This is a genomic window from Mycobacterium sp. OAE908, assembly GCF_017872775.1.
Lineage (GTDB): Bacteria > Actinomycetota > Actinomycetes > Mycobacteriales > Mycobacteriaceae > Mycobacterium.
This window is the reverse complement of sequence record NZ_JAGGJL010000001.1, coordinates 683,038-740,708: the sequence shown is the minus strand read 5'-3', so window position 1 is coordinate 740,708 and position 57,671 is coordinate 683,038. Positions and strand designations below refer to the sequence as shown.

The window sequence follows — 57,671 nt, the reverse complement described above, 5'->3', positions numbered from 1 at the left end:
CCCCACTGGTCGAACGAGTCGATGCCCCAGATGACGCCCTCGGTGAAGACCTGATGCTCATATAACGCGATCAACTGGCCGACCACCGAGGGCGTCAGCTTGGTGCCGAGAATCGATGTCGTGGGCCGGTTGCCCGGCATCACCTTGTGCGGCACCACTTCTGGCGGCGTGCCCTCGGCCGCGATCTCGTCGGCGGTCTTGCCGAACGCCAGCACCTGCGTCTGGGCGAAGAAGTTACTCATCAGCAGGTCGTGCATGCTGCCGCTGCCGTCCGCCGTCGCCAGGTCGTCGGTGGGCTGAGAGAACCCGATGAAGTCGGCAGGGATCAGTCGCGTGCCCTGATGGATCAGCTGATAGAACGCGTGCTGGCCGTTGGTTCCCGGTTCGCCCCAGAAGATCTCGCCGGTGCTGGTCGACACCGGTGTGCCGTCGGCGCGCACCGACTTGCCGTTGGATTCCATCGTCAACTGCTGCAGATAGGCCGCAAACCGCGACAAGTCGTTCGAATACGGCAGCACCGCGCGCGTCTGCGCGTCGAAGAAGTTGTTGTACCACAAGCCGATAAGGCCGAGCAGTGCCGGCGCGTTGGCCTCCAGCGGTGCGGTGCGGAAGTGTTCGTCGACGATGTGGAAGCCGGCCAGGAAGTCGGCGAAGCGCTCACGGCCGATAGCGGCCATCACACTCAAACCGATTGCGCTGTCGACAGAGTACCGGCCGCCGACCCAGTCCCAGAAGCCGAACATGTTGTCGGTGTTGATGCCGAAGTCGTCGACCAGCTTCTTGTTCGTCGACACCGCGACGAAATGCTTTGCCACCGCGGCATCGCCCAACGCTTCGGTCAGCCAGCGCCGCGCCGCCGTCGCGTTGGTCAACGTCTCCAGCGTCGAGAACGTCTTCGACGCAACGATGAAAAGCGTTGTGGCAGGGTCGAGTCCGTCGAGCTTGGCCACCAGGTCTGCGGGGTCGACGTTCGAGACGAACCGCGCCGAGATGCCCGCGTCGGCATAGTGGCGCAACGCGTTGTACACCATCACCGGCCCCAGATCCGAGCCGCCGATGCCGATGTTGACGACGGTCTTGATGCGCTCGCCGGTGGCGCCGGTCCACTCGCCGCTGCGCAACCGGTCGGTGAAGTCGCCCATCTTGTCCAGCACCGCGTGCACGTCCTCGACGACGTTCTGCCCGTCGACCACCAATTCGACGCCGACCGGATCGCGCAGCGCCGTGTGCAGCACCGCGCGGTCCTCGGAGGTGTTGATGTGCACGCCGGAGAACATCGCGTCGCGACGCTGTTCGAGCCCGGCGGTGCGGGCCAGGTCGATCAGCATTTTCAGGGTGTCGCGGGTGACGCGGTGCTTGCTGTAGTCGATGTACAGGTCACCGACCGTCAACGTCAGCGCAGTACCGCGCTCGGGGTCGTCGGCAAAGAACTCGCGCAGCGTCTTGGCACCGATTTCGTCGTGGTGACGCTGAAGGGCCTGCCAGGCGGGAGTGGCTGCAATATCTGGGATCTGCTGCGTCTGGGCCGTCATGTTTTCGACCCTAGTGCGGGCGGTTGAACAAAGGTGTAAATGATGGAGGTATGGACACCACCGCTCTGCTGAAGTCAGTACCCACCGGTCTGTGGATCGGCGGTGAGGAACGCGAAGGGAAGTCGACATTCAACGTTCTCGACCCGTCCGATGACGAGGTCCTGATCGCGGTCGCCGACGGCACGCCAGACGACGCGATCGCCGCACTCGACGCCGCCTGCGCCGTGCAGGAGGACTGGGCGGCCACCGCGCCCCGCGAGCGCGGCGAGATCCTGCGCGCGGTCTTCGAGAAGATCACCCGGAAGGCCGAAGATCTCGCCACCCTGATGACGCTGGAAATGGGCAAGGTGTTGCCCGAGAGCATGGGCGAGGTCAAGTACGGCTCGGAGTTCTTCCGCTGGTTCGCCGAAGAGGCCGTCCGCATCGGCGGCCGCTACACCCCGAAGCCTGCGGGCGACGGCCGCATCATCGTCACCAAGGACCCCGTCGGGCCGTGCTACGCGATCACCCCGTGGAACTTCCCGCTGGCGATGGGCACCCGCAAGATCGGCCCGGCCGTCGCGGCCGGTTGCACGATGATCGTCAAGCCGGCTCAGGAGACCCCGCTGACCATGCTGCTGCTGGCCAAGCTGATGGACGAGGCCGGCCTGCCCAAGGGCGTGCTGTCGGTGATCCCGACCAGCAAGCCGGGCGATGTGACCACCGCGCTGATCGACGACGGGCGGCTGCGCAAGCTGACGTTCACCGGCTCCACCGGCGTCGGCAAGGCGCTGGCCAAACAGGGCAGCGACAAGCTGCTGCGGCTGTCGATGGAACTCGGCGGCAACGCCCCGTTCGTGGTGTTCGACGACGCCGACGTGGACGCCGCCGTCGACGGCGCGATCCTGGCCAAGATGCGCAACGGCGGCGAGGCCTGCACCGCGGCCAACCGCTTCCACGTCGCCAACGCGGTGCGCGAGGAGTTCACCGAGAAGCTGGTCAAGCGGATGAGCGAGTTCACCCTCGGCAAGGGCACCGATGAGTCTGCGACGCTGGGTCCGCTGATCAACGCCAAGCAGGTCGCCACCGTCGAAGACCTGGTGTCCGATGCCGTCTCGCGCGGCGCGACCGTCGCGGTCGGTGGAGTCGCCCCGGGCGGCCCCGGCAATTTCTACCCGGCCACAGTGCTGGCCGACGTCCCGGCCGACGCCCGCATTCTCAAGGAGGAGGTGTTCGGGCCCGTCGCGCCGATCACCGGCTTCGACTCCGAGGAGGAGGGCATCGCTGCGGCCAACGACACCGAATACGGGTTGGCGGCCTACATCTACACGCAGTCGCTGGATCGCGCGCTGCGGGTGGCCGAGAGCATCGACGCAGGCATGGTCGGCGTGAACCGCGGCGTGATCTCCGACCCGGCGGCCCCGTTCGGCGGCGTCAAGCAGTCCGGCTTCGGCCGCGAGGGCGGCACCGAGGGCATCGAGGAATATCTCGAGACCAAGTACATCGCGCTGACGAACTAGCCGAACTTCCGCGAACAGTCGTAAAAGTCCCCTGCACCTCGGCGTGTCGGGGACTTTTGCGTCTGCTCGCGCGGGAAAGATTCCGGCAGTGACAGCGGATCGCGGCCACTCGATTCCCGCACTGGACGGCATCCGTGCGGTCGCTGTCGCGCTCGTCCTCGCCGAGCACGGCGGGCTGCCCGGCGTCTCCGGCGGATTCCTCGGGGTCGACGTTTTCTTCGTGCTCAGCGGATTCCTGATCACCTCGCTGCTGCTCGACGAATTCCGGACCAAGGGCCGAATCCGGCTGCGCGACTTCTGGATTCGTCGCGCACGACGACTGCTGCCTGCGTTGCTCGCGATGGTGCTCGCGGTAGTGGCCGTGCGGAAGCTGTTCCCGACCGAGGCCACGGCCTCGTTGCGCGACGATGCCGTCGCCTCCTTCTTCTGGATGTCGAACTGGGCGTTCGTCGCGCAGAAGACCGACTACTTCTCCCAAGGTGCCCCGCCGTCGCCGCTGCAACACACGTGGTCGCTCGGCGTCGAGGAGCAGTACTACCTGATCTGGCCGCTGCTGGTGCTCGGCGTCGCGGCGCTGTGCTGGCGGCGACTCCGACTGGCCGTCTTCGTGCTGGCCGTCGCGGGCGTCGTCGCGTCGTCGACCGCAGCCATCTTGATGGCGCCCGAGGTCAACCGGGTGTACTTCGGCACCGACACCCGCATACAGGCGCTGTTGATCGGTGCCGCGGCGGCTGCCCTGCTGGTACGCGACTGGACGGTGCTGACGTCGGGCGGCACGCTGATCCGCACCCAATACCGGCGCTGGGCCGCGACGGCGTTGTCGGTCGTCGGGCTGGCCGGTCTGGCCGTGCTCGCGCACTACGCGACGGGCAGTGCCCGCGACTTCCGCTACGGACTGCTGATTGCGGTGGCCCTGTCCGCCGTGCTCGTCGTCGCACCCGTGGCGATGGACCAGACCTCACCCGTCGCGCGGGCGCTGGCATGGCGGCCGCTGGTGTGGCTGGGCGCGATCTCCTACGGCGTCTACCTCTGGCACTGGCCGATCTTCCTGGCGCTCAACGGCGAACGCACCGGGTGGTCGGGTTGGCCGCTGTTCGCGCTGCGGTGCGCGGCGACGGTTGCGGTGGCCACGGCGTCGTGGTGGTTGCTCGAACAGCCGATCCGACGGTGGCGGCCGGTGATCGTCCCGATGCTGCCGTTGGCGGGCGCGACGGCGGCGACGGCGGCCGTCATCACCATGACGGTGGTGCCCATCGAACCGAAACCGGCCGACCCGGGAACCAGCAGCATCGACTCGGCTGCGCTGGTCGCACCGGAGCGGCCGGTCGAGGTGAAGTCGCCGTCGGGCCAGCTAGCGCCGGGGACCAAGCGGGTCGCGGTGTTCGGCGACTCGGTCGCGTGGACGCTGATGCGATACCTGCCGCCGACGCCGGGGCTGAGCTTCACCAACTACACGACGATCGGGTGTGGCGTGGCCCGCGGCGGGCCATACCGGTATGCGGGCGAGACGTTGAATCAGAAGCCGGAATGCGACGACTGGCCGGCACGGTGGTCGCAGCGGATCAACCACGACCGACCGGACGTCGTGCTGCTGATCATCGGCCGCTGGGAAGTGGTGGATCGGGTCAACGAGGGGCACTGGACGCACATCGGCGACGACGCGTACGACGCGTATCTGCACGGGGAGCTGACGCGGGCCCTCGACATTCTGACCTCGACGGGTGCGCACGTGGTGGTGACGACCGAGCCGTACAACCGGCGCGGTGAGCGGGCCGACGGCAGCCTGTATCCCGAGGATCAGCCCACCCGGGCCGACCGCTGGAACACCTTGTTGCGCAACGTGATCGGTAAGCGACCGAACGTCACCGTGCTCGACCTCAACAAGAAGTTGGGCCCGGACGGCTACTACACCAACAAGGTCGACGGCATCAAGATGCGCATCGACGGCGTGCATCCGACGCCGGAGGCGGTCAAGTGGTTGACGCCGTGGTTGGCCGACGCACTGAAACGCTGAAGCGCTAGTGGCCGAGCCGGCCGCGGCCCATGCGCAGCAGCAGCATCGCCAGATCCTTGCCGTCGGGGCCGAGCTCGCTGTAGCGCTCGATCACCTTCATCTCGCGGCTGTGCACCAGCCGGGTGCCGCCTGAGGCCATCCGGGCCTTGCCGATCAGCTTGGACACCTCGGTGCGCCGCTTGACGGCCGCCAGGATCGCCGAGTCGAGCTCGTCGATCTCGCGGCGCAGGTCATCAATCTCAGCCACGGGTTCCATTTCGATAGTCATTTCGGGCTCCTCGTTGTGTAAGGGTTCTTGGTCTCATCCGGTTTCGGGCCTCACACAAGAGACGAGCCCCGGATCCGGAAGCGGACCGCGGGGCTCTTGGAAGCAGCTAGACCACGGGCACCGCTGGCCGGTACCCGTAAAAAAATCGTCCTTGCTGCATGAGCACGTATTGAGTGTGCCATTTGAGGCCGTGGCAGCGCAAAGAGTGTCGGCTGGCAGCGGTAAGTTGGGGCAGACATGAGTTTGCACGTGACCGACCTGAATTCCGACTCCGAAGCCCTGCTGGACGGCCTTAACCCGCAACAGCGCGAGGCAGTGCTGCACGAAGGCACGCCGCTGCTGATCGTCGCAGGCGCCGGGTCCGGCAAGACCGCGGTGCTGACCCGGCGGATCGCCTACCTGCTGGCGGCCCGTGAGGTCGGCGTCGGCCAAGTGCTGGCCATCACGTTCACCAACAAGGCCGCCGCCGAGATGCGCGAACGGGTGGTGCAACTGGTCGGGCCGCGGGCGCGGGCCATGTGGGTGTCGACGTTCCACTCGACCTGTGTGCGGATCCTGCGTAACCAGGCCTCCCTGATCAAGGGGCTGAACTCCAACTTCTCGATCTACGACGCCGACGACTCGCGACGGCTGCTGCTGATGATCGGCAAGGACATGGGGCTGGACACCAAGCGGTACTCGCCGCGGCTGCTGGCCAACGGGATCTCCAACCTGAAGAACGAGCTGATCGGCCCCGAGCAGGCGGCCTACGACGCGTCGAATGCGATGGAGGATCTGCCGCGGATCATCGCCGAGGTCTTCGCGGAATACCAGCGCCGGCTGCGGGCGGCCAACGCGCTGGACTTCGACGACCTGATCGGCGAGACAGTCGCTGTGCTGCAGGCATTTCCACAGATTGCGCAGTACTACCGCAGGAGGTTCCGGCACATCCTGGTCGACGAGTATCAGGACACCAACCACGCGCAGTACGTGTTGGTGCGTGAGCTGGTCGGCCGCGAAACCGAGGACGGGGTCGCCCCCGCTGAGCTGTGTGTGGTCGGCGACGCCGACCAGTCGATCTACGCGTTCCGCGGCGCCACCATCCGCAACATCGAGGACTTCGAACGCGACTTCCCCAATGCCACAACGATTCTGCTCGAGCAGAACTACCGCTCGACGCAGAACATCCTGAACGCGGCCAACTCGGTGATCTCGCGCAACGCCGGTCGGCGGGAGAAGCGGCTGTGGACCGACGCGGGGGAGGGCGAGCTCATCGTCGGCTACGTCGCCGACAACGAGCACGACGAGGCGCGCTTCGTCGCCGAGGAGATCGACGCGCTCGCCGACAAGGGTGAGATCACCTACAACGACGTGGCGGTGTTCTACCGCACCAACAACTCGTCGCGCGCGCTGGAAGAAGTGTTCATCCGCGCCGGCATCCCGTACAAAGTCGTTGGGGGCGTTCGCTTTTACGAGCGCAGGGAAATCCGCGACATCGTCGCGTATCTGCGGGTGCTCGACAATCCCGGTGACTCGGTGAGCATGCGCCGCATTCTGAACACGCCGCGGCGCGGGATCGGCGACCGCGCCGAGGCGTGTGTGGCGGTGTACGCCGAGAACACCGGGTTGAGCTTCAACGACGCGCTGCAGGCGGCCGCCGAGGGCAAGGTGCCGATGCTGAACACCCGTTCGGAGAAGTGCATCGTGAGTTTCGTTGAGCTGCTTGACGATCTGCGCGGGAAGCTGGACGACGAGCTCGGCAACGTCGTGGAAGCCGTCCTCGACCGCACCGGCTACCGGACCGAGCTGGAATCCTCCAGCGATCCCCAGGATCTCGCGCGACTGGACAACCTCAACGAATTGGTCAGCGTCGCACACGAATTCAGCACCGACCTGGCAAACGCGCAGGCGACGGGTGAAGTGGCGCCCGAGGACGAGGACATTCCGGACACCGGCGTGCTCGCCCAGTTCCTGGAGCGGGTGTCGTTGGTGGCCGACGCCGACGAACTGCCCGAGCACGGCGCAGGCGTGGTGACGATGATGACCCTGCACACCGCGAAGGGGCTGGAGTTCCCGGTCGTGTTCGTGACGGGCTGGGAGGACGGCATGTTCCCGCACATGCGGGCACTCGGCGATCCGACCGAACTGTCCGAGGAGCGGCGGCTGGCCTACGTCGGCATCACCAGGGCGCGGCAGCGGCTGTACCTCAGCCGCGCCAGAGTTCGCTCGTCGTGGGGGCAGCCGATGCTCAACCCGGAATCCAGGTTCCTCAAGGAGATCCCGCAGGAGCTCATCGATTGGCGCCGTGTCGAGCCTGCACCGTCGCTTTCGGCGCCCGTCAGCGGTGCCGGCAGATTCGGGACTCCGCGTCCGGCACCGGCGCGCTCAGCGGTAGGTAAGCGCCCGCTGCTGGTGCTTGCACCGGGCGATCGCGTCACCCACGACAAGTACGGGCTCGGCCGCGTCGAGGAGGTGTCCGGCGTCGGTGAGTCGGCGATGTCGCTGATCGACTTCGGCAGCGCCGGGCGGGTCAAGCTGATGCACAACCACGCGCCGGTCGCGAAGCTTTAAGGCCCGGGTTCGTCTGCTCGCAGCGACACTGAACTAACCTCTCGGTTCGCGAGATCGCAGTCGTTGTGCGATCCACTCGAACTTTCCCGCGGTAATTGCGATTTCGTGGAGTCGAAGCCCTGGCGTCGCTAGGGCCTAACCCGACCCGCCGCTGCGGGCCCAGCGGCGCGTCGCGGGCAGCAGCGCCAGCAGGATGCTGGCCAGGGGCAGCAGCGGGATGCCGTAGACCACCGGCGAGAGCTTGGCCCCCGCGACGAACAAGCCCGCGAAGATCAGCAGCGCAACGACGGCGCCGACCACTATCAGCAGCCTGCTCAGCTGGCGCCGCAGCAGTAGCGCGATCAGCCCGGTGATGAGCGCTGCCGCCGACACCGCGGTGAGGAACCCGATCGCCACACAGAACAGCCGGTCCGACCGCCACCAGCCGGTGATCAGGTCGACGGCGATCACAGCGGTGGCCCAGCCGGTCAGGATGGCGGCGATCACCGTCGCGATGGCTGTGTTCGGCTTGGCCTGCTTGTGCCGTGGCGTGCCGATCGCCGCAGGCCTGGCGCGCGGCACATAGGTCGTCGGCGGGTCGCCTAACGTGGGGAATTCGCCGGTCGGATGACGCCGGATGATGCTGGTCTGCGGCTCAGACTCGGCGGGTATCGGTGACGACGGCGTGCCACCGTTGCGTCGGATGCGTGGCTTATCGAGTGGGGAAGATTCGGACGGGCCGTCGCTCACATCTAGCCAACGTAGTTGCCGGGGCTAAGACCCCGCTGCGCAAGCCACGGCACCGGGTCGATTCGGTTGGTGCCGTTGACCAAAACCTCGAAGTGGCAGTGCGGACCGGTGGAGTTACCGCGGTTGCCCATCGTCGCGATCTGATCGCCTGCCATCACCCGATCGCCCTTGCTGACGAGCCAGGTGTTCACGTGCCCGTACAGCGTGACCGTGCCGTCGGCATGCCGGATCTTGACCCAGGCGCCGTAGCCGGCCGTCGGGCCCGCGTCGATGACGACGCCATCGGCGACGGCGTAGATCGGTGTGCCGATCGAGTTGGCGATGTCGATGCCGGCATGCAGCACACCCCAGCGGTAGCCGAAGCCTGAGGTGAAGACGCCCTTCGTGTACATCACGAACAGCGGCCGGTTCAGCCGCGCCTCGCGCTCGGCCCGCTCCTGGGCGAACGCGGCGGCCTTGGTGACCTCCTCGGCGTGCACCGACTCGTTGGCGGCCGGGGCCACCGAGACGATCTGCATGCCGTCGGTTGACCCGGTGACGAGCCCGCCGCCCATGGTCGACGTATCTGCGGCGAGAACGGCCTCCGTCGGCTTCTTGTGGTCGGAGGCGTTCGACATCGTGTACGCGCCTGCCGCGGTAGCGCCGACCGCCATCGCGGCGACCATCAGCCTGCCCTTGACGGGTACGTCCTGCTTGCGATGCAGACCGCGTCGGCCGGAGATGTCGATGATGTCGGTCTCGTCCACGCCGTCGCTGGTGTCGGTGTGGCTGTCCCGGTAGGCGTGCGACGCGCGACGCTCGGCGCGCGGGTCCGGCCGGAACTGCGACGGCACCGCCAGTCGCAGCGGGATCAGATTGTCCGTGTCATGCAGGTCGTCGAGCTCAGGGGCATGGATGACTTGCGACTCGCGGTCGAACGCACAGTTCTCGCGGAACTCCAGATCAGCGAGGTCACCGAATTCGTTGAACGGAATGATGTCGGTGATCGCGGCGTCGTAATTGACTGCTGCGTAAGGATTTCCGTCGGCGGGGTCGTTCGTCGAGACTCCGTCAGGAGCGGGAGACAAACGATGCCTTGCCAACCTGCAATGTCCTTCTAGCCGTGACCGAAACGTGATCTGGACCAGAGGCACGTTAACCAAATCCCAATGTTGGCCGCAACCCGAGGATGTATTCCACCGGGGGATTGTGACTTGTATCACGTGTTGGCCGGCGGTGAGATCTACCACATGAGCGGTAGGCGGTGCAGAACCCGCTAGTTCGTGTGGATAAAGTTCCCCCTGGCCCGTCGGGCACAAACCTTCGACGTCAACGCACAAAGACAGTGAGTCAATGGATCTCTTCGAATACCAAGCGAAAGAGCTGTTCGCGAAGCACAACGTGCCCACCACGCCGGGTCGGGTGACCGACACCGCCGAGGGCGCCAAGGCCATCGCCGAGGAAATCGGCCGGCCGGTCATGGTCAAGGCCCAGGTGAAGGCAGGCGGCCGCGGTAAGGCCGGCGGCGTGAAGTACGCCGCCACTCCCGACGACGCGTTCACCCACGCGCAGAACATCCTCGGCCTGGACATCAAGGGCCACATCGTGAAGAAGCTGCTGGTCGCGGAGGCGAGCGATATCGCAGAGGAGTACTACATCTCCTTCCTGCTCGACCGCGCCAACCGCACCTACCTGGCGATGTGCTCGGTCGAGGGCGGCATGGAGATCGAAGAGGTCGCCGCGACGAAGCCCGAGCGGTTGGCCAAGGTGCCCGTCAACGCCGTCAAGGGCGTCGACCTGGCGTTCGCCCGCTCGATCGCCGAGCAGGGCCACCTGCCCGCCGAGGTGCTCGACGCGGCGGCCGTGACGATCCAGAAGCTGTGGGAGGTGTTCGTCGCCGAGGACGCCACGCTGGTCGAGGTGAACCCGTTGGTGCGCACGCCCGACGACCAGATCCTCGCGCTGGACGGCAAGGTCACCCTCGACGCCAACGCCGACTTCCGGCAGCCCGAGCACGCGCTGTTCGAGGACCGCGACGCCACCGATCCGCTGGAGCTCAAGGCCAAGGAGAACGACCTCAACTACGTCAAGCTCGACGGTGAGGTCGGCATCATCGGCAACGGCGCGGGCCTGGTGATGTCGACGCTCGACGTCGTCGCCTACGCAGGCGAGAAGCATGGCGGCGTGAAGCCGGCCAACTTCCTCGACATCGGCGGCGGCGCCTCGGCCGAGGTGATGGCCGCAGGCCTCGACGTCATTCTCAACGACGCTCAGGTCAAGAGCGTGTTCGTCAACGTGTTCGGCGGCATCACGGCGTGCGACGCCGTCGCCAACGGCATCGTCAAGGCGCTGCAGATCCTCGGAGACGAAGCCAACAAGCCACTCGTGGTCCGGCTCGACGGCAACAACGTCGAAGAAGGCCGTCGCATCCTCGCCGAAGCCAACCACCCGCTCGTGACGGAGGTCGGCACGATGGACGAAGCCGCCGACGTCGCTGCCGCCAAGGCTGCCGAAGCCGCAAAGGCCTGAAAGGACTGACATGGCAATCTTTTTGACAGCAGACAGCAAGGTCATCGTCCAGGGCATCACCGGCGGCGAGGCCACCACGCACACCGCCCGCATGCTCAAGGCAGGCACCCAGATCCTCGGCGGCGTCAACGCGCGCAAGGCCGGAACGACGGTGTCGCACGTCGACAAGGAAGGCAAGAACGTCGACCTTCCCGTGTTCGGCACCGTCAAAGAGGCGATGGAGAAGACCGGCGCCGACGTGTCGATCATCTTCGTGCCGCCGAAGTTCGCCAAGGACGCGATCATCGAGGCCATCGACGCCGAGATCCCGCTGCTCGTCGTGATCACCGAGGGAATTCCGGTGCAGGACAGCGCATATGCGTGGGCCTACAACGTCGAGAAGGGCAACAAGACCCGCATCATCGGGCCCAACTGCCCCGGCATCATCACGCCCGGCCAGTCGCTGGTCGGCATCACTCCTGCCAACATCAGCGGCCCCGGCCCCATCGGGCTGGTGTCCAAGTCAGGCACGCTGACCTACCAGATGATGTTCGAATTGCGCGATTTCGGCTTCACGACGTCGATCGGTATCGGCGGTGACCCGGTCATCGGCACCACGCACATCGATGCCATCGAGGCCTTCGAGAAGGACCCCGAAACCAAGGTCATCGTGATGATCGGCGAGATCGGCGGCGACGCCGAGGAGCGTGCGGCCGACTACATCAAGGCCAACGTGTCCAAGCCGGTCGTCGGCTACGTCGCGGGATTCACCGCGCCCGAGGGCAAGACGATGGGCCACGCGGGCGCGATCGTGTCCGGTTCGTCGGGCACCGCGCAGGCGAAGAAGGAGGCCCTCGAGGCCGCGGGCGTCAAGGTGGGCAAGACCCCTTCTGAGACGGCGCGCCTGGCCAGGGAGATCCTGCAGAGCCTGTAATCCCCAGCTGCGCGTGGGCCCACTCGGTGTGAACTAGGCCGCAGGATTAGGAACGCGTTCTAGTTATCGATTAGCCTGACGAATTAACACGCGTCAGGAGGTCTGTAATGGTCGTTCCGCGGACTCCGGTGGTCGTCGGCGTCGGCCAGTTCACCGAACGCATCGACGACGCCGACTATCGCGGCATGTCCGCGGTCGAGTTGGCGACCGAAGCTGTGCGGGCGGCGCTGGCCGACACGGGCGCCGCGGGCGTCGCGGGCGTCGCGAAAGCGGTCGACACGGTCTTCGGGCTGCGACAGTTCGAGATCTCCGGGCCGATGCCCGCCGCGTTGGGCAAATCGAACAACTACCCGCGGTCGGTGATGCAACGCGTGGGTGGCGATCCCGCCCGCGTGGTGCTGGAACCCGTTGGGGGACAGAGCCCGCAGAAGCTCGTCACCGAGGCGGGCAACGCGATCGCGGCGGGCGAAGCCGACGTCGTGATGATCATGGGTTCTGAGCCGGGGTCGACGGCGCGCTACTTCGCCGACCGGGAAGACAAGCCGGATTTCACCGAGCATGTCGAGGGGCAACTCGAGGACCGCGGCCACCAGATCTTCAGCTATATCGACGACTACACCATCCAGCATGGTCTGACCGGGGCGCCCGTTCAGTATGGGCTTCTCGAGAACGCCCGCCGCGCAAGGCTGGGGCTCAGCGTCGTCGACTATCGCCGAAAAATGGCCGAACTGTTCGCACCGCTCTCGAAAGTCGCTGCGAAGAACCCGTTTTCGTCCTCACCGGTGGAACGCTCGGTCGAGGAGGTCATCACGGTCTCGGGCGACAACCGGATGATCTGCGACCCGTATCCGCGTCTGCTCGTCGCACGCGATCAGGTCAACCAAGGCGCGGCCGCGGTGATGATGTCGGTCGAGGCGGCCAAGCGACTCGGTGTGCCCGAGGAGAAATGGGTTTACGTTCACGGCCATTCCGACATGGTCGAGCAGGCGACGCTGGACCGCGAAGACCTCGGTGCCAGCCCCGCGTCGGTGCTGGCCGTGCGAGAAGCGTTGCGGGTGGCCGGAATCGGCGTCGACGACATCGCCACCTTCGACCTCTACAGCTGCTTCCCGTTTCCGGTCTTCGTCATCTGCGAGGCCCTCGGTATCGACGGTGACGATCCGCGTGGTCTGACGCTGACCGGCGGACTGCCGTACTTCGGCGGGCCCGGCAACAGCTACTCATTGCACGCCATCGCCGAGACGGTGAGTGAAATGCGCCAGGCGCCAGGGCGATTCGGCTTCGTCGGAGCCAACGGCGGCATCATGAGCAAGTACTCCATCGGCATCTACTCCACCGAACCCGTCGAATGGCGCACCGACCGCTGCGAGGCGCTCAAACAGGAGATCGCCGAGCTACCCAAAGTGCCAGTGACACGCAATCCGGACGGCGCGGCAACCATCGAGACCTACTCGGTGCGCTATGACTGGCCGATCCGGACCGGGATCATCGTCGGCCGCCTGGACTCCGACAACAGCCGGTTCATGGCCACCACCGAGGACGACGATCTGGTCGCGCTGATGTCCGATGGCGATCCCCTTGGTGCGCAGATCAGCGTGTGGTCCACCGAACACGGCAATCGCGCTAGCCTCGCTTAGACCGCGACGTGCGTCCTCGGGATTCGAACCGGTTTCGCTTGGGCTGGTTTCCATTTCTGCGGCGATGTTCGGCATGGGGATCGTCGAACACCCGGGCAATGAGTGGGCTGATGGATGGCATGTCATGTCCTCTCGATCGGTGAAGCGTGCTCACCCATGACTGTTGCCGTGCGCTCGGCATCCTTTGCGCGTAGACCCGTACGCGCTTTTTGCGCCGGTACTACCTAGCGAGCAGAAGTCAAACGAGCGCGGCCAGCTTGCCGGCCAACCGCTCGACGTAGCCCGCGACGTCATCCGGTGACTTGTCGGGCAGGCCGAACAGCACCTCCGTCACGCCGAGTTCGGCCCACCGCGCCAACTTGTCCGGATCCGGCTTGAAGTCCAGCGCGACAATCTGTGGGGTGCCGTCGCGGCCGGCCGCGGCCCAGGTGTCCTGCAACAACTTGACCGGTTCGTCGATGTCGAAGTCGCGCGGCGTGGTGATCCAGCCGTCCGCGGACCGGGCGATCCACTTGAAGTTCTTCTCGGTGCCCGCCGCGCCGACGAGCACGGGAATGTGCGACTGAATCGGCTTGGGCCAGGCCCACGATGGGCCGAAGTTGACGAATTCGCCTTCGTAGGAAGCTTCTTCCTGCGTCCACAATGCCCGCATGGCTTCCAGATACTCGCGCAGCATGGTGCGCCGCCGTCCTGGTGGCACGTTGTGGTCGGCGAGTTCGTCTGTGTTCCAACCGAATCCGACGCCCAGGCTGACCCGGCCGCCCGACAAGTGGTCCAACGTCGCTATCGACTTGGCCAGCGTGATCGGGTCATGCTCGACCGGCAATGCGACCGCCGTCGACAACCGCACCCGCGACGTCACCGCACAAGCCGCACCAAGCGAAACCCACGGGTCAAGCGTGCGCATGTAGCGGTCGTCGGGCAGCGACTCGTCGCCGGTGGTCGGGTGGGCGGCCTGCCGCTTGATCGGGATGTGGGTGTGTTCGGGCACGTAGAACGTGGTGAAGCCGTGATCGTCGGCGAGTTTGGCCGCCGCTGCCGGGGTGATGCCGCGGTCACTGGTGAAAAGTACGAGCCCGTAGTCCATGCCAAGAATTAGAACGTGTTCCAGTCTGGCGGGCAAGGGCGGGGTCCATCCGGCTGCCCAACCCGGTGGCAAGTAGGGCAGGAACCGCAGAACACGTAGCGCTCTACGTACCACCCGAACCGCGAGAGGCGGAAGGGTTCGACGTGTGAATACCGTGGGGACAACACGAAACAAGGTGCGCGAATGGGTGCGCCGCTACCTGCCCTGCGAGATCGCAGGAACGGTGATGGAGTTGGGCGGCGCGGCGGTCGCGTATCTGGCGACGGGCTCACTGGCCGCGGCGGCGATCACCGCGACGATCGGAGCGTCGGCCGGCTACTACGCAACCGCGTACGTCAGCGCTGTGCGCTGGAGCTGTCGCGCCCACGGAGCGTTGATGTCCAGCCTGCTTGCGCTGCGGAGCGTGGCCGTCGAGTTCGGGCCTGCCGAACTGGTCGACAGCGTCGCCGTGCGGCCGGTCGCGTTCTACGTCGGCCCGCTGATCTTTGACAACACGATCATCGGCTGGATCTTCGGCAAGCTCGTCTCCGATCTCGCCTTCTACTTCTGCGCCATCTTCGCTTTCGAACGGTTCAAGGGTCTGCTTGCACGACCGCAAGCACAGGAGGTGAGTGATGAATCCGTCTCGGAGATTGCAGCTGCGTGAGGACATGTCCGCAGACGCCGGACGACTCGCGACACTGGCTGCACGCCATGGCACACCGCTGTTGGTATTGCAGCCCCATCTGGTCGCCCGCCGCTACCGCGAGCTGACCGACAAGCTGCCGGGCGTCCGCATGCACTACGCGGTCAAGGCATCCCCGCATCCGCTTGTGCTGTCGACGATCGCGATCTGTGGCGGCTGGTTCGACGTCGCGACCAGCGCCGAAGTCGATCTTCTGCAGGGCCTCGGGCTGCCGATGGACCGTTGCATCCACACCAACCCGATCAAGAAGCCCTCCGACATCGACCACGCGTATGCCGCGGGCATTCGGACGTTCGTCGTCGAAAATCCTTGTGAAGTACAGAAATTCGCGGGCCGACCGAGCGACATCGAGCTGCTGGTGCGGCTGGCGTTCCGCAACCCGAACGCAAAGTCCGACCTCTCGTCGAAATTCGGCACCCTCCCCGCGGATGCGGAGTTGCTCGTCAAGCACGTCGTCGCAGCGGGCGTCCAGTTCGCCGGTTTCAGTTTTCACGTCGGCAGCCAGAGCGCGTCGGCCGAGCCGTACGGCGTGGCATTGCGCGCCACTCTCGAGCTCATCGCGCACATCGCCGAGAGCCTGGACGTGCGCACCCGCGTCATCGACATCGGCGGCGGTTTCCCCGTCGCCTATCGCGAGTCGGTGCCAACCATCGATGCTGTGGCCGAGGTCATCGACGACGTGCTCGGCGCACAGCGGGATGACTTCACATTCCTTGCTGAGCCGGGCCGGTATCTGGCAGCGGACAGCATGACACTGCTCACCAGCGTCGTCGGAACCGCGGAGCGCGGCGGTCAGGTCTGGCACTACCTCGACGACGGGCTTTACGGCAGCTACTCGAACGTGATGACGGAGGACGTACACCCGCCGATCCTCGCGCTGAGCGAACTCGCCGACGGCGACGTCTCGTGCGAGCCGGTGACGCTGGCGGGCCCGACGTGCGACAGCGTCGACGTGATCGCTCGTGACTACCCGATGCCTGCGCTCGAGGTCGGCGACATCCTGGTGAGTCCCATGATGGGCGCCTACACCAGCGTGACGGCGTCACGGTTCAACGGGATTCCGGCGACGCCGATCGTGATGGGGTAGGCCGGTTCTTAGGTTCACCGCGATCCATACCGCTGACCGCGGGCGGCAGGTGCGCTGATATGGCACACCATGACGACCGAACACATCGCAGACCACGTCAAGTTCGCGTACTGGGTGCCCAACGTCAGCGGCGGCCTGGTCACCAGCGACATCGAGCAGCGCACCGACTGGAACTACGAGTACAACGCCAAGCTCGCCCAGACTGCCGAGAACAACGGCTTCGAGTACGCGCTGAGCCAGGTCCGCTACGAGGCCAGCTACGGCGCCGAGTATCAGCACGAGTCGACCAGCTTCAGCCTGGCGCTGCTGCTGGCTACGCAGAAGCTCAAGGTCATCGCCGCCGTGCACCCGGGGTTGTGGCAGCCCGGCGTGCTGGCCAAGCTCGGCGCGACGGCCGATCACCTTTCGGGCGGCCGGTTCGCCGTCAACGTGGTGTCCGGTTGGTTCAAGGACGAGTTCACCCATCTCGGCGAGCCGTGGCTCGAACACGACGAGCGCTACCGGCGCAGCGCGGAGTTCCTGCAGGTGCTGCGCAAGATCTGGACCGAGGACGACGTTGATTTCCGCGGCGACTTCTACCGCATCCACGACTTCACGCTGAAGCCCAAGCCGCTCAACACGCCTGAGCGGCCCAACCCGGAGATCTTCCAAGGCGGCAACTCCACCGCCGCGCGTCGCAACGGCGGTTATTACGCCGACTGGTACTTCTCCAACGGCAAGGATTTCGACGGCGTCACCGAACAAGTCGTCGAGGTGCGCGACCACGCCCGCGATGCCGGACGGGAGGTCCGCTTCGGGCTCAACGGGTTCATCATCGCCCGCGACACCGAGAAGGAAGCGAAGGACGTCCTGCGGGAAATCGTCGACAAGGCCAACCGTCCCGCAGTCGAGGGATTCCGTTCGGCTGTGCAGCAGGCCGGCAACTCGACGTCGGACAAGCGCGGTATGTGGGCCGATTCCACGTTCGAGGATTTGGTGCAGTACAACGATGGATTCCGCACGCAACTGATCGGCACGCCCGAGCAGATCGCGGAACGCGTTGCGGCGTACCGCAAACGCGGTGTCGACCTGATCCTCGGAGGCTTCCTGCACTTCCAGGAGGAGATCGAGTACTTCGGTTCGCGGGTGCTGCCGCTGGTGCGGGAAATCGAAGATTCTGAACAAGATTCGATTGATTCGCCGGTGCTGGTGTCCGCCTGAGTGCAGACGGGCGCGGCCTTCACATGTGGGTGCGCTAGCGTGGTTGTCTGAATCGCTTCGGCCAGCACAGGAGAGGTCATGACCTACCCGCCCGGTAGCCCCGGATATCCACCCGCGCAGCAACCGACCACTCAGTACGCAGCGCCCACTCAGCAGTTCGGCAAGTTGGGTGAACCAGCTTCTGCGTCTCCTGCCGCCGAGGGCCCGAGCAAGTTGCCGGTGTATCTGACCGCCGCGGTGGCCGCGCTCGGTCTCGCGGTGTACCTGTCGAGCTACGCCCCGCAGTTCGCCGCAAGTGCCGACTTCTTCACACCCACGCTGCTCGACCTCGGCGTGGTGGCGTCGCTTCTCGGTGGTCTGATCGCCGGGGTCGGCCTGGTCCCCAGGCAGCGGATCGTGCCCGCCCTGGTGGCTGTGCTTTCCGTGCTGGGCTTCCTGCTCGTGATCGCCATCGTGCTCACGGCGCCGCAAGGCGTCGAGATCAAGTACGGCCTCTACCTCATCATCGCGTTCAGCGTGGTGCAGGCCATTCTCGCTGTCGCGGTGCTGCTGTTCGACGCCGGTGTCCTCACTCCGCCTGCGCCCAAGCCCCGCTTCGAGCCGCAGCCGTACGGCCAGTACGGCGGCCCGGGACCGTACTACGGACAGCCGCATCAGCCGGGTCCGCCGCCTCAGCAGCAACACCGTCCCGGTTACCCATCGCAATACGGCGGCGGCTACCAGGGCGGTCCGTCGTCGGGCGGTTACTCCGGCGGCCAACAGGGCGGCCAGCAGAGCGGCCCGCCGACGCCACCGACCGGTTTCCCCACCTATGGGCAGCCGCCGTCGTCCGGCAACGCAGGCGACTCGAGCAGTGCGCCGACGACACAGGTGCCCATGCAGCAGTCGCCTTCCACACAGTCCGCCCCGCCGCCGTCGTAGTCTGGGCCGCGCGTGCGTCAACTTCGCGCGCGTGAGCTAGCGCGAGGAGCGGCCCCACCCGTGGACCAACGACCAGTCGGCACACGCCAGGCGCGTGAGCTGCTTCGGGTCGCATTCGGGCCGTCGGTGGTTGCGCTGGTCGTCATCGCAGCGGTGGTGTTGCTGCAGCTGCTGATCGCCAACAGCGATATGACCAGCGCCCTCGGTGCGACCGCCAGCATTTGGCTTGGGGTGCACCAGGTGCCGGTGTCGATCGGCGGTCGCGAGCTCGGGGTGATGCCGCTGCTGCCGGTGCTGGCGATGGTGTGGGGGACCGCGCGCACGACGGCGTCGGTGACCTCACCGCAGGCGTCCCGGTTCGTCACCCGGTGGGTGGTCGGTGCGGCGCTGGGCGGGCCGCTGCTGATCGCGGCGATCTCACTGGCAGTCATCCACGATGCGGCGTCGGTGCTGACCGAACTGCAGACACCGAGTGCGCTGCGGGCCTTCGGCGGTGTGCTGGCCGTACATGCGATCGGCGCAGTGATCGGGGTCGGCTCGCGCATCGGCCGTCGGACGCTACTGGCCTCGCCGCTGCCGCAGTGGCTGCCCGACGCGTTCCGCGCGGCGGCCGCCGGGGTGCTCGCGCTGGTCGGCCTTTCCGGTGTCGTGATGGTCGGCTCGCTGGTCGTGCACTGGTCGACGATGCACGACCTGTACGCGATCACCGACTCGGTATTCGGGCAGTTCAGCCTGACCGTGCTGTCGGCGCTGTACGCGCCGAACGTGATGATCGGCACGGCCGCCGTCGCGGTCGGGTCGAGTGCGCACGTCGGGCTGGCCACCTTCAGTTCGTTCACGGTCTTCGGCGGCGACATCCCGGCGCTGCCGGTACTGGCGGCGGTGCCGTCGCCGCCGCTGGGCCCGGTGTGGGTGGCACTGCTGATCGTCGCGGCGGCATCCGCGGTGGCCGTCGGTCAGCAATGCGCGCGCCGGCCCCTTCCACTGCTGCCTGCGCTTGGCAAGCTCATCGTCGCGGCCGTCACAGCGGCAGCCACGATGGCGCTGCTCGGCTTCGCGGGTGGCGGTCGGCTCGGCAACTTCGGTGACGTCGGCGTCGACCAGGTCACCTTTGCACCCGCGGTGTTCGTGTGGTTCGTGGGTATCGGGGCGCTGACGGTGGCGATGTCGGGTGGCATTGCGCGACGGCCCAAGCGCGTCAAGCCCGAGCCCGAGCCCGAGCCCGAGCCTGAACCAGAACCCGAGCCCGAACCAGAAGCAGAACCAGAAGCCGAGCCCCGACCCGAGCCCGAGGTGAGCGAGGACGAGATGCTCGATGACGTGCCCGACGACGAGTATCCGGAGGACCCCGAGGATCACTTCGTTGCTGACGACGACGCCGCGCGCGACGGTAAGGGTGAAACCGCCGAGTAGGCACCCACTATTGTCTGAGGCGTGCAGCAACCGCTTCGTGTGCCTCCCAGTGCACCGGCGCGGCTCGTAGTTCTGGCTTCGGGAACCGGTTCGCTGCTGGAATCGTTGCTCGAGGCCGCCGTCGACGAGTACCCCGGCCGCATCGTCGCGGTCGGCGCCGACCGGGACTGCCGGGCTCTTGAAATCGCTGCGGCGGCGTCGCTGCCCACGTACACCGCGCGGCTGGGCGACTACGCTAGCCGGGACGCCTGGGACGCCGCGATGACAGAGGCCACCGCCGCGCACGAGCCGGATCTCATTGTGTCCGCGGGCTTTATGAAAATCCTTGGCCCGCAGTTTCTTTCGCGATTCATGGGCCGGATCGTCAACACGCACCCCGCGCTGCTGCCCGCATTTCCCGGCGCGCACGCGGTGTCCGAGGCGCTGGCCTACGGCGTCAAGGTGACCGGTTGCAGCGTGCATCTCGTCGACGCCGGAACAGACACCGGGCCGATTCTCGCGCAGCAGCCCGTGCCCGTCCTCGACGACGACGACGAAGCGACGCTGCACGAGCGCATCAAGGTGGTCGAACGACGGCTGCTGGTAGACGTTTTGGAAGCTCTGGCCACCCGCGGCGTGACCTGGGCCGGACGAAAGGCGACGATAGGATGACAGAAGTAGGACGCAGGCCGATTCGTCGCGCACTGATCAGCGTCTACGACAAGACCGGGCTCGCCGAGTTGGCCCGGGGTCTGCATGACGCGGGCGTGGACATCGTCTCCACCGGATCGACCGCCAAAACCATTGCAGCCGACGGTGTTCCGGTGACGCCGGTCGAGGAGGTGACCGGCTTCCCCGAGGTGCTCGACGGCCGGGTGAAGACTCTGCATCCGCACGTGCATGCGGGTCTGCTCGCCGATCAGCGCAAGCCCGAACATGTTTCGGCGCTGGCCGACCTCGGTATCGCGGCGTTCGAACTGGTGGTGGTCAACCTGTATCCGTTCACCGAGACCGTCGACTCAGGCGCGAGCGTCGACGAGTGCGTCGAGCAGATCGACATCGGGGGCCCGTCGATGGTGCGCGCCGCCGCGAAGAACCATCCCAGCGTCGCGGTGGTCGTCGACCCGCTCGGATACGACGGCGTGCTGGCGGCGGTGCGTGCGGGCGGCTTCACACTCGATGAGCGAAAGAAGCTGGCGTCATTGGCCTTTCGGCACACTGCCGAGTACGACGTCGCGGTGGCTTCGTGGATGGGATCGGTGCTCGCACCGGAAGAGCCTTCGGTGCCCCTTCCCTCGTGGCTCGGTGCGACGTGGAAGCGCGCCGAGGTGCTGCGCTACGGCGAGAACCCGCATCAGCAGGCTGCGCTGTACCGCAACGACGCCGCGTGGCCCGGCTTGGCGCAGGCCGAGCAGCTGCACGGAAAAGAGATGTCCTACAACAACTACACCGACGCCGATGCCGCCTGGCGGGCCGCGTTCGACCATGAAGAGATCTGCGTGGCGATCATCAAGCACGCCAACCCATGCGGAATCGCGGTCTCGTCGGTCTCGGTGGCCGACGCGCACCGCAAGGCTCACGAATGCGACCCGTTGTCGGCGTTCGGCGGGGTGATCGCGGCGAACACCACGGTCTCCGTGGAGATGGCCGAAACCGTCGCCGAGATCTTCACCGAGGTCATCATCGCGCCGGCGTATGAGCCAGGGGCCGTGGAAGTGCTTGCGCGCAAGAAGAATGTCCGCGTGCTCGTCGCTTCCGAGCCGCAACCGGGGGGCGCCGAGTTCCGGCAGATCAGCGGCGGCCTGCTGCTGCAACAGCGCGATGCGATCGACGCGGCGGGCGACGACCCGAACAATTGGACGCTTGCCACCGGTTCGCCCGCCGACCCGGAGACGTTGGCGGACCTGAAGTTCGCGTGGCGGACGTGTCGTGCGGTGAAGTCCAACGCGATCGTCGTGGCCAAGAACGGCGCAACGGTCGGCGTCGGCATGGGCCAGGTGAACCGCGTCGACGCGGCCCGGTTAGCCGTCGAGCGCGGTGGGGATCGCGTCGATGGCGCGGTCGCGGCATCGGATGCGTTCTTCCCGTTCCCCGACGGGCTGGAGACGCTGACCGACGCGGGTGTGAAAGCCGTCGTGCATCCCGGCGGATCGATGCGCGACGACGTGGTCACCGAAGCGGCGGCCAAAGCGGGAATCACGCTGTACCTGACGGGCGCTCGGCACTTCGCCCACTGAGTTCCCGCGCGAAACGGGCGCGACCCGTTATTTTTCACAAGATGATCTGCGCGTCGAGGGCTGCCACCGTCGTTCTGATGGTGGCCACGGGGCTGATCGCGTCATGCACGCGATACGTCGATGACGCACGCGCCGTCGCCGGCGACGATCAGTCGACCACGGCTTCCCAATGCGAAACGGTCGACGCCCCGTTGACGACGATCCCGCCTCTCAAGCACGGCGAGCCGGTGATGAAGATTCCACAACCGCAGGAGTGGACGCGCTCGACGAAGCTGGATTCGGAGCTGATCCGATTCGCGATGGTCAGCCGCATCCCCGGCACCCACGGTTCTGCAGCGAGCGCGGTGGTGACGCTGGAGAAGCCGCCGGGCATCGAGGAAGCCGACGTGATCTTCGAGATGCAGCGCCATGCGCTCGAAACGATGGCGGGCGCCACCGACCTGCACGTCAGCGAGCACACCCTGTGCGGCCTGCCCGCCGAGACGGTGCAGTATCGGACACCCGAGACGGGGCGAATCGATCCGCACCCCGCGACCGTGGTGATCGTAGTGATCCACGTCGAAGACAGCACATACGCGGCGACTCTCACGGTGGGCAGCGACGCCACCGACAACCCCACCTTCCAGCGCGACGCCGACATGATTCTCAAGGGATTCCAGCTGTTGCCGCCTCCCGGCTGATGGAGCCCCTGAGCGGTAACTCGACAGCAGTCGTAACGTGAAGTGGTGACCCAACCCCATGATCTGCCCCGGACCGTCGGCGAGCTGAAGGCCTCCGGTCATCGCGAGCGGGGCGTCAAAGGCGAAATCCGGGAAAACCTGCTGGCCGCCCTGGCGCAGGGCCGCGACGCCTGGCCCGGCATCCTCGGCTTCGAAGACACCGTGATCCCGCAGCTGGAACGCGCCCTGATCGCGGGGCATGACGTAGTCCTGCTCGGCGAGCGAGGCCAGGGCAAGACCCGGCTGCTTCGTGCGCTGACCGGGCTGCTCGACGAGTGGACACCGGTGATCGACGGCTCCGAACTGGGCGAGCATCCCTACACCCCGATCACGCCGGAGTCGATCCGTCGCGCCGCGACGTTGCAGGACGACCTGCCCGTGGCGTGGCGGCACCGCAGCGAGCGGTATACCGAAAAGCTCGCCACCCCGGACACCAGCGTGGCCGACCTGGTCGGTGACATCGACCCGATCAAGGTGGCCGAGGGCCGCAGCCTCGGCGATCCAGAGACCATCGCCTACGGCCTGATTCCGCGGGCGCACCGCGGGATCGTTGCCATCAACGAGCTGCCCGACCTTGCGGAGCGTATTCAGGTTTCGATGCTGAACGTGATGGAGGAGCGCGACATTCAGGTGCGCGGCTATACGCTGCGGCTGCCGCTCGACGTGCTGGTCGTCGCCAGCGCGAATCCCGAGGACTACACCAACCGCGGCCGGATCATCACGCCGCTCAAGGACCGGTTCGGTGCCGAGATCCGCACCCACTACCCGCTCCAACTCGAGGCGGAAGTCGGTGTGATCAAACAGGAGTCGCATCTGGCCGCCGAGGTGCCCGAGTACCTGCTGCAGGTGCTGGCGCGGTTCGCCCGCCACTTGCGTGAGTCGCATTCGATCGATCAGCGATCGGGCGTCTCGGCGCGGTTCGCGATCGCCGCGGCGGAAACCGTCGCCGCTGCCGCCCGGCATCGTTCTGCGGTGCTGGGCGAGTCGGATCCGGTGGCGCGGGTGTGTGACCTCGGCACCGTCGTCGACGTGCTGCGCGGCAAGTTGGAGTTCGAATCCGGCGAGGAGGGCCGCGAACAGACGGTGCTCGAACATCTGCTGCGGCGCGCGACCGCGGACACCGCCCAGCGACTGCTCGGCGGCATCGACGTCGGGCCGCTGGTTACCGCCATCGAGGGCGGTTCGGCGGTCACCACCGGTGAAAGAGTCTCGGCGAGAGCAGTTTTGGATGCGGTGCCGGAGGTGCCCGCGATCGCCCAGGTTCAGCAGCGCCTCGGCGCGAAGTCCGACGGCGAGCGCGCGGCCGCAGTCGAACTGGCCCTGGAAGCACTGTATCTGGCCAAGCGCATCGACAAGGTCTCTGGCGAAGGCGAAACCGTCTATGGCTAGGCACGGCCGGTCATCGCGGTATTCGGCCTACACCGGTGGGCCGGATCCGTTGGCCCCGCCTGTCGACCTGCGCGAGGCATTGGACCAGATCGGTCAAGACGTGATGGAGGGCAGCTCGCCGCGGCGGGCGCTCTCCGAGCTGATGCGACGCGGCACCCAGAACATGCGCGGTGCCGACCGGTTGGCGGCCGAGGCAAACCGGCGGCGACGGGAGTTGTTGCAACGCAACAATCTTGACGGCACGTTGCAGGAGATCAAGAAACTGCTCGACGAGGCCGTGCTGGCGGAGCGCAAGGAACTGGCCCGCGCACTCGACGACGATGCCCGGTTCAACGAGATGCGGATCGAGTCGTTGCCGCCGTCACCGGCCAAGGCCGTGCAGGAGCTCTCCGACTACGACTGGCGCAGCGGCGAGGCGCGCGAAAAGTACGAGCAGATCAAGGATCTACTCGGCCGCGAGATGCTGGATCAGCGGTTCGCCGGCATGAAGCAGGCGTTGGAGAACGCCACCGACGAGGACCGTCAGCGCGTCAATGAGATGCTCGACGATCTGAACGAGCTGCTGGACAAGCACTCTCGCGGTGAGGACTCGCAGCAAGATTTTGATGACTTCATGGCCAAGCACGGCGAGTTCTTCCCCGAGAACCCGCAGAATGTGGAGGAGCTGCTCGATTCGCTGGCCCAGCGGGCCGCGGCTGCGCAGCGGTTCCGCAACAGCCTGTCGCCAGACCAACGTGCCGAACTGGATGCGCTGGCGCAGCAGGCTTTTGGATCGCCGTCGTTGATGAACGCGCTCAACCGGCTCGACTCCCACTTGCAGGCGGCGCGGCCGGGGGAGGACTGGACTGGCTCGTCTCGATTCTCGGGCGACAACCCGATGGGCATGGGCGAGGGCACTCAGGCTCTCGCGGACATCGCCGAACTCGAGCAACTCGCCGAGGCGCTCTCGCAGAGTTACGCGGGCGCGACGATGGACGACGTCGACTTGGACATGCTGGCCCGCCAATTGGGCGAGGATGCGGCCATCGATGCCAAGACACTCACCGAACTCGAGAGGGCACTGGTCAACCAGGGCTTCCTTGACCGCGGCTCCGACGGGCAGTGGCGGCTGTCTCCGAAGGCCATGCGTCAGCTCGGCCAGACCGCGTTGCGCGATGTGGCGCAACAGCTTTCGGGCCGTCACGGCGAACGCGACACCCGCCGTGCGGGCGCCGCGGGCGAATTGACCGGTGCGACGCGGCCGTGGGCGTTCGGCGACACCGAGCCGTGGAACGTCACCCGAACGCTCACCAACACGGTGCTGCGCCAGGCTGGTGCAGGGGTAGTCGAGCGGCCGCTGAAGCTCGCTGTCGAGGACGTCGAGATCTCCGAGACAGAAACCCGCACGCAGGCAGCGGTGGCGCTGCTGGTCGACACGTCGTTCTCGATGGTGATGGAGAACCGGTGGTTGCCGATGAAGCGCACGGCCTTGGCGTTGCACCATCTCGTCAGCACCCGGTTCCGCTCGGATGCGTTGGAGATCATCGCGTTTGGCCGCTATGCCCGCACCGTCAGCGCCGCCGAGCTGACGGCCCTCGAGGGCGTTTACGAGCAGGGCACCAACCTGCACCATGCGCTGGCGCTCGCGGGCAGGCATCTGCGCCGTCACCCCAATGCGCAGCCGGTGGTGCTGGTCGTCACCGACGGTGAACCCACCGCACATCTCGAGGACTTCGACGGCGAGGGGGCATCTGTGTTCTTCGACTACCCCCCTCATCCACGCACCGTCGCCCGCACCGTCAAGGGATTCGAAGACGTCGCCCGGCTCGGAGCCCAGGTGACCATCTTCCGTCTCGGCAGCGACCCTCTCCTGGTGCGGTTCATCGACAAGGTGGCGCGCATCGTCGAGGGCAGAGTGGTGGTGCCCGATCTGGACGGGCTCGGCGCCGCGGTCGTCAGCGACTATCTTCGTTCACGCCGCCGGCGGTAATCACGCCGGCGTGCAATTCCGGCAAATCGGAGTTCGTGCGATTTCCCGCGCTTAACCCATTAACGGCTGGCCCAAGTTAATAAGCCAAGAGAATGGTCGGGTTCTGGTTGCAGCGGAGAGTTTTCAGCGCGTTTACAGAAAAGGACTGACGACCGCGTTAATTAAGGCGTAGGTTGCGATTGTCTGTGTCGGCCTATCCCGTGGGGGGCGTCAAATGACAATTCGGCCTTATGCCTCAGCTGGAATTGCTCTCGTGAGCACCGGGGTTCTCGTTGCTGCACTACCGGCAATCACACCCGCTCCGACACCGCCTGACGTGACTATCTCCGCGCAAGTCCCAAAGGACGTATACGCGGATGTCGCGCTCCGACTTTCTGCGCACGACCTCATCGACGCATTCTTCGCCACCGGCGTCCCTGGCGTGACCCAACAACTGCTGCTGGCGATAGCGGGCGGCTACCAGCCTGGCGTCGACACGATCAACGCATTCTTCGACGGCGGGCTTCCGGCCGTGCTGCAGACGATCCTCATCGCCAACGGCGATCCAATGTCGTTTGAGGCCGCGTTGATCAATGGGTTTTTCGACGGCAACCCGAACAGTAGCTTCGAATACCCCGGGATTCCCGACCCGATACGGCAGATCCTGATCGCCAACGGAAACCCCGACTCCTTCGAAGCGGACTTGATCAATGGGTTCTTCTTGGACGGCGGCCTTCCGGACGTGGTGCGGCAGATCCTGATCGCCAACGGGAACCCCGATTCGTTCGAAGCCGACTTGATCAACGGCTTCTTCAATGGCAACCCGGACAGCGGTTTTGAATACCCGGGGATTCCGGAGCCGACGAGGCTGTTGATCAATGCCGCTCTCCCTGACAACTCAGCCGCAGAAGGCTTGGTCAACGCGTTCTTCCTGAACGGTGGGTTGCCCGCCGTCGTGCAAGCGCTGTTGCCGAGTAACGCGCTGACCCAGGCATTCTTCGCGGGCGGCGCGCCAGCGGTGGTCGGGGCGGTGCTGCTTGGCATCACCAATGCAGTCTTCGGCGAGGGTTCGGTCCCGTCGGGCGCCGTGAATTCGTTCTTCGTGGGCTATCCGCCCGTCGGCAACCCCGGTAGTCCTAGCGGCGTCGTAGGCCTGACCCACTTCATCATCGATGCGCTCATGGGTGACATCACGGAGCCGACGCCTCCTCCTGCTCCTGTCGCCCCCTCGGCCAAGACGTTCCTGGCGGCGGCCAGCGGCCCCTCGGCTACCGCTGCCGATCTACCGAAGGCAAGCGATCCGGTCGTCACGGACGCACCCACGCTGACACTGCACACTGCCGCGACGGTGACCAACGATACGCCGGATTCGAAACCCGTTGCAGCCGTGACGGATTCGGCACCCGCCGCCCCGTCGGGCACAGCGGATCCCGCGCCCGCGGCTCCTGCGGCCGCGACGTCCGATCCCGCACCCGCGGCGACTCCCGCAGTCGACCCGCCCGCCGCCAAGGGAGGAGACGGCAAGGCCGACGACGTGACAGAAGCAGTCAAGTCCGGCAACAAGGCTGAGGTCGATCCGCTGCTGCTCGAAAACGGCGGGGGCGGCGGCAGCTTGGCCAAGACCATCAAGGGTTTCCGCGACTTCATTCACAAACTGCGCGGTGGGACGGATTCGGCCAAGGCCGAGAGCACGAAGGAAGGAACCGGGGAGGGCTAGACCGGTTTGCGCTTCTTGCGCTTTACCGCGACGCTGCCCCACAGCGAAAAACCGCGAATTCGCACGCATGGCGCGCCCGGTGAACCCTCGCCGGTGACGCTCTGTTCGAACGTGCCCATCACGCCTGCGCCGCGAATGTCGACGTTCACCTCTGGCGGCACCAGGATTGTCTGCCCGCCCATGATCGAGTACGAGTGGATCTCCACCTCGGGTGAGGTGAAGTCGGCGTACCGCAAATCCACGACGCCGCCGCCCCACAGCGCGAACGTCGTCATGCGCTTCGGCACGTTCCAGCGGCCGCGACGTTCGAAGCCGCTCATGATCGCCAACAGCAGCGTTGAGGGCGCAGGACGGCAGGGGCCGCCGCCGCGCGCCCTGGTCACGGCGCCGGGCAGATCGCCGCTGATCCGGTCGAGTTCGTCGTACGTCTGTGCGGCATACGCCCTGGTCAGGCGGTCCTCGTACTCGCTCAGCTGAAGCCGGCCCTGGGCAGCGGCATCGGTGAGCAACTGCGCCACCTGAATACGATCGGTGTCGGCAGCACGCATCGAGCCGTTCCGCGACGCTGGAGTGCTCATCAATGACGAGCCTACGACGAACGCTGACGCATGCAAGGGCGTTGGCCAAACTGTGCTCTGCGCTACGCCGGCGAATCAGCTAGATGGGCGAACTTTTATTCGGTTCGGGACAGGTAGTCGGCGAAGCCGACGGTGCCGATCGGGTTATCGGGCGCCAAATTCGCCCCCGAGCGGTAACCGGCGGCGATGCGGCCGGGAACCGGAATTTCCACGACCGGTCGACGCCCGCCGCGGGCTGCCAGGTACAGGCGCGCGAGCGCGGCATGGGTGTGCACCTCGGGGCCGCCGACGTCGGCGACGCGTCCTGCCGGTTCGCAGTCGATGAGCTCGACGAGTCGCGTGGCGACATCGCCCGTGTCGATCGGCTGGAAGCGCACGCCCTTCAGCGTGCTCAGCAAAGGGGCGAACCGCTGGATCGTGAAACTCGTGTTGACCAGATCGTGGAACTGTGTGGCACGCATCACGCTGTGCCCCACGCCCGATGCCTCGAGTGTCTGCTCGACCCGCAGCTTGGTTTTGTAGTAGGGCAGCGGAATTCGGTCGATGCCGACGATCGACACATAGATGATGTGAGTTACGCCCGCCGTGCGCGCCGCTGTGATGAGGTTCTCGGTCGACGTGACGTCCTTGTCGCCGGTGCCCTGAGTCGCGCAATGCACCACAACGTCCACTCCGTCGACCGCGGCATCGACGCCGGTGTTGGTCAACAGGTCGCCCTGTGACCAATGCACGCCGGTATACCCGACGTGGCTGCGACGGCTCATCGCGCGCACCTGATGGCCCGCAGCGGTGGCTGCGCCGACCAACTTCCGGCCCAGCGTGCCGGTAGCGCCTGTGACGAGTACCTGTCGGCTCATGGGTCAAGGCTAGGTTGATAGCGCGGCACCGGCATCAGTCTGCCCAGTTGGGTGTCCGCTTCTGCAGAAACGCCATCATGCCTTCGCGTGCCTCTTCCGAGACGAACAGCCGTGCCGACTGTTTGGTCAGTTCGTCGGCATCACGGTCGAACGCTTGCAGGATCGCCGATGTCGTCAGAGCTTTCGAGGCGGCGAGCCCCTGCGGCGACCCCTTGCCGATGTTCGCAGTCAGCGACGCCACGGTTGCGGTGACGTCGTCGGCGGCGATCGTGATCAGGCCCATCTCGGCGGCTTCGGCCGCGCCGAACTTCTCGCCGGTGAGGAAGTAGCGGCCCGCGGCCCTGGCGGTCATCTTCGGCAACAGCGTCAGCGAAATGATCGATGGGGCAACGCCGATGCGCGCCTCGGTCAACGCGAACGTGCTCGCCTGGCCCGCCACCGCGATGTCACACGCGCCGACGAGGCCGAGCCCGCCCGCGCGCACATGCCCTTCGACAGCCGCGATCACCGGTAGCGGCAGCTTGAGAATTCGCCGTAGCAGCTGCGTCAGTTCGCGGGCCCGGTCGACGGCGACGTCGCCGGGATCACGCCCCGCGGCCTCAGCGAGATCTGCTCCTGCGCAGAAGGTTCCGCCGGTGTGGCCGAGCACCACGGCCCGAACGCCGGACTCCTCGGTGGCGTCGGTGAAGGCCTGATGCAGCTGGTTGACCAGCTTCGTGGACAACGCGTTGCGGTTGTCGGGTGAGTCGAGGGTGATCCGGGCGACCGGACCCTCGACGCCGTAGTGGACGAGTGTTGCCATTGTGGCTGAGCCCCTAGTAAGACCGGGGCAGGCCGAGCGACGTCTGCGCCACGAAGTTGAGAACCATCTCACGGCTGACCGGAGCGATGCGCGCGAGTTTCGACGCGGTCACCGCCGCCGCGATGCCGTATTCCTTGGTCAGCCCGTTGCCGCCCAGCGACTGAACGGCTTGGTCGACTGCGCGCACCGACGCCTCACCCGCGGCGTACTTGGCCATGTTCGCCGCCTCGGCCGCGCCCGCGTCGTCGCCTGCGTCGTACAGCGACGCTGCCTTCTGCATCATCAGCTTGGCGAGTTCGATCTCAATGTGGTTCTGCGCCAACGGGTGCGACAGACCCTGGTGCGCACCGATCGGCGTCTTCCACACCTGGCGGGTTTTCACGTAGTCGACGGCCTTGTTGATCGCGAACCGGCCCATGCCGACAGCGCTGGCCGCGCCCATGATTCGCTCCGGGTTCAGCCCTGCGAACAGTTGCGCTATCGCGGCGTCCTCGGAACCGACCAACGCGTCAGACGGCAGTCGGACCTCATCGAGGAACACCTGGAACTGGCTTTCCGGGGTGACCAACTCCATGTCGATCTTGGTCCAGGACAGCCCCTTGGTGTCGGTGGGCACGATGAACAGCGCAGGCTTGAGGTTGCCCGTCTTGTGGTCCTCGGTGCGCCCGACGATCAGCACGGCTTGGGCTTGGTCGATGCCGGAGATGAACACCTTCTGGCCCGACAGGATCCAGTCGCTGCCGTCGCGGCGGGCGGTGGTGGTGATGCGGTGGCTGTTGCTGCCCGCGTCGGGTTCGGTGATGGCGAACGCCATCGTGGTCGTGCCGTCGGCAATCCCCGGCAGCCACCGCTTTTTCTGGTCCTCGGTGCCGAACTTGGCGATGATGGTGCCGTTGATGGCGGGGGAGACCACCATCATCAGCAGCGGACAACCCGCGCCCGACATCTCCTCCATCACCAGCGCGAGCTCGTACATGCCGGCGCCACCGCCGCCGTACTCCTCGGGCAGGTTGACCCCGATGAAGCCGAGTTTGCCTGCCTCGGACCACAATTCGTCGGTATGCAGCCCGGCGCGCGACTTCTCCAGGTAGTAGTCCTGGCCATAGTTGGCGGCCATCGCGGTGACGGCCTTGCGCAGCGCCTGCTGCTCTTCGGTTTCGATGAAGCCGGTCATGGTGCGTCTCCTTGGGGGTTGTCCACTCGGGCGAGTACGGCGCCGACTTCGACCTGCTGGCCGGTCTCGACATTGAGTTCGGCGAGCACGCCATCGTTTGGGGCGGTCACCGTGTGCTCCATCTTCATCGCCTCGAGCCAGATCAGCGGTTGGCCGGCCGTGACGGCGTCGCCCACCGCTGCACCGATGCGCAGCACCGAACCCGGCATGGGCGCGAGCAATGACCCCTGCGCAACGGCGGCGTCGGGATCCGGGAAGCGGGGCAGCGCAACGAGTTGCACTGGGCCGAGAGGTGAGTCGACGAAGACGTCGGCGCCGTAGCGGGCCACGTCGAACGCGCGGTCCACCCCGTCGACGCAGAGCACCACCCGGCCGGGCTGCGCGGTGACCAGGCCCACGTTGTCATGGCAGGGCAACTCCACACCGGTGCGGGTGAATCTGTACCGCACCTCGTGCGTGTTTCCGGCATTGTCGCTGTAGGACTTGTTCTGGTAGCCCGACGCGAGATTGCGCCAACCACTGGGTGCTGCGGTGAATACCTTTGCGCCTTGGCGGTTTTGCGCGGCATCGGCGAGCGCAGCGGCCAGCGCGGAGAGTTCGACAGCCCGGGCGTCGGCCAGCGACGCGGCCAATTCGGCAAGGCCGTGGGTGTCGAAGAACGCGGTGTCCGTGGCGCCGTCGAGGAAAGCCGGGTGCCGCAGCACATTCACCAGCAGATCGCGGTTGGTGCGGACCCCGTGGATGCGGGTGCGGGCCAGCGCGTCGGCCAGCACGCCCGCCGCCTGGCGGCGGTTCGGGGCGCATGAGATGACCTTGGCGATCATCGGGTCATAGAACACCGAAACGACGGACCCGTCGACGATGCCGGTGTCCAGACGCACGTTCGCGGGCACCGCGAAGTGGTGTACCGGACCCGCCTGCGGCTGCCAATTCTTGGCCGGGTCCTCGGCGTAGAGCCGGGCCTCGATCGAATACCCTTGTGACGCTGGTGGTTCCGGTTCGAGCCGACCGCCGTCGGCGACCTGCAGCTGCAACTCGACGAGGTCGAGCCCGGTGGTCTCCTCGGTGACGGGGTGCTCGACCTGCAGCCTGGTGTTCATCTCGAGGAAGAAGAAGTCTCCACGGTCGTCGGCCATGAACTCGACGGTTCCCGCACCGGTGTAGCCGATCGCGGAGGCCGCCAGCCTGGCCGCGTCGAAGAGCTTGGCGCGCATTGCGGGTGTGCGTTCGACCAGAGGCGAGGGCGCCTCTTCGATGATCTTCTGGTGGCGGCGTTGAATCGAGCATTCGCGTTCGCCGACCGCCCACACCGTGCCGTGTTGATCGGCGAGCACCTGGACCTCGACGTGGTGGCCGGTGGCCAGGTAGCGCTCGCAGAACACGGTCGGATCGCCGAACGCGGACTGCGCCTCGCGGCGCGCAGCCTCCACTTGTCCCGCCAACTCCGATAGTTCGCGCACCACCCTCATGCCACGGCCGCCACCGCCTGCCGACGCCTTGATGAGCACAGGCAGCTGGTCGGCGGTGACGGTCTCGGGGTCGAGTTCGTCGAGCACCGGCACGCCTGCCGCGGCCATCATTTTCTTGGCCTCGATCTTGGAGCCCATCGCGGCGACCGCGGCCACCGGTGGGCCGATCCACGTCAGGTCCGCTTCAATCACGGCGGCAGCGAATTCGGCGTTCTCCGAGAGGAATCCGTATCCCGGATGGATGGCGTCGGCCCCTGCGGCGCGTGCCGCGGCGATCAGCTGCCCGGCATCCAGGTAGCCGTTGCGGCCCTCGAGTCGCACCGCGGCGTCAGCCTCCGCGACGTGTGGCGACGCCGCGTCGGGATCGGTGTAGACCGCAACGGTGCCGATGCCGAGCCGTCGGCAGGTGTCGAACACCCGCCTGGCGATCTCGCCGCGGTTGGCGACCAGTACTCGTGTGATCATCGGCTTCCCTCGGTGATTTGTGTGCGTTCAGGAGCGCTCACCGCTCCCAAACGCACACAAGTCGCGTGATTCATGGGGCTCACATCCGGAAGACGCCGAAGTTCGACGTCCCCTTGATCGGGCCATTGGCGATGGCAGACAAGCACATTCCCAACACGGTGCGGGTATCGCGAGGATCGATGATGCCGTCGTCGTACAGCATCCCGGACAGCACCATGGGCAGCGATTCGGCCTCGATCTGCCCCTCGACCGCCGCGCGCATGGCCGCGTCGGCGTTTTCGTCGACTTGCTGGCCGCGGGCCTCGGCAGCGGCGCGGCTGACGATCGACAGCACCCCGGCGAGCTGAGCGCCGCCCATCACGGCGGACTTCGCGCTCGGCCAGGCGAACAGGAAACGTGGATCGTAGGCGCGACCGCACATGCCGTAGTGGCCGGCGCCGTAGGAGGCGCCGATCAGGAGCGAGATGTGCGGGACGGTCGAATTCGACACGGCGTTGATCATCATCGAGCCGTGCTTGATCATCCCGCCTTCCTCGTACTGCTTGCCGACCATGTAGCCGGTGGTGTTGTGCAGGAACAACAGTGGCGTGTCGGAGCGGTTGGCCAATTCGATGAACTGGGTGGCCTTTTGGGACTCCTCACTGAACAGCACACCGCGGTGGTTGGCGAGGATGCCGATCGGATAGCCGTAGAGCGTCGCCCACCCCGTTACCAGCGACGACCCGTACAGCGGCTTGAACTCGTCGAATTCCGAGCCGTCCACCACGCGGGCGATGACGTCGCGAGGATCGAACGGGATGCGCAGATCGGACGGAACGATGCCGAGCAATTCCTCGGCGTCGAACAGCGGCTCGGTCACCGGGCCGGGAGCGGGGCCCTGCTTACGCCAGTTGAGCCGGGCGACGATGCGCCGCCCGATGCGGATGGCATCGAGTTCGTCGACCGCGAAATAGTCGGCCAGACCCGAAGTCCTGGCGTGCATTTCGGCCCCGCCAAGCGATTCGTCATCAGACTCCTCGCCGGTCGCCATCTTCACCAGCGGGGGTCCGGCGAGGAACACCTTCGAGCGTTCCTTGATCATCACGACGTGGTCGGACATGCCGGGGATGTAGGCGCCACCCGCTGTCGAGTTGCCGAACACCAGCGCGATGGTCGGGATACCCGCTGCGGACAGCCGCGTCAGGTCCCGGAACATCTGACCGCCGGGGATGAAGATCTCCTTCTGCGTTGGCAGGTCGGCGCCGCCGGATTCGACCAGTGACACCACCGGCAGCCGGTTCTGCATCGCAATCTGGTTGGCCCGCAGGATCTTCTTCAACGTCCAAGGGTTGCTGGTGCCGCCCTTGACGGTCGGGTCGTTGGCGACGACCAGGCATTCAACGCCCTCGATCGCGCCGATGCCGACCACGATGCTGGCGCCGACATTGAAGGCGGTGCCCCACGCGGCCAGCGGACTCAGTTCCAGGAACGGCGAATCGGGGTCGAGCAGCATCTCGATGCGTTCGCGCGCGGTCATCTTGCCGCGCTCGTGATGACGCTGGACGTACTTCTCGCCGCCGCCGGCCAGTGCCTTGGTGTGCTCGGCGTCGATGTCGGCGAGCTTGGTGGTCATCGCCGCCGCGGCCTCGGCATGGGCCGGTGACGCGGCGTCGATCGTCGAACGGAGAGCGGTCATGACTGGAATCCCAACGTCTTGGCCGCAAGTGCGGTGAGGATTTCGGTGGTGCCGCCGCCGATGCCGAGGATCCGCATATCGCGGTACTGGCGTTCGACCTCGGACTCGGTCATGTAGCCCATGCCGCCGAACAGCTGCACGGCCTGGTTTGCGACCCATTCGCCCGCCTCGACGGCGGTGTTCTTCGCGAAGCACACGTGCGGGATCAGGTTTTCCGTCTCGCCGGCCAACTGCCGCTCGACCAGGTGGTGCGTGTAGACCCGCGCGACGTCGATGCGCCTGGCCATCTCGGCCAGCGTGTTCTGCACTTGCTGACGCGAGATCAGCGGCCTGCCGAAAGTCTCCCTGTTGCGACACCACTCCACGGTGAGGTCAAGGCAGCGCTGTGCACTCGAATACGCCTGTGCGGCAAGGCCGACACGTTCGGATACGAACGCCGCCGCGATCTGTGCGAATCCGGAGTTCTCGCTGCCGATCAGGTTGGCGGCGGGCACTCGGACATCGGTATAGGTCAGCTCGGCCGTATCCGACGACCGCCAACCCATTTTGTCGAGCTTGCGGCTGACCTCGAAGCCTGGTGTGCCCGCCTCGACGACGATCAGCGAAACACCCGCGGCGCCAGGGCCGCCGGTGCGCGCCGCCGTCACGACATAGTCTGCGCGCACGCCGGAGGTGATGTAGGTCTTGGCGCCGTTGACGATGTAGTCCCCATTTCCGGAGCCGTCGCGAATCGCCCGCGTGGTCAGGTGTCCGACGTCGGAGCCGCCGCCGGGTTCGGTGATGGCAAGGCTGCCGATCTTCTCTCCGCGCAGCGTCGGCCGCACATACGTGTCGATCAGCCGCTGATCTCCGGAGGCGATCATGTGTGGCACCGCGATGCCGCAGGTGAACAGCGAAGCGAACACCCCGCCGGGCGAACCGGCGTAGTGCATTTCCTCGCAGATGATCACCGCATCGGCGCCGTCGCCGCCACCACCGCCAACCGCTTCGGGCAGGCCGGCGCCGAGCAACCCCGCCTCGCCTGCCTTGCGGTGTAGGTCGCGCGGCAGTAGCCCACTGCGCTCCCATTCGTCGACGTGTGGCAGCACCTCACGTTCGGCGAAGGCGCGCACAGTTTTTCGCAACTGCTCGCGTTCGGGGGTGTGCCATATGCTCACGCCAGAAACTCCTCGGGGATGTCGATGTGCCTACTGCGCAGCCACTCGCCGAGCCCCTTGGCCTGGGGGTCGAACCGCGCCTGATACGCGACACCCTTGCCGAGGATGCCGTCGATGACGAAGTTGACGGCCCACATATTCGGCAGCAGATGACGAGTGACGGCCAAATCGGCTGTCTCGGGCAGCAATTCGCGGAGCTTGTCGACGGTCAGCGTGTGTGCCAGCCACCGCCAGTGATCCTCGGCGCGGACCCACAGCCCGACGTTGGCGGAACCGCCCTTGTCGCCGCTGCGCGCGCCTGCGATCACGCCGAGCGGCACCCGCCGCGTCTCGCCGAATGGCAATGGCTCGGGTAGGGCGAACGGCGGGACCGGTGCGAGCGCAAGCGTCTGGGCCGCCGTTGCGATGTCGACGCGGGAACCGTCGGCGTGTACGGCGACATGCGGCACCTTGGCGGCCTCCACATAGCCGGGCGTGAACACGCCGTACACCTGACCGTCGCCCGGCGGTGATGTGCTGGTGAACCCTGGATAACTGGCGAGCGCGAGTTCGACTGCTGCCGAGGAGAATTGGCGTCCGACGGTAGCCGGATCGGGATCGCGGACAACACAGCGCAGCAGCGCGCTGGCGGCTTCCTCGGTGTCCGCGTCGGTGTGGTCGGTGCGGGCCAGTGTCCACTCCATCTCGGCGGGCTTGACCGTCAGGCTGGTTTCCAGTTGCCTGCGTACGAGTTCGGCCTTGGCCTCGATGTCCAAACCCGTGAGCACCAGCGCCATTTCGTTGCGGAATCCGCCGATGCTGTTGAGCGACACTTTCAGGGTCGGCGGCGGCGGTTCACCCTTGACTCCGCTGATCCGCACCCGGTCGGGTCCGTCGTCGGACAGCTCGATGGTGTCGACGCGCAGCGTCACGTCGGGATTGGCGTATCGCGCACCGCCGATCTCGTACAGCAGCTGCGCGGTGACCGTGCCGACCGTGACGGCCCCGCCCGTGCCGGGATGCTTGGTGATCACCGACGAGCCGTCGGCACTGATCTCGGCGAGCGGGAAGCCGGGATGCGTCAGGTCGGCCATTTCGGTGAAGAAGGCGTAGTTGCCGCCGGTGGCCTGCGCACCGCATTCGATGACGTGGCCCGCGGCCACCGCACCCGCCAGCGCGTCGTAGTTCGTCCGCTCCCAGCCGAAGTGCGCCGCGGCCGGCCCGACGATCACCGATGCGTCGGTCACGCGACCGGTCACCACCACGTCGGCGCCGCCGCGCAGGCACTCGGCGATGCCCCACGCACCGAGGTAGGCGTTGGCCGCCAAGACCGAACCGAAACCCAACTCCTCAGACCGCCCCACGAGGTCGTCGCCCTCGACATGCGCGACGTTCACTGTCAGGCCGAGCCGGTCGGCCAGCGTCCGCACCGCGCCTGCCAGACCCGCCGGGTTCAGCCCGCCAGCGTTGGCGACGATTCGCACGCCCTTGTCGAGGGCCGGGCCGAGGCAGTCCTCGAGTTGCCTCAGGAACGTCTTGGCGTAACCGCGCTCGGGGGAGCGGGCGCGGTCGCGGGCCAGGATCAGCATGGTCAGCTCGGCCAGGTAGTCGCCGGTCAGATAGTCCAGTTCACCGCCTGTGAGCATCTCCCGCATGGCCGCCAGCCGGTCGCCGTAGAAGCCCGAGCAGTTGCCGATGCGCACCGGACCAGGAGCAGAAGCCACGCAGTCTTCCTTTCGCCGCCGAGCACGCCCAACCAACCGGTAGGTTAGCGGTTACCGGCGGTATCGCGTCAAGGTCGTCCCTTGTTTTGGAGCCTATGCAGGCCACGGGCTATCCTGAAGGGCAATTGCGATGCCGGACCACGCGTGGCGCGCATTTCAGGACCCCTTATAAAAGGAGAGCTCGATCATGGCTGTGCCCAAGCGCAGGATGTCGCGCGCGAACACCCGTAGCCGGCGCGCGCAGTGGAAAGCCACCCGTACCGACCTGGTGAACGTGACCGTCGCGGGTCAGCAGCACAAGGTGCCGCGGCGCCTGCTGAAGGCCGCCCGGCTCGGCCTCATCGATCTCGACCGCCGCTGACCCGGCCGCGCTGCGGCGCGTCTCTCAGCACAGTCTCAGGTGATCGATAGACACTGTGGCTGTGCGCATACTTGTCGTTGACGACGATCGCGCTGTGCGCGAATCCCTGCGCCGGTCGCTATCGTTCAACGGATATTCGGTCGAGCTGGCGCAGGACGGCCGCGAAGCTCTCGACGCGATCGCGAACGACCGGCCCGATGCCCTCGTACTCGACGTGATGATGCCGAGGCTGGACGGTCTCGAGGTATGCCGTCAGCTTCGATCCACCGGCGACGACCTGCCGATCCTCGTGCTGACGGCCCGCGACTCGGTATCCGAGCGGGTCGCCGGGCTGGACGCCGGCGCCGACGACTACCTGCCCAAGCCGTTCGCACTCGAAGAACTGCTGGCGCGGATGCGCGCGCTGCTGCGGAGAAGGACGCCCGACGACGGCGCCGAATCGCCTGCGTTGACGTTCTCCGACCTGTCGCTGGACCCGGTGACCCGCGAGGTCACCCGCGGCGACCGGCCGATCAGCCTGACCCGCACCGAGTTCGCGCTGCTGGAAATGCTGATCGCCAACCCTCGGCGGGTGCTCACCCGCAGTCGCATCCTCGAGGAAGTGTGGGGGTTCGACTTCCCGACGTCCGGCAATGCTCTCGAGGTGTACGTCGGATATCTACGCCGCAAGACCGAAGCCGAAGGAGAGCCGCGACTGATCCACACCGTGCGCGGGGTGGGTTATGTGTTGCGTGAAACACCGCCCTGATGTCAGCCCAGAAGTCCGGGTTCGGGCCGCGGAGAACGTCGCGGCCGCCGCTTGCCGCTGCCAGCTCCCTGTCGTTGCGTTGGCGCGTGATGCTGCTCGCCATGTCGATGGTGGCCATGGTCGTGGTGCTGATGGCCGTCGCCGTCTACGCGGTGGTATCGCGGGCGCTCTACGACGACATCGACAACCAGTTGCACAGCCGCGCGCGGCTGTTGATCGAAAGTGGTTCGCTGGCGGCCGATCCCGGTAAGGCGATCGAAGGCACCGCCTACTCGGACGTCAACGCGATGCTGGTCAACCCCGGCCGGTCCATCTACACGGCCAACCAGGAGGGCCAGACGCTGCCGCTGGGCGAACCGGAAAAGGATGTGGTGCAAGGCGAATTGCTGATGTCGCTGCGCACCGTCAACCACCAGCGGGTGCTGGCGCTGCACCTGACCAACGGCAGCTCATTGCTGATCTCCAAGAGCCTTGCCCCGACCAGCGAGGTGCTCAAACGCCTCGGCACGGTGCTACTGATCGTCGGCGGTCTCGGTGTCGCGGTCGCCGCAATGGCCGGTGGTGCCGTCGCCCGCGCCGGGCTGCGACCGGTGGCGCGGCTGACCGAAGCCGCCGAACGGGTGGCCCGCACCGACGACCTCAGACCCATTCCGGTATTCGGCAGCGACGAACTCGCCCGGCTCACAGAGGCTTTCAACATGATGCTGCGGGCGCTCGCCGAGTCGCGCGAACGCCAGGCCCGGCTGGTCACCGACGCGGGCCACGAGCTGCGCACGCCGTTGACCTCGCTGCGCACCAACGTCGAGCTGCTGATGGCGGCGATGGCACCAGGGGCGCCACCGCTGCCCGAAGACGAGATGGCCGAGCTGCGCGCCGACGTGATCGCCCAGATCGAGGAATTGTCCACGCTCGTCGGCGATCTGGTGGATCTGACGCGCGACGAGGCAGGCGGCGTCATTCACGAACCCGTCGACATGGCCGACGTGGTAGACCGATCACTTGAACGAGTTCGTCGGCGCCGCAACGATATTGAGTTCGACGCTTCAGTGATCGGGTGGCAGGTGTACGGCGACGGCGGTGTGCTGGAGCGCGCCGTGCTCAACCTGCTCGACAACGCCGCGAAATGGAGTCCGCCGGGCGGACGCGTGGGCATCCGGCTGACGCAGATCGACCCCGCGCACGCCGAGCTGGTGGTGTTCGACTTCGGTCCCGGTATCCCGCCGCAGGAGAGGGCGCTGGTGTTCGAGCGGTTCTATCGTTCGACGTCGGCCCGGGCGATGCCCGGCTCCGGCCTCGGTCTGGCCATCGTGAAACAGGTCGTGGTCAAACACGGTGGGACGCTGCGGGTCGAGGACACCGTCCCAGGCGGGCAACCACCCGGTACCTCTATCCATGTGGTGCTGCCCGGCCGGCCGCTTCCTGCGACACACCCCACCGATGTGGACCAGCCGGTGGTCGGCGCCGACAATGCTTGATCGGGGAACGCGCGGCGGGGAGGAAAGTCTGGGGATGTCCCGAAAGTTCTCTAAGTGGATTCTCAGCCCGAATGGGCACGCTGAGCCTGCAGCCGTCGTTGTTCAAGAAGTCGGGACCTACTCCAGGAAGAGCATCGCAGCGACATGACGAACCACCCGAGGTACTCGCCGCCTCCGCCGCCCGGCCACCGGCCCGGCGGCCATGCGCAGCATGGGACGCCCGGCTATCCTGGCGCGCCGCGGCCATATCAGCAGCAGCAGCCGCAGCAGCCGTATGACTGGCGCTATGCGACGCAGCAGCAGTTCCGTGCGCCCTACGATCCGTACCGCGGCGCCCCGCAGCAGCCGCCCGGTCTGCACGCTCCCCAAAAGCGTTCCCGCGCAGGCGCTTTGACGGCCGGCGCGGTCGCCGTCGCGATTGTCTCGGCGGGTATCGGCGGTGGCGTCGCACTGCTCGCCCAGCCGGATCGCCCGTCGGCAGGCTCGAGCGCCACCGGACTGGCGCCAAGCGTGCCCGCCGCCAGCCTGCCCGCGGGTTCGGTCGAGCAGGTGGCCGCCAAGGTGGTGCCCAGCGTCGTCAAGCTGGAGGTCGACCTCGGCAAGCAGTCGGAGGAGGGCTCCGGCATCATCCTGTCCTCCGACGGGCTGATCCTGACCAACAACCACGTCGTGTCCGCCGCCAAGGACAACCCGGGCGGCCCCCCCGCGCCGGCCCCTGCCGGCGGCGCCCAGACGAAAGTGACCTTCGCGGACGGCCGCACGATGGGCTTCACGGTCGTCGGGACCGACCCCAGCAGCGATATCGCCGTTGTTCGCGCGCAGGGCGCATCGGGGCTGACGCCGATCACCCTCGGCTCGTCGAGCAATCTGCGGGTCGGCCAGGACGTGGTGGCCGTCGGCTCGCCGCTCGGGCTGGAAGGCACCGTCACCACCGGCATCATCAGCGCGCTGAACCGCCCGGTGGCCGCCGGCGGCGACGCCGGGAACCAGAACACCGTGCTCGACGCGATTCAAACCGACGCGGCGATCAACCCCGGCAACTCGGGTGGCGCGCTGGTCAACATGAATGGCGAACTGGTCGGCGTGAATTCGGCCATCGCGACGTTGGGCGGCGATGCGGGTCCGCAGGCGCAGAGCGGCTCGATCGGGCTGGGCTTCGCCATCCCGGTCGATCAGGCCAAACGGATCGCCGATGAGCTCATCCAGAGCGGCACGGCGTCACACGCCTCGCTCGGCGTCCAGGTGGGCAACGACGCGGGCGTCGACGGCGCGAAGATCGTCGAGGTCACCAACGGCGGCGCGGCTGCGGCGGCGGGCCTGCCAAGCGGCGTCGTCGTCACCAAGGTCGACGACCGGGTGATCGGCAGCGCCGACGCTCTGGTGGCCGCGGTGCGATCAAAGGCGCCAGGTGACAAGGTGACGCTCACATACCTGGATCCATCGGGTAAGTCGCAGACCGTGCAGGTCACGCTCGGCAAGGCACAGCAGTGACCATCACCGTGGGTCCTGGAGGCCCGCGCACTCTGAGAGTGGCCGCGCCCGTGTCACTTCCGACATATACGGTTGCACTCATGGAACAGCCAGGGGAGTTGGTGGGCCGGGCGCTCGTCGTCGTCGTCGATGACCGCACCGCTCATGGCGAAGAAGACCACGAGGGCCCGTTGGTGAGCGAGCTGCTCGGCGAGGCCGGCTTCGTGGTGGACGGCGTGGTCGTCGTTTCCTCCGATGAGGTGGAGATCCGCAACGCCCTCAACACGGCCGTGATCGGCGGAGTTGACCTGGTGGTCTCCGTGGGAGGCACTGGAGTCACGCCGCGCGACGTGACCCCCGAAGCCACCCGCGACATCCTCGACCGTGAACTGCTCGGGATCTCCGAGGCGCTGCGCGCGTCCGGTCTGTCGGCGGGAATAGTCGACGCGGGCGTCTCCCGCGGCCTCGCCGGGATATCCGGCAGCACCCTCGTAGTTAATCTCGCGGGCTCGCGCGCCGCGGTCAGGGACGGCATGGCCACATTGAGCCCGCTGGCCGTTCAGATCATCGGCCAGCTATCCAGCTTGGAGATCTAACGAGATTGGCCTCGCTGCGCAACAGTTGCCGCGACGCAGTTACCGCGCCGTGGTCAGCGGTGCGCTGCGCTTCGCGAATTACGCCGTCGTACCGCCGGTTACGCCTACGTGAACGGCTATCTTTGTCCGAATGTGATCTTCGTCACACCGTAGGCGCGCTGTGACGGACCCGCCAAAGCGCGCCCGCGATGCAGTTAACAAGATATTCGGGGATCCATTGCGCGAGTTACCCGTTGACGAGCGAGACAGTTTTTCGCCGGACGACGCCGCCGAGCATGAGCAGTGGTTGCGGGACAATATCCCCCCTCACCATGATTGACCTGTGATTTCGCGTTAAGCGCGGAAAACGGCAGGTGGCCGCATGGCGTCACCGTCTGACACCGATGTGCGACGCGAGACCGGCCCGGTTGTCTCTTCGTTGCGACACAATCGGTCCGAACGACGGTGTTTGATCGCGCCTGCGGCGCGCCAGCAAACTCCCATCACAGGGTGGCGGAATCGACGCGAATGTCCCCCACGCGTTGCCGGGGGGATGCCTCCCCGTTATGTTCCTCGTGTCAACGATGAGCGAAACGTAAGAGCAGCATGTGAGCTCTCTCATTTGCGTCACATGCCACTCAAGCGTCGTGTGTGGTTTAGCGGTAGGAGCCGCGCACGGACAACAACACGGTGGACTAGCCGGTCCGCCGTCTACATAGCTAGGGAGAACATGAAGGCATTCAGTCGGGTGCTGGTCGCGATTGTGGCGGCGTTGGCCGCTTTGTTCGTGAGCACGGGCACCTCTCATGCAGGTCTGGACAACGAGCTGAGCCTGGTTGATGGCCAGGATCGGACGCTGACGATCCAGCAGTGGGACACCTTCCTCAATGGTGTGTTCCCCTTGGACCGCAACCGGCTGACTCGTGAGTGGTTCCACTCCGGTAGTGCCGTCTATAACGTGGCCGGCCCGGGTGCTGATGAGTTCGAGGGCACCTTGGAGCTGGGTTACCAGATTGGTTTCCCGTGGTCGCTGGGTGTGGGGATCAACTTCTCCTACACCACGCCCAACATCCTGTTGGATGACGCGAACCTCTATGGCGGTCCGTTCACGGCGTTTGGTTCGGTGATTACCCCGAACCTGTTCCCGGGTGTGTCGATCTCTGCTGACCTGGGCAATGGCCCCGGTATTCAGGAAGTGGCGACGTTCTCGGTGGATGTGTCGGGTCCGCACGGCAAGGTGGCGGTCTCCAACGCTCATGGCACCGTGACCGGTGCTGCTGGTGGTGTGTTGCTGCGTCCGTTCGCTCGGCTGATCTCCAAGGCCGGTGACAGCGTCACCACCTACGGCGAACCCTGGAACATGAACTAACTCCCAGCTCAGGGCTCTACGAAGCAGCCCCCGGCGATTCGCCGGGGGCTGTTTTGTCGTTATCACCACAGTAACGAGAGAAGTCAGCTACAACATCTGTAACGGTTGCATCACGTATTGCGATCCACCCGTTGTAGGTCCAGGCCTTTCAGAGATGGGGAACAAATGAAGGCATTCAGTCGGGTGCTGGTCGCGATTGTGGCGGCGTTGGCCGCTTTGTTCGTGAGCACGGGCACCTCTCATGCAGGTCTGGACAACGAGCTGAGCCTGGTTGATGGCCAGGATCGGACGCTGACGATCCAGCAGTGGGACACCTTCCTCAATGGTGTGTTCCCCTTGGACCGCAACCGGCTGACTCGTGAGTGGTTCCACTCCGGTAGTGCCGTCTATAACGTGGCCGGCCCGGGTGCTGATGAGTTCGAGGGCACCTTGGAGCTGGGTTACCAGATTGGTTTCCCGTGGTCGCTGGGTGTGGGGATCAACTTCTCCTACACCACGCCCAACATCCTGTTGGATGACGCGAACCTCTATGGCGGTCCGTTCACGGCGTTTGGTTCGGTGATTACCCCGAACCTGTTCCCGGGTGTGTCGATCTCTGCTGACCTGGGCAATGGCCCCGGTATTCAGGAAGTGGCGACGTTCTCGGTGGATGTGTCGGGTCCGCACGGCAAGGTGGCGGTCTCCAACGCTCATGGCACCGTGACCGGTGCTGCTGGTGGTGTGTTGCTGCGTCCGTTCGCTCGGCTGATCTCCAAGGCCGGTGACAGCGTCACCACCTACGGCGAACCCTGGAACATGAACTAACTAGGACCTGTCGCCACTCGTCGTCTCTGCTGTGTCAGGGCTCGGGCCTGTGCCCGGGCCACTGACATGCGGACCGACTTGGCCGTTGGTCTCGGCGAGGATGTTGCGGATCTCCGTCAGGATGGCGAGCTCGGTGTCCTGCGCCTGCTCGACCTCGCCCTTCTTGCGCAGCCTGTTGTATGGGGTGACGACCAAGAAGTAGACCACCGCGGCGACAAGGACGAAGTTGATCGCCGCCGACAACAGGATGTTCAGATCGATGGCCTGGCCGCCGCCGATGCCGATCCGCAGGATGCCGTAGTTGGCGTCGCCGCCGGCGCCGATGCGGTTGATCAACGGAGTGATGATGCTGTCGGTGAACTTGGTGACCAACGCCGTGAACGCGGTACCGATCACCACCGCGACGGCCAGATCGACGATGTTGCCTCTGGACAGAAACTCCTTGAAGCCCTTCAACATGCGCTCGAACCCCTCCTGCAGTCGGATGCCTACCTGACAAGCGTTGACGTTAGTCGGGTTGGAAGTGCGGCGGACGCGGTCTGGTGCTAGCTTCGCCGGGGAATCGGGCTGTGCACCAAGGCAAAAGGAGTGGCGATGCGGTGGGTGTGGTCGGCGGCGGTTGCCGTGGTCTTCGGGCTGTCGGTGCTCGCGATCGGCACCGCAAACGCCGAACCGACACCGTCACCTGCACCAGCACCCGCGACCTCCAGCTCCGACGAGTTGGCCGACATGGTGATGGACGTGATCCAGCACGGTGGCCCCGCGGCCCCGACCACCACGCCGGTGCCTGCACCGCCGCGCTGACCGCCTCAGTGGAAGGTGAGCGTCACCGTCTGAAGCAGTGCCGCCGCTGCCAACTCGTTGGCAGCGTTGGCGCCGACGGCCACGAGCACGACCCTGTCGCTGCCGTTGCCTGCGCCCTTCGGCTTTTCGGACGTCAGGACGACAACGGCATTCGTCGCCACCAGTTGCGGTCGGGCGTCCGCACCGGATTCGGAGCTCGCCGCGAACACGTCCACCACATCGCCAGGACGGACCAGATCCAGCACCGCGCTGTCGGCAAGGGGCAGCGGCACGATGCGGGCGTCGGGACCGGCCACCGATTCGGCAAGCCGCGGTCCGAGCACCCGCACGTCGGTGAGCACCTCGCCGCGGCGGGCCGGGCCGGCGAGGGTGGCGCCGACAACGGCGTCGACGTCTGACTGGGCGCCGTCGGGAACCGTTGCGGCCGTTCGCTTTTCGAGCCGGACATCGGCTGCGGTCAGTTCCACACCCGAGGCGAGGTCACGCGTCGCGACGACAATGTCGGTGCGATCACCGTGTGGGTCGGAGCGCAGCGCGACAACGGCGGCCAGGATGACGAGCGCGGCCGCGGCTGCGCGACGGGCGGCCAGCGTGCGTGACCAATCCGGCCGCGCGGCCAATAGCCGGCTCAGGACAGACGGATTAAGCGAGTCCCCCATGCGGCCACGTTAAGGCGCGGCGGCACAACGAGGGTGCGGGCTGTGCCCGCGGCTGTGGATAACTCGGCCCGCGTCAGCTCGACGCGGCAGCGGCGGGTGCCGAGGTGGTCGAGCTGGTGCTCGAACCGTTGGACGATTTCTCCGACGACTTCTCCGACGACGAGGACGACGAGCCGCCGGTGGACTCCGAGCCGGACCCGTTGGACGAACTCGACGAGCTGTTCGCGGAGCTCTTGGCCGAATCGCGGCTGTCGGTGCGGTAGAAACCGCTGCCCTTGAAGACCACTCCCACATTGCCGAACAGCTTGCGCAGCCGACCGTTGCACTTGGCGCAGGTGGTCAGCGCGTTATCGCTGAAGGCCTGCACTGCGTCGAACCGATCGCCGCACTCCGTGCACGCATAGGAATAGGTAGGCACAAAAACCTCCGAGATGGTCAAAACTGCTTAGCACTCTACCGGCTCAAGTGCTAGAACCGCTATGTGGGCTCGGTCATTCCCTGGTCGAGTTCGGTCAAGCCGCCGGTCGGCGTCAGCGCGTGCGTCATCCGCACATCGTGCGGCTCGGCGGGCAACCGCGCGACGAGCTCGTCGTCGCGCACGACGGCGACCAGTCGCGCGGCGGGCGCGGCCAGCGGTAGGGAGCGGTCGTAGAACCCGGCGCCGCGCCCCAACCGCACCCCGGTCCGATCGACGGCGAGAGCGGGCACCAGCACCACCGACGCCGAGGCGATCGCATCGGCGGGCAACCACGGCTCGGCGGGCTCCAGTAAGCCGAACCGCGCGGCCACCAGTCGGCCCGGCCGATACTCGCCCCAAAGCAGCGGCACCGGCAGACCCGCCGCGTCGTGGTGGGCGACCGGCAGCAGCACCCGAACGCCGCGGCGCAGCAATGAGTCGATCAGCTCGGCAGAGCCGGGCTCGGAGCCGACGGGCACGTAGGCGCATACGGTTTCATCCGGGCCGATCAGAGTGGCCAGATGTCGCGACAGCGCATGGGCTTCGGCGTCGTGTAGTTGCGGCGCGAGTGCGCGGCGAGCGGCGAGGATCTCGGCCCGCAGCTCGGTCTTCGTCGGGTACGCCACGGCGTCAACGATGACAGCCTCTTCGCGGCAGTCGCAAAACGAACGCAATACATGCCTTCGCGGCTTAACCGAGCTAAGGACGTTAGGGTGTGAACGATGACAAGAGCTCAGGTTCCGATTCCGCGCACCGCGGTCGTTCCTGCCGCGGGCCTTGGGACCCGGTTCTTGCCCGCGACCAAGACGGTCCCGAAGGAATTGCTGCCCGTCGTCGACACGCCCGGCATCGAACTGGTGGCCGCCGAGGCGGCCGAGGCGGGTGCCGAGCGGTTGATCATCGTGACCTCCGAAGGCAAGGACGGCGTCGTCGCCCACTTCGTCGAGGACCTGGTTCTCGAGGGCACGCTGGAGGCGCGCGGCAAGACCTCGATGCTGGAGAAGGTGCGGCGCGCACCGGCGCTGATCAAGGTCGAGTCGGTGGTACAGCGCGAACCGCTTGGCCTCGGACACGCCGTCGGATGCGTCGAAGTCAGCCTGGCGCCCGACGAAGACGCGGTCGCGGTGCTGCTGCCCGACGATCTCGTGTTGCCCACCGGTGTGCTGGAAACCATGTCGAAGGTGCGCGCCAAACGTGGCGGCACGGTGCTGTGCGCGATCGAGGTCGGTCCCGACGAGATCAGCGCCTACGGCGTGTTCGACGTCGAAAAGGTGCCAGATACGAACAACCCCAACGTGTTACGCGTCAAGGGCATGGTGGAAAAGCCGAAGGCTGAGGACGCACCGTCGCCGTACGCCGCAGCAGGCCGCTATGTGCTCGACCGTGCGATCTTCGACGCGCTCAAGCGGGTTCAGCGTGGGGCAGGCGGCGAGATCCAATTGACCGATGCCATCGCGCTGCTGATCAAAGAGGGGCATCCGGTGCACGTCGTCGTGCATCGCGGGTCTCGACACGACCTCGGAAATCCTGGCGGCTATCTCAAGGCTGCGGTTGACTTTGCGTTGCAACGCGACGACTACGGCCCCGAGTTGCGACGGTGGCTGGTGGAGCGATTAGGGCTGATCGACTGCTGATACGCCACGACGGCTCCTGAACGGCAGAAAGGCGTGCAGTAGTGCGTTCGGTGGAGGAGCAGCAGGCCCGGGTAGCGGCCGCCGCGGTGGCGCCACGACCCGTCCGGGTGGCGATCGCCGAAGCCCAAGGGTTGATGTGCGCCGAGGAGGTCGTCACCGAACGGCCGCTGCCGGGATTCGATCAGGCTGCCATCGACGGGTATGCCGTGCGAAGCGTGGATGTGCTCGGCGTCGGGGGCGGCGAGGATGACGGCGAGGGGGACGACGGGAACCGCGAAGTGAGCCTTCCGGTAATGGGTTCGATCGAAGCCGGTGCCCGCACCCCGAGCCGGCTGCAGCCGCGCCAGGCCGCCCGAGTGCAGACCGGCGCGCCGATGCCGACGCTCGCAGATGCAGTACTGCCGTTGCGGTGGACCGACGGCGGCGAGTCGCGGGTGACGGTGCTTCGTGGCGTGCGGTCAGGGGCCTACGTCCGTCGCACCGGCGATGACGTCCAGCCCGGCGACGTCGCCGTGCGGGCAGGCACGATCATCGGCGCGGCGCAGGTGGGCCTGCTGGCGGCGGTCGGCCGCGAGCGCGTGCTGGTTCACCCGCGGCCCAGGCTGTCGGTGATGTGCGTCGGCGGTGAGCTCGTCGACATCTCGCGGACGCCGGGCAACGGACAGGTCTATGACGTCAACTCCTACGCGCTGGCCGCGGCAGGCCGCGATGCCGGCGCCGAGGTCACCCGTGTCGGAATCGTCGACACCGACCCGAATGAACTTCGGGAAGTCGTTGAGGGCCAAGTCAATCGCGCTGAGGTGGTGGTGATCGCCGGAGCGGTCGGCGGCGCGGCCGCCGAGGGTGTGCGCTCGGTGCTCTCACAACTCGGCGACATGGAGGTCACGCGCATCGCGATGCATCCCGGCTCGGTTCAGGGCTTCGGCCAGTTGGGCCCGGAGGGGGTGCCGGTGTTCCTGCTGCCCGCCAACCCGGTGAGCGCGTTGGTTGTCTTCGAGGTGATGGTGCGACCCCTGATCCGGCTGACACTGGGCAAGCGACAGCCGATGCGCAGGGTCGTGCAGGCCCGCACGCTGTCGCCGATCAGTTCGGTGGCAGGCCGCAAGGGTTATCTGCGTGGCCAGCTGATGCGCGACCAGGACACGGGTGAGTACTTGGTGCAGGCCCTCGGCGGGGGGCCTGGCGCGTCGTCGCATCTGCTCGCGACGCTCGCTGAAGCAAACTGTTTGGTGGTGGTTCCGACTGAGGCCGAACAGATCCGCACCGGCGAGATCGTCGACGTCGCGTTCCTGGCTCAGCGCGGCTGAACGGTAGCGGCTTGCCGTCATGAACCTGTGGCGTTCGACTTCATTGCACCCCGGATGGCCGACGCCGGTGGGCCCGCTGCGGGTCCCCGGTGGGTTGGTGCGACTGCGGCCGGTGCGTCTGCGCGATGCGTCCTCCTGGAGCCGGATCAGGCTGGCCGACCGCGCCCACTTGGAGCCGTGGGAACCGGTGACCGATGTGAATTGGGAAGTGCGGCACTCGGTTTCGTCATGGCCGGCGGTCTGTTCGGGATTGCGGTCGGAGGCCCGTAAGGGTCGGATGCTGCCGTACGTCATCGAGGTGGACGGCGAGTTCACCGGTCAACTGACCATCGGCAACGTCACGCACGGTGCGCTGCGCTCGGCATGGATCGGCTACTGGGTGGCCAGCTCGGCCACCGGCGGCGGGATCGCGACAGCGGCGCTCGCGCTGGGCCTCGACCACTGTTTCGGACCGGTCATGCTGCATCGGGTCGAGGCAACGGTGCGGCCGGAGAACGCCGCGAGCCGGGCCGTGCTGGCAAAGGTCGGTTTCCGCGAGGAGGGACTGCTGCGGCGCTACCTCGAGGTTGACGGCGCCTGGCGCGATCACCTGCTGGTGGCGATCACCACCGAGGAGCTGCTTGGTTCGGCCGCCTCCGCATTGGTGCGCGAGGGCCACGCGCACTGGGCCTGAGCACCCGCCAGCGAAGTCGAGCCATTGTTACCAATGTGACGTTTGTGGCAGATGGTGCTTGTAAGTCGGGAATTACAGGTGTGTAATTGACCTCGGCGCGCCGCCGATGGATGCGCTGGTCACGGACCTAGCCTGTAGGGGAAAGGAGCAGGCGCCATGCCAAGCATCCCCCAATCTCTCCTCTGGATCTCCCTCGTAGTGCTGTGGCTCTTCGTGTTGGTGCCGATGTTGATCAGCAAGCGCGATGCCGTTCGTCGTACCAGCGACGTGGCACTGGCGACGCGGGTGCTCAACACCGGCAGCGGCGCGCGGTTACTGCGCCGCGGCAGGCCGGCGGCCGGACACAACAGCGATCCGCACTGGCAACCGTCGGACAGCGATCTCGACGACGAACCCGAGGACGACCTCGAGGACGAGGCGACGCACGAGTCGACGGAGCGGGCGGTGGTGCGCGCCGCCGCCGTCGAGTCCGAAATCGACAGTGAGCCGGACTACCTCGATGTCGATGTTGTCGACGAGGATGCGGGTGCATTGCCGGTCGGCGCGTCGGCGCACGACGCCGTCGAGGAGCAGCCCGAGGGTCAGACCGACGAGCTGCCATTGGATTTCGGTGAGGGAGCTGAGGAACCCGAGGATCTCGAGGCCGACGAGCCTGCGGCCGAATACGAGTCCGACGGCACCGAGGACGAATACGAGTACGTCGACGATTCGTCGGGTCTAGAGGCGCCGTCGGAAACCGATCTGCAGATCGCCGACTCGATCAGCGCCGCGCGCATGCGGCGGTCGGAGGCACGGGCTGCCACGATCGACGCCCGCAAGTACAAGTTCCGCAAGCGAATGCTGACGATGCTGACCGTGTTGACGGTCGTCGCAGGCATCGCGGCAGTGACCCTGAGCCCCGCCGCCTGGTGGGCCTGCGGGTCCATGAGCGCGATAACCCTGCTCTACCTGGCCTACCTGCGTCGGCAGACCCGCATCGAGGCCCGGCTGCGGCGGCGCCGCGCCCAGCGGATCGCGCGATCGAGACTGGGCGTGGAGAACACCGACGATCACGAGTTCGACGTGGTCCCGTCGCGGCTGCGGCGGCCCGGTTCGGTGGTGCTGGAGATCGACGACGAGGACCCGATCTTCGAGCATCTCGACTACGCCCCGTTCGCGCGCGAGTTCGACCTGCCGCGCGCCGCCGGCCAGTAGCCAATCGATTTTCTGCGGCGGCGCCGAGGCTGGTAGCCTGTGCTACCGGTACCAGGGGCTATGGCGCAGTTGGTAGCGCGACTCGTTCGCATCGAGTAGGTCAGGGGTTCGATTCCCCTTAGCTCCACATATATCGAGAGTCCATGCGCGCACGTTCCTTGCGCGTGCGCTGCGGGTTGTGGCCGTTGACGTGAATCTGCGCCCAAGCGCTCTCGTCGCAATTCGAAGGACAGCACGCTGTCTCGCCGCCGGGTCGATCGAGTAGATCGCGGGCGGCATGACGTGACACAACGCTTCAGCTACCTAGTCATCATGCGTTTTCGGCGCTATCAAGATCGCCACTTATGCGGTTGCTGGCCGCATGCCTCGGTGTCATCCGAATCGACGACGCCGCAGCACCCGGTGTTACCGCAACAGCAAAGTTCTCCGTTTGCGGATTTCTTTGCGGAATCTTGACTACGTGCGTTTTCCCTTATCCGCCACGTGACGAAATGCGGGACACGGAAAGGCTATTCGTTCAGCGGTAACGAAAGTTCAGGGCGCTGTACGCAATTCGGGCGCCATGATCTGTGAACCCTAGCGCTGTTTGCCCGATTTGCTCGTCGGTGTGTGCTGGCGATGCCTATCACACACGGCACATCTGTGCAAGTGGCGACACATGCACTGCGAATTTGGGAGTAATCTCCCATCTTTGGGAAAAGCCTGTTAGGTTGACCGCCATGCCTGAGAACGACCACGCATTGGCAAACGAGAAGGCCTGACGATCCGTTGGGCGCCCTAGTGGCTGCGAACTCCGCAGACCGTTTTGCCAGGCCGACTGCATCCCTAACGCTTGGCCGTGCCCGCCGCGGCGTCGTGGCAGTGGACAAAGGTTCGCTGCACGCGCGCGCGGTGTGCACCTGCGGGTGGCAAGGACGACAACATCTGTTGTCTGCCATCGCAATACACGAGGCGCACCTGCACAGCGCACAAAACAGGTGCAGTCCGGCAGTTCCGCTGTTCGTTTCGGACCACAGTCTGCAGGCATTCTCGCTAACCGCCGTTTCCTACTGATTCCTGCCAACTTCACGCTGACGAGAGGCGATTCGTGGATAGAGCACCCGTTACTCCCATTGCTGTCATCGGAATGGCCTGCCGACTTCCCGGGGGGATCGACTCCCCGAAGGAGTTGTGGGATGCGTTGTTACGCGGCGACGACATGGTCACCGAAATTCCGTCTGACCGGTGGGATCTCGACGAGTACTACGACCCCGAACCGGGTGTTCCTGGCCGCTCGCCGTGCAAGTGGGGCGCCTTTCTGGACGACGTCGCGGGCTTTGACGCCGACTTCTTCGGCATCAGCGAGCGAGAAGCGACCGCAATGGACCCGCAGCATCGGATCTTGCTCGAAACCTCTTGGGAGGCCATGGAGCACGCCGGTTTCACGCCGGAGACCATCGCCGGCTCACTGACCGGCGTTTTCATGGGTCTTACGGTCAACGACTATCAACTGCTGGCCGCCGACACCGACGCTATGGAGGGGCCCTACGGTGTCACCGGCGCCAATTTCAGTGTCGCGTCGGGACGCATCTCCTACGCCCTCGGTGTGCACGGACCCGCGATCACCTTCGACACCGCGTGCTCATCCGGGCTGCTCGCCATTCACATGGCGTGCCGCAGCCTCAACGACGGTGAGAGCGATCTCGCGCTCGCAGGCGGCGCCAACGCCGTCCTGGACCCGCGCAGGTTCGCAGGCGGTTCAGCGGCTGGAATGTTGTCACCGACCGGGAAGTGTCACGCATTCGACGCGGCCGCAGACGGATTCGTCTCCGGCGACGGTTGCGCTGTGGTCATGCTGAAGCGACTGCCGGATGCCCAACGCGACGGTGACAGGATCCTTGCCGTACTGCGCGGGACGGCCGCCAATCAGGACGGCCGCACCGAGACGATCACCACACCGTCGGCAACCGCGCAGACCGAGGTGTACAAGAAGGCGCTGGCGACTGCGGGCGTCGAGCCGAGCACCATCGGCATGATCGAGGCCCATGGACCCGGCACCCCTGTCGGGGATCCCATCGAATACACAAGCCTTTCCAACGTTTACGGCATCGACGGACCATGCGCGCTTGGTTCGGTCAAGACAAATCTGGGGCACACGCAGTCTGCCGCCGGAGCGGTAGGGCTTGTCAAAACCGTCCTCTCGCTGCAACACGGCGTGGTCCCGCAGAATCTGCATTTCAACCGGCTGCCGGACGAACTTGCCGAGATCGACACCAAACTGTTTGTGCCACAGGAGAACACGCCGTGGCCGACGAACGGCGATCATCCGCGGCGGGCCGCAGTCTCGTCGTATGGGATGTCAGGGACGAACGTGCACGCCATCATCGAACAAGCTGCCGAACAACCCGCCGCGGCGACGGATTCGGACACCGAATCCGTGCTGGGCGACAAGCTGATCTTCCCACTGTCGTCCACCTCGCCCGAGGAACTGCGCCGCACGTCCGGTCGGCTGGCCGACTGGCTCAAGTCGGTAGGCAGCGGCGTGGCACTGTCGGATCTCGGTTACACCCTTGCCCGCAGGCGTGCCCACCGCCCGGTGCGGACTGCCGTGATGGCCGGCAGCCTTGGCGAACTGACCGACGCCTTGCTCGAGGTCGCCGACGGCGACGCACCGTACCAGCCTGCGGTCGGACATGACGACCGCGGACCGGTGTGGGTGTTCTCCGGACAGGGTTCGCAGTGGGCCGCGATGGGCGCCGAGTTGCTTTCCACCGAACCGGAATTCGCTGCCGCGGTCGCCAAGATCGAGCCGCTGATCGCGAGGGAGGCCGGATTCTCGGTCACCGAGGCGATTTCGGCGCCGGGCACGGTGACCGGGATCGACCTCGTCCAGCCTGCGATCTTCACCATGCAGGTGGCGGTGGCGGCCACGATGAAGGCCTACGGCGTGCAGCCCGGTGCCGTGATCGGCCATTCCATGGGCGAGGCGGCCGCGGCGGTGGTGGCAGGAGCACTGTCGCTCGAAGACGGTGTGCGCGTGATCTGCCGACGGTCCCGGCTGATGTCGACGATCGCCGGCTCCGGCGCAATGGCATCGGTCGAACTGCCTGCCGCGCAGGTGATATCGGAGCTCATGGCGCGCGGCATCAGCGATGTCGTGGTCGCGGTGGTGGCATCGCCTGAGTCGACGGTGATCGGCGGCGAAACACAGGCCGTGCGCGAGCTGGTTGCGGCGTGGGAGGAGCGCGACGTGATGGCGCGTGAGGTGGCCGTCGACGTCGCATCACACTCGCCGCAGGTCGATCCGATCCTCGACGAACTGACCGACGTGCTGGCCGAACTCAACCCGCTGACACCGGAAATCCCGTACTACTCCGCGACCTCGTTCGACCCGCGTGAGCATCCGGTATGCGACGCCTACTACTGGGTCGACAACCTGCGCCACACGGTTCGCTTCGCGGCGGCCGTGCAGGCCGCACTCGAGGACGGTTACCGGGTGTTCGCCGAGTTGTCCCCGCATCCTCTGCTGACCCACGCCGTTGGGCAGACCGCGCGAGGACTCGGTATGCCGGTGGCCGCGCTCGCTGCGATGCGCAGAGAGCAGGAGATGCCCAACGGCATGCTGGATTTCGTTGCCGATCTGCACAATGCCGGTGCCGCAGTCGATTTCGCCATGCTGTACCCCGGTGGCCAACTGGTGGATGCACCGCTGCCGACGTGGACCCACCGTTCGCTGTTGTTATCGCGGAGCGGCCAGGATTCTCGGGCGCAGGGCGCTTGCACCGTCTCGGCGCATCCGTTGCTGGGAGCCCATGTGCACTTGAACGAGGAGCCGGAACGCCACGTCTGGCAGGCAGAGGTCGGCACCGAGGCACAGCCGTGGCTGGGTGATCATCAGATTCACCACACTGCAGCGCTTCCCGGCGCCGCCTACTGCGAGATGGCGTTGGCGGCAGCGGCCACGGCCCTCGGCGAGGCAGCCGAAGTCCGTGACATCACGTTCGACCAGATGCTCCTGCTCGACGAAGAGACCCCTGTCGGCGCGGTCGCGACCGTGGAGGCGCCCGGTGTCGTCACGTTCGTCGTGGACACCGTCGAGGACGGGGAGCACGCGCGACGAGCGTCGGCGGTCCTGCATGCCGTCGCGGACGACAACGTCGCGCCCGCGCTCGACTTGGTCGCCCTGCTGGCGTCGCACCCGTGCCGGGTGGACGGAGATCAGGTCCGTCATTGGATGGTCAAGCGCGGCATCAAGTACGGCCCCGCGTTCTCGGGTTTGTCCGCGGCATATACCGCGGAGGGGATCGGTGCGACAGTGCTCGCGGAGGTAGCACTGCCCGCATCGATCCGTTCGCAGCAGAGCGGTTACGGCATCCACCCGGCGCTGCTGGACGCGTGCTTCCAGTCGGTGGCGGCGCATGCCAGCGTCGCCGAGGTCGCCAACGGCGGCATGTTGTTGCCGTTGGGTGTGCGTAGCCTGCGGGCCTACGGGCCCACTCGCAATGCCCGGTACTGCTATTCGCGAGTGACCGAGGCCGGCGCGACCGGTGTCGAGGCCGACCTCGACGTGCTCGACGAGAACGGGCAGCTATTGCTGAGCGTGCGCGGCCTGAAGATGGGCACCGGCGTTTCGCAAGCCAGCGAACGCGACCGCGTGTTGGGTGAGCGACTGCTGACCATCGAGTGGGAGCCACACGAACTGCCCGAAGCGGCAGACGCCCACCCGGGTGCGTGGCTGCTCGTCTCGACATCAGCGACTGCGGAAGCGGTCGCAGGAAGGCTCGCCGACGCGTTGAAAGCCGCTGGCGCCCAATGCACCTCGATGGGCTGGTCACAGCGGGCCGACCACAAACGCAACACCGAACAGCTTCGCGAGCACCTCGCCACCGACGGGTTCGACGGCGTGGTGGTCCTCACGGGCCCGCGCAACGGCAGCCTCGACGACGAACTCGCGGTCCGTGGCGGCGAGTACGTGCGCCATGTGGTGCGGATCGTCCGCGAACTGCCCGAGGTGCCTGGCGAGCCACGGCTGTACCTGGTCACCAGTGATGCGCAGACGGTGCGCAACGGTGAGCGGGCCAACCTCGAGCAGGCGGGCCTGCGCGGCTTGATGCGCGTGATCGGCACCGAACATCCTCAGCTTCGGGCCAGCCAGATCGACATCGACGACCACACCGACGGCGAGCACCTCGCGCGTCAACTGCTGGCGCGGTCCGCGGAGGACGAGACCGCGTGGCGAAACGGCCAGTGGTACACGGCGCGACTGAGCGCCACCCCGCTGCGCGCCGAGGAGCGACAGACGGCCGACGTCGAATACGAGCGCAACGGGGTGCGGCTGCAGATCCGCACGCCGGGAGACCTGGACTCGATGGAACTCGTTGCGTTCGAGCGTGTTTCACCAGGACCGGGTCAGATCGAGGTGGCGGTGACGGCGTCCAGCCTGAACTTCGCCGACGTGCTGATCGCATTCGGGAAGTACCCGACGTTCGAAGGCAGGCTGCCCGCACTTGGCACCGACTTCGCCGGTGTGGTCACCGCGGTCGGCAAGGACGTCAAGGACCACAAGGTCGGCGACCACGTCGGCGGGCTGTCCGGCAACGGGTGCTGGAGCACGTTCGTCACCTGCGACGCCAACCTCGCCGTCAAGTTGCCCGCGGGACTGACCGATGCACAGGCCGCCGCGACCACCACGGCGCACGCCACCGCCTGGTACGGGCTGCATGACCTGGCCAGGATCAGGCGCGGCGATCGGGTACTGATTCATTCCGCGACGGGCGGTGTCGGCCAGGCCGCGATCGCGATCGCACGCGCCGTCGGCGCCGAGATCTTCGCCACCGCGGGCAGCGAAAAGCGTCGACAGATGTTGCGCGACATGGGGATCAAACACGTGTACGACTCGCGCACCATCGAGTTCGCCGACGCGATACGCAAGGACACCGACGGCTACGGCGTCGACATCGTGCTCAACTCCGTGACCGGCGCAGCCCAGCGCGCCGGGGTGGAACTGCTGGCGCTCGGCGGACGGTTCATCGAGATCGGCAAGCGCGACATCTACGGCGACACCAAAATGGGGCTCTTCCCGTTCCGTCGCAACCTCGCGTTCTACGGCGTCGACCTGGCCCTGATGTCGATAAGCCATCCGCAGCAGGTACGCAGCCTGCTGAAGAAGGTGTATCGGCTGACGGCCGAGGGATCGCTGCCGATGCCGGAAAGCACGCACTACCCGCTTGCCGACGCCGCCACCGCGATC

47 protein-coding genes and 1 tRNA gene (2 of these 48 only partly in view) are annotated in these 57,671 nt (G+C 66.4%); 31 read left to right on the top strand and 17 right to left on the bottom strand.

The features are described from left to right. Window positions 1-1,532, bottom strand: the 5' portion of a protein-coding gene (gene pgi / locus J3E61_RS03490) for a glucose-6-phosphate isomerase (RefSeq protein ID WP_210082623.1). 136 nt of this gene lie to the left of the window's left edge; 1,532 of the gene's 1,668 nt are visible here — the first part of the coding sequence; the start codon lies at window positions 1,530-1,532; the stop codon falls past the left edge of the window. A gap of 50 nt (window positions 1,533-1,582) precedes the next feature. Between pgi and J3E61_RS03485 the strand changes: the two genes are divergently transcribed. Both J3E61_RS03485 and J3E61_RS03480 read left to right on the top strand, forming a co-directional pair. Then, entirely contained in the window at window positions 1,583-3,031 is a 1,449-nt protein-coding gene (locus J3E61_RS03485; protein ID WP_210082622.1) for an NAD-dependent succinate-semialdehyde dehydrogenase, read from the top strand. Between the two features lie 88 nt (window positions 3,032-3,119). Beyond that, complete coding sequence (locus tag J3E61_RS03480) at window positions 3,120-5,045, top strand: acyltransferase family protein (RefSeq protein WP_210082621.1); 1,926 nt, start codon at window positions 3,120-3,122, stop codon at window positions 5,043-5,045. Between the two features lie 4 nt (window positions 5,046-5,049). On the opposite strand, the gene J3E61_RS03475 is transcribed toward J3E61_RS03480, so the two are convergent. Further along, complete coding sequence (locus J3E61_RS03475; protein WP_192727099.1) at window positions 5,050-5,313, bottom strand: chorismate mutase; 264 nt, start codon at window positions 5,311-5,313, stop codon at window positions 5,050-5,052. A 237-nt stretch (window positions 5,314-5,550) separates the two neighbouring features. Here J3E61_RS03475 and pcrA point away from each other — a divergent pair, with 237 nt between their 5' ends. Then, window positions 5,551-7,863 (top strand): DNA helicase PcrA, encoded by a 2,313-nt coding sequence (pcrA, locus tag J3E61_RS03470; protein WP_210082620.1) that lies wholly within the window; start codon window positions 5,551-5,553, stop codon window positions 7,861-7,863. A 135-nt stretch (window positions 7,864-7,998) separates the two neighbouring features. Here pcrA and J3E61_RS03465 read toward each other — a convergent pair whose 3' ends face one another. Further along, window positions 7,999-8,547: a hypothetical protein gene (locus J3E61_RS03465; protein ID WP_210085416.1), complete on the bottom strand. Its 549-nt coding sequence runs from the start codon at window positions 8,545-8,547 to the stop codon at window positions 7,999-8,001. Between the two features lie 47 nt (window positions 8,548-8,594). Then, complete coding sequence (locus tag J3E61_RS03460) at window positions 8,595-9,674, bottom strand: M23 family metallopeptidase (protein ID WP_210082619.1); 1,080 nt, start codon at window positions 9,672-9,674, stop codon at window positions 8,595-8,597. Between the two features lie 250 nt (window positions 9,675-9,924). Here J3E61_RS03460 and sucC point away from each other — a divergent pair, with 250 nt between their 5' ends. The 3 genes from sucC to J3E61_RS03445 all read left to right on the top strand — a co-directional run bounded on the left by sucC (window position 9,925) and on the right by J3E61_RS03445 (window position 13,650). Next, window positions 9,925-11,100 carry an ADP-forming succinate--CoA ligase subunit beta gene (gene sucC, locus J3E61_RS03455; protein WP_210082618.1) on the top strand — a complete coding sequence of 392 codons (1,176 nt, stop codon included), beginning with the start codon at window positions 9,925-9,927 and terminating at the stop codon, window positions 11,098-11,100. Window positions 11,101-11,110: 10 nt separating this feature from the next. Then, window positions 11,111-12,013 (top strand): succinate--CoA ligase subunit alpha, encoded by a 903-nt coding sequence (sucD, locus tag J3E61_RS03450; RefSeq protein ID WP_210082617.1) that lies wholly within the window; start codon window positions 11,111-11,113, stop codon window positions 12,011-12,013. A 107-nt stretch (window positions 12,014-12,120) separates the two neighbouring features. After that, window positions 12,121-13,650: an acetyl-CoA acetyltransferase gene (locus tag J3E61_RS03445; protein WP_210082616.1), complete on the top strand. Its 1,530-nt coding sequence runs from the start codon at window positions 12,121-12,123 to the stop codon at window positions 13,648-13,650. 238 nt (window positions 13,651-13,888) lie between these two features. Here the strand turns inward: J3E61_RS03445 and J3E61_RS03440 are convergent, their stop codons facing one another. Further along, window positions 13,889-14,737: an LLM class F420-dependent oxidoreductase gene (locus J3E61_RS03440; RefSeq protein ID WP_210082615.1), complete on the bottom strand. Its 849-nt coding sequence runs from the start codon at window positions 14,735-14,737 to the stop codon at window positions 13,889-13,891. A 145-nt stretch (window positions 14,738-14,882) separates the two neighbouring features. Here J3E61_RS03440 and J3E61_RS03435 point away from each other — a divergent pair, with 145 nt between their 5' ends. From J3E61_RS03435 to J3E61_RS03385, 11 genes are all read left to right on the top strand, one after another. After that, complete coding sequence (locus J3E61_RS03435; protein WP_210082614.1) at window positions 14,883-15,383, top strand: hypothetical protein; 501 nt, start codon at window positions 14,883-14,885, stop codon at window positions 15,381-15,383. After that, complete coding sequence (locus J3E61_RS03430; protein WP_210082613.1) at window positions 15,352-16,509, top strand: type III PLP-dependent enzyme; 1,158 nt, start codon at window positions 15,352-15,354, stop codon at window positions 16,507-16,509. The genes J3E61_RS03435 and J3E61_RS03430 overlap by 32 nt, the downstream gene beginning before the upstream one ends. A gap of 69 nt (window positions 16,510-16,578) precedes the next feature. Next, window positions 16,579-17,709 (top strand): dimethyl sulfone monooxygenase SfnG, encoded by a 1,131-nt coding sequence (gene sfnG / locus J3E61_RS03425; RefSeq protein WP_192727089.1) that lies wholly within the window; start codon window positions 16,579-16,581, stop codon window positions 17,707-17,709. Window positions 17,710-17,787: 78 nt separating this feature from the next. Beyond that, window positions 17,788-18,630, top strand: coding sequence for a DUF5336 domain-containing protein (locus tag J3E61_RS03420; RefSeq protein WP_192727088.1), 843 nt, complete (start codon window positions 17,788-17,790; stop codon window positions 18,628-18,630). Window positions 18,631-18,690: 60 nt separating this feature from the next. After that, complete coding sequence (locus J3E61_RS03415; protein WP_210082612.1) at window positions 18,691-20,043, top strand: hypothetical protein; 1,353 nt, start codon at window positions 18,691-18,693, stop codon at window positions 20,041-20,043. Between the two features lie 21 nt (window positions 20,044-20,064). Then, window positions 20,065-20,694, top strand: a complete 630-nt coding sequence (locus J3E61_RS03410; protein ID WP_210082611.1) for a phosphoribosylglycinamide formyltransferase — start codon at window positions 20,065-20,067, stop codon at window positions 20,692-20,694. Beyond that, window positions 20,691-22,259, top strand: coding sequence for a bifunctional phosphoribosylaminoimidazolecarboxamide formyltransferase/IMP cyclohydrolase (gene purH, locus J3E61_RS03405; protein WP_192727085.1), 1,569 nt, complete (start codon window positions 20,691-20,693; stop codon window positions 22,257-22,259). The genes J3E61_RS03410 and purH overlap by 4 nt, the downstream gene beginning before the upstream one ends. A 41-nt stretch (window positions 22,260-22,300) precedes the next feature. After that, on the top strand, window positions 22,301-22,939 hold the full coding sequence (locus J3E61_RS03400) for an LpqN/LpqT family lipoprotein (protein ID WP_192727084.1): 639 nt from the start codon (window positions 22,301-22,303) through the stop codon (window positions 22,937-22,939). Window positions 22,940-22,984: 45 nt separating this feature from the next. Next, window positions 22,985-24,367 carry a sigma 54-interacting transcriptional regulator gene (locus J3E61_RS03395; protein WP_192727083.1) on the top strand — a complete coding sequence of 461 codons (1,383 nt, stop codon included), beginning with the start codon at window positions 22,985-22,987 and terminating at the stop codon, window positions 24,365-24,367. After that, window positions 24,360-26,336 carry a VWA domain-containing protein gene (locus tag J3E61_RS03390; protein ID WP_192727082.1) on the top strand — a complete coding sequence of 659 codons (1,977 nt, stop codon included), beginning with the start codon at window positions 24,360-24,362 and terminating at the stop codon, window positions 26,334-26,336. The genes J3E61_RS03395 and J3E61_RS03390 overlap by 8 nt, the downstream gene beginning before the upstream one ends. Before the next feature lie 316 nt (window positions 26,337-26,652). After that, a complete protein-coding gene (locus J3E61_RS03385; RefSeq protein WP_192727081.1) occupies window positions 26,653-28,032 on the top strand; it encodes a hypothetical protein in 1,380 nt (459 codons plus the stop codon). On the opposite strand, the gene J3E61_RS03380 is transcribed toward J3E61_RS03385, so the two are convergent. From J3E61_RS03380 to J3E61_RS03345, 8 genes are all read right to left on the bottom strand, one after another. Then, window positions 28,029-28,610 (bottom strand): DUF1707 domain-containing protein, encoded by a 582-nt coding sequence (locus J3E61_RS03380; protein ID WP_192727080.1) that lies wholly within the window; start codon window positions 28,608-28,610, stop codon window positions 28,029-28,031. The two genes, J3E61_RS03385 and J3E61_RS03380, sit on opposite strands and share 4 nt — an antisense overlap. A gap of 95 nt (window positions 28,611-28,705) precedes the next feature. Beyond that, window positions 28,706-29,467, bottom strand: coding sequence for an NAD(P)H-binding protein (locus J3E61_RS03375; RefSeq protein ID WP_192727079.1), 762 nt, complete (start codon window positions 29,465-29,467; stop codon window positions 28,706-28,708). A gap of 34 nt (window positions 29,468-29,501) precedes the next feature. Continuing rightward, entirely contained in the window at window positions 29,502-30,269 is a 768-nt protein-coding gene (locus J3E61_RS03370) for an enoyl-CoA hydratase family protein (RefSeq protein ID WP_192727078.1), read from the bottom strand. 13 nt (window positions 30,270-30,282) lie between these two features. Then, complete coding sequence (locus J3E61_RS03365; RefSeq protein WP_192727077.1) at window positions 30,283-31,443, bottom strand: acyl-CoA dehydrogenase family protein; 1,161 nt, start codon at window positions 31,441-31,443, stop codon at window positions 30,283-30,285. Then, window positions 31,440-33,377, bottom strand: coding sequence for a biotin/lipoyl-binding protein (locus J3E61_RS03360; protein ID WP_192727076.1), 1,938 nt, complete (start codon window positions 33,375-33,377; stop codon window positions 31,440-31,442). Before J3E61_RS03360 ends, J3E61_RS03365 begins: the two co-directional genes overlap by 4 nt. A gap of 79 nt (window positions 33,378-33,456) precedes the next feature. Further along, window positions 33,457-35,052: an acyl-CoA carboxylase subunit beta gene (locus J3E61_RS03355; RefSeq protein WP_210082610.1), complete on the bottom strand. Its 1,596-nt coding sequence runs from the start codon at window positions 35,050-35,052 to the stop codon at window positions 33,457-33,459. Then, the gene (locus J3E61_RS03350) at window positions 35,049-36,209 is read right to left on the bottom strand and encodes an acyl-CoA dehydrogenase family protein (protein WP_210082609.1); all 1,161 of its coding nucleotides are present in this window, start codon (window positions 36,207-36,209) and stop codon (window positions 35,049-35,051) included. Before J3E61_RS03350 ends, J3E61_RS03355 begins: the two co-directional genes overlap by 4 nt. Continuing rightward, complete coding sequence (locus J3E61_RS03345; protein WP_210085415.1) at window positions 36,206-37,891, bottom strand: DUF1446 domain-containing protein; 1,686 nt, start codon at window positions 37,889-37,891, stop codon at window positions 36,206-36,208. The genes J3E61_RS03350 and J3E61_RS03345 overlap by 4 nt, the downstream gene beginning before the upstream one ends. 208 nt (window positions 37,892-38,099) lie before the next feature. Here J3E61_RS03345 and rpmF point away from each other — a divergent pair, with 208 nt between their 5' ends. The 7 genes from rpmF (at window position 38,100) to J3E61_RS03310 (ending at window position 44,714) form a co-directional block, all read left to right on the top strand. Then, the gene (rpmF, locus tag J3E61_RS03340; RefSeq protein WP_192727073.1) at window positions 38,100-38,273 is read left to right on the top strand and encodes a 50S ribosomal protein L32; all 174 of its coding nucleotides are present in this window, start codon (window positions 38,100-38,102) and stop codon (window positions 38,271-38,273) included. Window positions 38,274-38,334: 61 nt separating this feature from the next. After that, a complete protein-coding gene (locus tag J3E61_RS03335; RefSeq protein WP_192727072.1) occupies window positions 38,335-39,021 on the top strand; it encodes a response regulator in 687 nt (228 codons plus the stop codon). Then, window positions 39,021-40,496 (top strand): HAMP domain-containing histidine kinase, encoded by a 1,476-nt coding sequence (locus J3E61_RS03330; protein WP_210082608.1) that lies wholly within the window; start codon window positions 39,021-39,023, stop codon window positions 40,494-40,496. Before J3E61_RS03335 ends, J3E61_RS03330 begins: the two co-directional genes overlap by 1 nt. Before the next feature lie 144 nt (window positions 40,497-40,640). Beyond that, window positions 40,641-41,987, top strand: a complete 1,347-nt coding sequence (locus J3E61_RS03325; protein ID WP_192727070.1) for a trypsin-like peptidase domain-containing protein — start codon at window positions 40,641-40,643, stop codon at window positions 41,985-41,987. Window positions 41,988-42,019: 32 nt separating this feature from the next. Continuing rightward, on the top strand, window positions 42,020-42,562 hold the full coding sequence (locus J3E61_RS03320) for a MogA/MoaB family molybdenum cofactor biosynthesis protein (protein ID WP_192727127.1): 543 nt from the start codon (window positions 42,020-42,022) through the stop codon (window positions 42,560-42,562). A gap of 709 nt (window positions 42,563-43,271) precedes the next feature. After that, window positions 43,272-43,910, top strand: a complete 639-nt coding sequence (locus J3E61_RS03315) for an MspA family porin (protein ID WP_192727069.1) — start codon at window positions 43,272-43,274, stop codon at window positions 43,908-43,910. Window positions 43,911-44,075: 165 nt separating this feature from the next. Beyond that, a complete protein-coding gene (locus J3E61_RS03310) occupies window positions 44,076-44,714 on the top strand; it encodes an MspA family porin (RefSeq protein ID WP_192727069.1) in 639 nt (212 codons plus the stop codon). On the opposite strand, the gene mscL is transcribed toward J3E61_RS03310, so the two are convergent. Next, the gene (gene mscL, locus J3E61_RS03305; RefSeq protein WP_192727068.1) at window positions 44,715-45,173 is read right to left on the bottom strand and encodes a large-conductance mechanosensitive channel protein MscL; all 459 of its coding nucleotides are present in this window, start codon (window positions 45,171-45,173) and stop codon (window positions 44,715-44,717) included. It abuts the gene before it with no gap. A gap of 135 nt (window positions 45,174-45,308) precedes the next feature. Between mscL and J3E61_RS03300 the strand changes: the two genes are divergently transcribed. Further along, entirely contained in the window at window positions 45,309-45,518 is a 210-nt protein-coding gene (locus J3E61_RS03300) for a hypothetical protein (RefSeq protein ID WP_210082607.1), read from the top strand. 5 nt (window positions 45,519-45,523) lie between these two features. Here the strand turns inward: J3E61_RS03300 and J3E61_RS03295 are convergent, their stop codons facing one another. The 3 genes from J3E61_RS03295 to J3E61_RS03285 all read right to left on the bottom strand — a co-directional run bounded on the left by J3E61_RS03295 (window position 45,524) and on the right by J3E61_RS03285 (window position 47,260). Then, window positions 45,524-46,177, bottom strand: coding sequence for a flagella basal body P-ring formation protein FlgA (locus J3E61_RS03295; protein ID WP_210082606.1), 654 nt, complete (start codon window positions 46,175-46,177; stop codon window positions 45,524-45,526). 73 nt (window positions 46,178-46,250) lie between these two features. Further along, window positions 46,251-46,595: an FmdB family transcriptional regulator gene (locus J3E61_RS03290; protein ID WP_210082605.1), complete on the bottom strand. Its 345-nt coding sequence runs from the start codon at window positions 46,593-46,595 to the stop codon at window positions 46,251-46,253. A gap of 59 nt (window positions 46,596-46,654) precedes the next feature. Next, complete coding sequence (locus J3E61_RS03285; protein ID WP_192727064.1) at window positions 46,655-47,260, bottom strand: 5-formyltetrahydrofolate cyclo-ligase; 606 nt, start codon at window positions 47,258-47,260, stop codon at window positions 46,655-46,657. 96 nt (window positions 47,261-47,356) lie between these two features. On the opposite strand from J3E61_RS03285, the gene J3E61_RS03280 reads away from it, so the two are divergent. The 6 genes from J3E61_RS03280 to J3E61_RS03255 all read left to right on the top strand — a co-directional run. Further along, window positions 47,357-48,268: an NTP transferase domain-containing protein gene (locus J3E61_RS03280; protein WP_192727063.1), complete on the top strand. Its 912-nt coding sequence runs from the start codon at window positions 47,357-47,359 to the stop codon at window positions 48,266-48,268. A gap of 41 nt (window positions 48,269-48,309) precedes the next feature. Further along, entirely contained in the window at window positions 48,310-49,575 is a 1,266-nt protein-coding gene (locus J3E61_RS03275) for a molybdopterin molybdotransferase MoeA (protein WP_210082604.1), read from the top strand. Between the two features lie 19 nt (window positions 49,576-49,594). Next, window positions 49,595-50,248 carry a GNAT family N-acetyltransferase gene (locus J3E61_RS03270; protein ID WP_210082603.1) on the top strand — a complete coding sequence of 218 codons (654 nt, stop codon included), beginning with the start codon at window positions 49,595-49,597 and terminating at the stop codon, window positions 50,246-50,248. A gap of 156 nt (window positions 50,249-50,404) precedes the next feature. Beyond that, complete coding sequence (locus J3E61_RS03265) at window positions 50,405-51,442, top strand: hypothetical protein (RefSeq protein ID WP_210082602.1); 1,038 nt, start codon at window positions 50,405-50,407, stop codon at window positions 51,440-51,442. Between the two features lie 54 nt (window positions 51,443-51,496). Continuing rightward, window positions 51,497-51,569: transfer RNA gene (locus J3E61_RS03260), tRNA-Ala, on the top strand. A 960-nt stretch (window positions 51,570-52,529) separates the two neighbouring features. Next, on the top strand, window positions 52,530-57,671 hold the 5' portion of the coding sequence (locus tag J3E61_RS03255) for a type I polyketide synthase (RefSeq protein WP_210082601.1). 1,140 nt of this gene lie beyond the right edge of the window; the window shows 5,142 of its 6,282 coding nt (coding positions 1-5,142); its start codon is at window positions 52,530-52,532; its stop codon lies beyond the right edge, outside the window.

Bases quoted from the DNA above. Each gene is read 5' to 3' on its own strand.
- J3E61_RS03390 (WP_192727082.1), top strand. From the start codon at position 24,360: ATGGCTAGGCACGGCCGGTCATCGCGGTATTCGGCCTACACCGGTGGG.
- J3E61_RS03300 (WP_210082607.1), top strand. From the start codon at position 45,309: ATGCGGTGGGTGTGGTCGGCGGCGGTTGCCGTGGTCTTCGGGCTGTCG.
- mscL (WP_192727068.1), bottom strand. From the start codon at position 45,173: ATGTTGAAGGGCTTCAAGGAGTTTCTGTCCAGAGGCAACATCGTCGAT.
- J3E61_RS03485 (WP_210082622.1), top strand. From the start codon at position 1,583: ATGGACACCACCGCTCTGCTGAAGTCAGTACCCACCGGTCTGTGGATC.
- J3E61_RS03380 (WP_192727080.1), bottom strand. From the start codon at position 28,610: ATGAGCACTCCAGCGTCGCGGAACGGCTCGATGCGTGCTGCCGACACC.
- purH (WP_192727085.1), top strand. From the start codon at position 20,691: ATGACAGAAGTAGGACGCAGGCCGATTCGTCGCGCACTGATCAGCGTC.
- J3E61_RS03420 (WP_192727088.1), top strand. From the start codon at position 17,788: ATGACCTACCCGCCCGGTAGCCCCGGATATCCACCCGCGCAGCAACCG.
- J3E61_RS03280 (WP_192727063.1), top strand. From the start codon at position 47,357: ATGACAAGAGCTCAGGTTCCGATTCCGCGCACCGCGGTCGTTCCTGCC.
- J3E61_RS03445 (WP_210082616.1), top strand. From the start codon at position 12,121: ATGGTCGTTCCGCGGACTCCGGTGGTCGTCGGCGTCGGCCAGTTCACC.
- J3E61_RS03295 (WP_210082606.1), bottom strand. From the start codon at position 46,177: ATGGGGGACTCGCTTAATCCGTCTGTCCTGAGCCGGCTATTGGCCGCG.
- J3E61_RS03315 (WP_192727069.1), top strand. From the start codon at position 43,272: ATGAAGGCATTCAGTCGGGTGCTGGTCGCGATTGTGGCGGCGTTGGCC.
- J3E61_RS03355 (WP_210082610.1), bottom strand. From the start codon at position 35,052: ATGACCGCTCTCCGTTCGACGATCGACGCCGCGTCACCGGCCCATGCC.
- J3E61_RS03325 (WP_192727070.1), top strand. From the start codon at position 40,641: ATGACGAACCACCCGAGGTACTCGCCGCCTCCGCCGCCCGGCCACCGG.
- J3E61_RS03365 (WP_192727077.1), bottom strand. From the start codon at position 31,443: ATGACCGGCTTCATCGAAACCGAAGAGCAGCAGGCGCTGCGCAAGGCC.
- J3E61_RS03375 (WP_192727079.1), bottom strand. From the start codon at position 29,467: ATGAGCCGACAGGTACTCGTCACAGGCGCTACCGGCACGCTGGGCCGG.
- sucC (WP_210082618.1), top strand. From the start codon at position 9,925: ATGGATCTCTTCGAATACCAAGCGAAAGAGCTGTTCGCGAAGCACAAC.
- J3E61_RS03400 (WP_192727084.1), top strand. From the start codon at position 22,301: ATGATCTGCGCGTCGAGGGCTGCCACCGTCGTTCTGATGGTGGCCACG.
- rpmF (WP_192727073.1), top strand. From the start codon at position 38,100: ATGGCTGTGCCCAAGCGCAGGATGTCGCGCGCGAACACCCGTAGCCGG.
- sfnG (WP_192727089.1), top strand. From the start codon at position 16,579: ATGACGACCGAACACATCGCAGACCACGTCAAGTTCGCGTACTGGGTG.
- J3E61_RS03440 (WP_210082615.1), bottom strand. From the start codon at position 14,737: ATGGACTACGGGCTCGTACTTTTCACCAGTGACCGCGGCATCACCCCG.
- J3E61_RS03265 (WP_210082602.1), top strand. From the start codon at position 50,405: ATGCCAAGCATCCCCCAATCTCTCCTCTGGATCTCCCTCGTAGTGCTG.
- J3E61_RS03330 (WP_210082608.1), top strand. From the start codon at position 39,021: ATGTCAGCCCAGAAGTCCGGGTTCGGGCCGCGGAGAACGTCGCGGCCG.
- J3E61_RS03430 (WP_210082613.1), top strand. From the start codon at position 15,352: ATGAATCCGTCTCGGAGATTGCAGCTGCGTGAGGACATGTCCGCAGAC.
- sucD (WP_210082617.1), top strand. From the start codon at position 11,111: ATGGCAATCTTTTTGACAGCAGACAGCAAGGTCATCGTCCAGGGCATC.
- J3E61_RS03370 (WP_192727078.1), bottom strand. From the start codon at position 30,269: ATGGCAACACTCGTCCACTACGGCGTCGAGGGTCCGGTCGCCCGGATC.
- J3E61_RS03360 (WP_192727076.1), bottom strand. From the start codon at position 33,377: ATGATCACACGAGTACTGGTCGCCAACCGCGGCGAGATCGCCAGGCGG.
- J3E61_RS03270 (WP_210082603.1), top strand. From the start codon at position 49,595: ATGAACCTGTGGCGTTCGACTTCATTGCACCCCGGATGGCCGACGCCG.
- J3E61_RS03475 (WP_192727099.1), bottom strand. From the start codon at position 5,313: ATGACTATCGAAATGGAACCCGTGGCTGAGATTGATGACCTGCGCCGC.
- pcrA (WP_210082620.1), top strand. From the start codon at position 5,551: ATGAGTTTGCACGTGACCGACCTGAATTCCGACTCCGAAGCCCTGCTG.
- J3E61_RS03310 (WP_192727069.1), top strand. From the start codon at position 44,076: ATGAAGGCATTCAGTCGGGTGCTGGTCGCGATTGTGGCGGCGTTGGCC.